Origin of the sequence: Erythrobacter sp. WG, from assembly GCF_026586795.1 — a bacterium.
GTDB lineage: Bacteria > Pseudomonadota > Alphaproteobacteria > Sphingomonadales > Sphingomonadaceae > Erythrobacter.
On the sequence record NZ_JAPFGY010000008.1, the window covers coordinates 53,494 to 108,153 of the forward strand.

At 69.0% G+C, this 54,660-nt stretch carries 55 protein-coding genes (2 of these 55 cut by a window edge); 27 read left to right on the forward strand and 28 right to left on the reverse strand.

The window, feature by feature from the left end; all coding sequences use genetic code 11:
- Positions 1-492, forward strand: partial view of a cell wall hydrolase gene (locus OPU67_RS06005; RefSeq protein ID WP_267618344.1) — the 3' portion only. 156 nt of this gene lie to the left of the window's left edge; 492 of the gene's 648 nt are visible here — the last part of the coding sequence; its start codon lies beyond the left edge, outside the window; its stop codon occupies positions 490-492.
- Between the two features lie 90 nt (positions 493-582).
- On the opposite strand, the gene xth is transcribed toward OPU67_RS06005, so the two are convergent.
- From xth to OPU67_RS06020, 3 genes are read right to left on the reverse strand one after another with little or no spacing between them, the layout of a single operon-like run.
- Positions 583-1,377: an exodeoxyribonuclease III gene (gene xth, locus OPU67_RS06010; RefSeq protein ID WP_267618345.1), complete on the reverse strand. Its 795-nt coding sequence runs from the start codon at positions 1,375-1,377 to the stop codon at positions 583-585.
- A 38-nt stretch (positions 1,378-1,415) separates the two neighbouring features.
- Positions 1,416-1,748 (reverse strand): iron-sulfur cluster insertion protein ErpA, encoded by a 333-nt coding sequence (gene erpA / locus OPU67_RS06015; protein WP_267618346.1) that lies wholly within the window; start codon positions 1,746-1,748, stop codon positions 1,416-1,418.
- A 40-nt stretch (positions 1,749-1,788) separates the two neighbouring features.
- Positions 1,789-2,220, reverse strand: coding sequence for a CBS domain-containing protein (locus OPU67_RS06020; protein ID WP_267618347.1), 432 nt, complete (start codon positions 2,218-2,220; stop codon positions 1,789-1,791).
- Between the two features lie 145 nt (positions 2,221-2,365).
- On the opposite strand from OPU67_RS06020, the gene OPU67_RS06025 reads away from it, so the two are divergent.
- Positions 2,366-2,677: a hypothetical protein gene (locus tag OPU67_RS06025; RefSeq protein WP_267618348.1), complete on the forward strand. Its 312-nt coding sequence runs from the start codon at positions 2,366-2,368 to the stop codon at positions 2,675-2,677.
- Here OPU67_RS06025 and OPU67_RS06030 read toward each other — a convergent pair.
- From OPU67_RS06030 to OPU67_RS06050, 5 genes are read right to left on the reverse strand one after another with little or no spacing between them, the layout of a single operon-like run.
- Positions 2,674-3,099 (reverse strand): (2Fe-2S) ferredoxin domain-containing protein, encoded by a 426-nt coding sequence (locus tag OPU67_RS06030; RefSeq protein ID WP_267618349.1) that lies wholly within the window; start codon positions 3,097-3,099, stop codon positions 2,674-2,676. The genes OPU67_RS06025 and OPU67_RS06030 overlap by 4 nt on opposite strands.
- A complete protein-coding gene (locus tag OPU67_RS06035) occupies positions 3,096-5,270 on the reverse strand; it encodes an alpha/beta hydrolase family protein (protein ID WP_267618350.1) in 2,175 nt (724 codons plus the stop codon). Before OPU67_RS06035 ends, OPU67_RS06030 begins: the two co-directional genes overlap by 4 nt.
- Before the next feature lie 52 nt (positions 5,271-5,322).
- Positions 5,323-5,823: a DUF2497 domain-containing protein gene (locus OPU67_RS06040; RefSeq protein ID WP_267618352.1), complete on the reverse strand. Its 501-nt coding sequence runs from the start codon at positions 5,821-5,823 to the stop codon at positions 5,323-5,325.
- A 57-nt stretch (positions 5,824-5,880) separates the two neighbouring features.
- Positions 5,881-7,350, reverse strand: coding sequence for a TolC family outer membrane protein (locus tag OPU67_RS06045; RefSeq protein WP_420708965.1), 1,470 nt, complete (start codon positions 7,348-7,350; stop codon positions 5,881-5,883).
- A complete protein-coding gene (locus OPU67_RS06050) occupies positions 7,347-7,940 on the reverse strand; it encodes a protein-L-isoaspartate O-methyltransferase family protein (protein ID WP_267618354.1) in 594 nt (197 codons plus the stop codon). Before OPU67_RS06050 ends, OPU67_RS06045 begins: the two co-directional genes overlap by 4 nt.
- A gap of 207 nt (positions 7,941-8,147) precedes the next feature.
- Between OPU67_RS06050 and fumC the strand changes: the two genes are divergently transcribed.
- The 3 genes from fumC to OPU67_RS06065 all read left to right on the forward strand — a co-directional run bounded on the left by fumC (position 8,148) and on the right by OPU67_RS06065 (position 11,717).
- A complete protein-coding gene (gene fumC / locus OPU67_RS06055; protein ID WP_420708966.1) occupies positions 8,148-9,563 on the forward strand; it encodes a class II fumarate hydratase in 1,416 nt (471 codons plus the stop codon).
- 128 nt (positions 9,564-9,691) lie between these two features.
- A complete protein-coding gene (locus OPU67_RS06060; RefSeq protein WP_267618355.1) occupies positions 9,692-10,969 on the forward strand; it encodes a sensor histidine kinase in 1,278 nt (425 codons plus the stop codon).
- Complete coding sequence (locus tag OPU67_RS06065; protein WP_267618356.1) at positions 10,962-11,717, forward strand: LytR/AlgR family response regulator transcription factor; 756 nt, start codon at positions 10,962-10,964, stop codon at positions 11,715-11,717. The genes OPU67_RS06060 and OPU67_RS06065 overlap by 8 nt, the downstream gene beginning before the upstream one ends.
- Positions 11,718-11,873: 156 nt before the next feature.
- Here the strand turns inward: OPU67_RS06065 and OPU67_RS06070 are convergent, their stop codons facing one another.
- Positions 11,874-12,197 carry a UrcA family protein gene (locus tag OPU67_RS06070; protein WP_267618357.1) on the reverse strand — a complete coding sequence of 108 codons (324 nt, stop codon included), beginning with the start codon at positions 12,195-12,197 and terminating at the stop codon, positions 11,874-11,876.
- A gap of 236 nt (positions 12,198-12,433) precedes the next feature.
- On the opposite strand from OPU67_RS06070, the gene OPU67_RS06075 reads away from it, so the two are divergent.
- From OPU67_RS06075 to OPU67_RS06090, 4 genes are all read left to right on the forward strand, one after another.
- Entirely contained in the window at positions 12,434-12,706 is a 273-nt protein-coding gene (locus OPU67_RS06075) for a hypothetical protein (RefSeq protein ID WP_267618359.1), read from the forward strand.
- Positions 12,707-12,737: 31 nt separating this feature from the next.
- Complete coding sequence (locus tag OPU67_RS06080) at positions 12,738-13,598, forward strand: diacylglycerol/lipid kinase family protein (protein ID WP_267618361.1); 861 nt, start codon at positions 12,738-12,740, stop codon at positions 13,596-13,598.
- Complete coding sequence (locus tag OPU67_RS06085) at positions 13,588-14,448, forward strand: metallophosphoesterase family protein (RefSeq protein WP_267618364.1); 861 nt, start codon at positions 13,588-13,590, stop codon at positions 14,446-14,448. Before OPU67_RS06080 ends, OPU67_RS06085 begins: the two co-directional genes overlap by 11 nt.
- A 160-nt stretch (positions 14,449-14,608) precedes the next feature.
- A complete protein-coding gene (locus OPU67_RS06090; RefSeq protein WP_267618365.1) occupies positions 14,609-14,806 on the forward strand; it encodes a hypothetical protein in 198 nt (65 codons plus the stop codon).
- A gap of 78 nt (positions 14,807-14,884) precedes the next feature.
- Here OPU67_RS06090 and rpsI read toward each other — a convergent pair whose 3' ends face one another.
- The 4 genes from rpsI to OPU67_RS06110 form a co-directional block, all read right to left on the reverse strand.
- Positions 14,885-15,400, reverse strand: a complete 516-nt coding sequence (gene rpsI, locus OPU67_RS06095; RefSeq protein WP_267618367.1) for a 30S ribosomal protein S9 — start codon at positions 15,398-15,400, stop codon at positions 14,885-14,887.
- The gene (gene rplM / locus OPU67_RS06100; RefSeq protein WP_267618369.1) at positions 15,400-15,879 is read right to left on the reverse strand and encodes a 50S ribosomal protein L13; all 480 of its coding nucleotides are present in this window, start codon (positions 15,877-15,879) and stop codon (positions 15,400-15,402) included. Before rplM ends, rpsI begins: the two co-directional genes overlap by 1 nt.
- A gap of 153 nt (positions 15,880-16,032) precedes the next feature.
- On the reverse strand, positions 16,033-16,353 hold the full coding sequence (gene cutA, locus OPU67_RS06105) for a divalent-cation tolerance protein CutA (protein ID WP_267618371.1): 321 nt from the start codon (positions 16,351-16,353) through the stop codon (positions 16,033-16,035).
- Positions 16,353-17,420 (reverse strand): COX15/CtaA family protein, encoded by a 1,068-nt coding sequence (locus tag OPU67_RS06110; protein WP_267618373.1) that lies wholly within the window; start codon positions 17,418-17,420, stop codon positions 16,353-16,355. Before OPU67_RS06110 ends, cutA begins: the two co-directional genes overlap by 1 nt.
- Positions 17,421-17,560: 140 nt before the next feature.
- Here OPU67_RS06110 and OPU67_RS06115 point away from each other — a divergent pair, with 140 nt between their 5' ends.
- From OPU67_RS06115 to OPU67_RS06135, 4 genes are all read left to right on the forward strand, one after another.
- Positions 17,561-17,953 carry a MerC domain-containing protein gene (locus OPU67_RS06115; protein ID WP_267618375.1) on the forward strand — a complete coding sequence of 131 codons (393 nt, stop codon included), beginning with the start codon at positions 17,561-17,563 and terminating at the stop codon, positions 17,951-17,953.
- Between the two features lie 58 nt (positions 17,954-18,011).
- Positions 18,012-18,992 (forward strand): sulfur carrier protein ThiS, encoded by a 981-nt coding sequence (thiS, locus tag OPU67_RS06125; RefSeq protein ID WP_324255344.1) that lies wholly within the window; start codon positions 18,012-18,014, stop codon positions 18,990-18,992.
- Positions 18,993-19,087: 95 nt separating this feature from the next.
- On the forward strand, positions 19,088-19,600 hold the full coding sequence (locus OPU67_RS06130; RefSeq protein ID WP_267618377.1) for a hypothetical protein: 513 nt from the start codon (positions 19,088-19,090) through the stop codon (positions 19,598-19,600).
- A 13-nt stretch (positions 19,601-19,613) separates the two neighbouring features.
- A complete protein-coding gene (locus OPU67_RS06135; RefSeq protein ID WP_267618379.1) occupies positions 19,614-19,880 on the forward strand; it encodes a ribbon-helix-helix domain-containing protein in 267 nt (88 codons plus the stop codon).
- Positions 19,881-20,136: 256 nt separating this feature from the next.
- On the opposite strand, the gene murA is transcribed toward OPU67_RS06135, so the two are convergent.
- A complete protein-coding gene (gene murA, locus OPU67_RS06140) occupies positions 20,137-21,417 on the reverse strand; it encodes a UDP-N-acetylglucosamine 1-carboxyvinyltransferase (protein WP_267618381.1) in 1,281 nt (426 codons plus the stop codon).
- 153 nt (positions 21,418-21,570) lie between these two features.
- On the opposite strand from murA, the gene OPU67_RS06145 reads away from it, so the two are divergent.
- Complete coding sequence (locus OPU67_RS06145; RefSeq protein WP_267618383.1) at positions 21,571-22,464, forward strand: UTP--glucose-1-phosphate uridylyltransferase; 894 nt, start codon at positions 21,571-21,573, stop codon at positions 22,462-22,464.
- Positions 22,465-22,498: 34 nt separating this feature from the next.
- Here OPU67_RS06145 and OPU67_RS06150 read toward each other — a convergent pair whose 3' ends face one another.
- Together OPU67_RS06150 and OPU67_RS06155 are read right to left on the reverse strand one after the other, a co-directional pair.
- On the reverse strand, positions 22,499-23,437 hold the full coding sequence (locus OPU67_RS06150) for a helix-turn-helix domain-containing protein (RefSeq protein WP_267618385.1): 939 nt from the start codon (positions 23,435-23,437) through the stop codon (positions 22,499-22,501).
- A 31-nt stretch (positions 23,438-23,468) separates the two neighbouring features.
- Positions 23,469-24,023 carry a hypothetical protein gene (locus OPU67_RS06155; RefSeq protein ID WP_267618387.1) on the reverse strand — a complete coding sequence of 185 codons (555 nt, stop codon included), beginning with the start codon at positions 24,021-24,023 and terminating at the stop codon, positions 23,469-23,471.
- Here OPU67_RS06155 and OPU67_RS06160 point away from each other — a divergent pair.
- Complete coding sequence (locus OPU67_RS06160) at positions 24,022-24,471, forward strand: winged helix-turn-helix transcriptional regulator (RefSeq protein ID WP_267618389.1); 450 nt, start codon at positions 24,022-24,024, stop codon at positions 24,469-24,471. The genes OPU67_RS06155 and OPU67_RS06160 overlap by 2 nt on opposite strands.
- On the opposite strand, the gene OPU67_RS06165 is transcribed toward OPU67_RS06160, so the two are convergent.
- From OPU67_RS06165 to glnE, 6 genes are all read right to left on the reverse strand, one after another.
- The gene (locus tag OPU67_RS06165) at positions 24,468-25,760 is read right to left on the reverse strand and encodes a cytochrome P450 (RefSeq protein WP_267618391.1); all 1,293 of its coding nucleotides are present in this window, start codon (positions 25,758-25,760) and stop codon (positions 24,468-24,470) included. The two genes, OPU67_RS06160 and OPU67_RS06165, sit on opposite strands and share 4 nt — an antisense overlap.
- Positions 25,757-27,304 (reverse strand): acyl-CoA synthetase, encoded by a 1,548-nt coding sequence (locus OPU67_RS06170; protein ID WP_267618441.1) that lies wholly within the window; start codon positions 27,302-27,304, stop codon positions 25,757-25,759. The genes OPU67_RS06165 and OPU67_RS06170 overlap by 4 nt, the downstream gene beginning before the upstream one ends.
- 243 nt (positions 27,305-27,547) lie before the next feature.
- The gene (locus OPU67_RS06175; RefSeq protein ID WP_267618392.1) at positions 27,548-28,294 is read right to left on the reverse strand and encodes a M23 family metallopeptidase; all 747 of its coding nucleotides are present in this window, start codon (positions 28,292-28,294) and stop codon (positions 27,548-27,550) included.
- Between the two features lie 97 nt (positions 28,295-28,391).
- A complete protein-coding gene (locus OPU67_RS06180) occupies positions 28,392-29,183 on the reverse strand; it encodes a ferritin-like domain-containing protein (protein ID WP_267618393.1) in 792 nt (263 codons plus the stop codon).
- 4 nt (positions 29,184-29,187) lie between these two features.
- The gene (locus OPU67_RS06185) at positions 29,188-29,661 is read right to left on the reverse strand and encodes a peroxiredoxin (RefSeq protein ID WP_267618394.1); all 474 of its coding nucleotides are present in this window, start codon (positions 29,659-29,661) and stop codon (positions 29,188-29,190) included.
- On the reverse strand, positions 29,658-32,417 hold the full coding sequence (glnE, locus tag OPU67_RS06190) for a bifunctional [glutamate--ammonia ligase]-adenylyl-L-tyrosine phosphorylase/[glutamate--ammonia-ligase] adenylyltransferase (protein WP_267618395.1): 2,760 nt from the start codon (positions 32,415-32,417) through the stop codon (positions 29,658-29,660). The genes OPU67_RS06185 and glnE overlap by 4 nt, the downstream gene beginning before the upstream one ends.
- 115 nt (positions 32,418-32,532) lie before the next feature.
- On the opposite strand from glnE, the gene OPU67_RS06195 reads away from it, so the two are divergent.
- Genes OPU67_RS06195 through OPU67_RS06205 form a run of 3 tightly spaced genes read left to right on the forward strand, consistent with a single transcriptional unit; the run spans position 32,533 to position 35,430 of the window.
- Complete coding sequence (locus OPU67_RS06195; protein WP_267618397.1) at positions 32,533-34,242, forward strand: M28 family metallopeptidase; 1,710 nt, start codon at positions 32,533-32,535, stop codon at positions 34,240-34,242.
- 10 nt (positions 34,243-34,252) lie between these two features.
- Positions 34,253-35,248 carry an agmatine deiminase family protein gene (locus tag OPU67_RS06200; protein WP_267618399.1) on the forward strand — a complete coding sequence of 332 codons (996 nt, stop codon included), beginning with the start codon at positions 34,253-34,255 and terminating at the stop codon, positions 35,246-35,248.
- Between the two features lie 35 nt (positions 35,249-35,283).
- A complete protein-coding gene (locus OPU67_RS06205; RefSeq protein ID WP_267618402.1) occupies positions 35,284-35,430 on the forward strand; it encodes a hypothetical protein in 147 nt (48 codons plus the stop codon).
- 25 nt (positions 35,431-35,455) lie between these two features.
- Here the strand turns inward: OPU67_RS06205 and OPU67_RS06210 are convergent, their stop codons facing one another.
- From OPU67_RS06210 to thrS, 3 genes are read right to left on the reverse strand one after another with little or no spacing between them, the layout of a single operon-like run.
- Positions 35,456-35,857, reverse strand: a complete 402-nt coding sequence (locus OPU67_RS06210) for a DUF305 domain-containing protein (protein WP_267618404.1) — start codon at positions 35,855-35,857, stop codon at positions 35,456-35,458.
- Positions 35,854-36,204, reverse strand: coding sequence for a hypothetical protein (locus OPU67_RS06215; RefSeq protein ID WP_267618406.1), 351 nt, complete (start codon positions 36,202-36,204; stop codon positions 35,854-35,856). The genes OPU67_RS06210 and OPU67_RS06215 overlap by 4 nt, the downstream gene beginning before the upstream one ends.
- 1 nt (position 36,205) lies before the next feature.
- Positions 36,206-38,203: a threonine--tRNA ligase gene (gene thrS / locus OPU67_RS06220; protein WP_267618408.1), complete on the reverse strand. Its 1,998-nt coding sequence runs from the start codon at positions 38,201-38,203 to the stop codon at positions 36,206-36,208.
- 154 nt (positions 38,204-38,357) lie between these two features.
- Between thrS and OPU67_RS06225 the strand changes: the two genes are divergently transcribed.
- Complete coding sequence (locus OPU67_RS06225; protein WP_267618410.1) at positions 38,358-38,567, forward strand: hypothetical protein; 210 nt, start codon at positions 38,358-38,360, stop codon at positions 38,565-38,567.
- Positions 38,568-39,335: 768 nt separating this feature from the next.
- Here OPU67_RS06225 and OPU67_RS06230 read toward each other — a convergent pair.
- Complete coding sequence (locus OPU67_RS06230; protein ID WP_267618413.1) at positions 39,336-39,527, reverse strand: hypothetical protein; 192 nt, start codon at positions 39,525-39,527, stop codon at positions 39,336-39,338.
- A gap of 326 nt (positions 39,528-39,853) precedes the next feature.
- On the reverse strand, positions 39,854-41,512 hold the full coding sequence (locus OPU67_RS06235; RefSeq protein ID WP_267618415.1) for an alkaline phosphatase D family protein: 1,659 nt from the start codon (positions 41,510-41,512) through the stop codon (positions 39,854-39,856).
- A gap of 80 nt (positions 41,513-41,592) precedes the next feature.
- Here OPU67_RS06235 and OPU67_RS06240 point away from each other — a divergent pair, with 80 nt between their 5' ends.
- The 5 genes from OPU67_RS06240 (at position 41,593) to OPU67_RS06260 (ending at position 50,448) form a co-directional block, all read left to right on the forward strand.
- Complete coding sequence (locus OPU67_RS06240) at positions 41,593-42,327, forward strand: alpha/beta hydrolase family protein (protein WP_267618416.1); 735 nt, start codon at positions 41,593-41,595, stop codon at positions 42,325-42,327.
- A gap of 7 nt (positions 42,328-42,334) precedes the next feature.
- Positions 42,335-43,231 (forward strand): tetratricopeptide repeat protein, encoded by an 897-nt coding sequence (locus OPU67_RS06245; RefSeq protein WP_267618417.1) that lies wholly within the window; start codon positions 42,335-42,337, stop codon positions 43,229-43,231.
- Entirely contained in the window at positions 43,228-44,229 is a 1,002-nt protein-coding gene (locus tag OPU67_RS06250) for an LLM class flavin-dependent oxidoreductase (protein WP_267618418.1), read from the forward strand. The genes OPU67_RS06245 and OPU67_RS06250 overlap by 4 nt, the downstream gene beginning before the upstream one ends.
- A gap of 123 nt (positions 44,230-44,352) precedes the next feature.
- On the forward strand, positions 44,353-49,047 hold the full coding sequence (locus OPU67_RS06255) for an NAD-glutamate dehydrogenase (RefSeq protein WP_267618419.1): 4,695 nt from the start codon (positions 44,353-44,355) through the stop codon (positions 49,045-49,047).
- A 162-nt stretch (positions 49,048-49,209) separates the two neighbouring features.
- Complete coding sequence (locus OPU67_RS06260) at positions 49,210-50,448, forward strand: NAD(P)/FAD-dependent oxidoreductase (protein WP_267618420.1); 1,239 nt, start codon at positions 49,210-49,212, stop codon at positions 50,446-50,448.
- 280 nt (positions 50,449-50,728) lie between these two features.
- Here the strand turns inward: OPU67_RS06260 and queG are convergent, their stop codons facing one another.
- Positions 50,729-51,805 carry a tRNA epoxyqueuosine(34) reductase QueG gene (gene queG, locus OPU67_RS06265; protein ID WP_267618421.1) on the reverse strand — a complete coding sequence of 359 codons (1,077 nt, stop codon included), beginning with the start codon at positions 51,803-51,805 and terminating at the stop codon, positions 50,729-50,731.
- A 46-nt stretch (positions 51,806-51,851) separates the two neighbouring features.
- Here queG and OPU67_RS06270 point away from each other — a divergent pair, with 46 nt between their 5' ends.
- From OPU67_RS06270 to OPU67_RS06280, 3 genes are all read left to right on the forward strand, one after another.
- Positions 51,852-52,862, forward strand: coding sequence for an ABC transporter ATP-binding protein (locus tag OPU67_RS06270; protein ID WP_420708968.1), 1,011 nt, complete (start codon positions 51,852-51,854; stop codon positions 52,860-52,862).
- Complete coding sequence (locus tag OPU67_RS06275; protein WP_267618422.1) at positions 52,859-54,115, forward strand: ABC transporter permease; 1,257 nt, start codon at positions 52,859-52,861, stop codon at positions 54,113-54,115. The genes OPU67_RS06270 and OPU67_RS06275 overlap by 4 nt, the downstream gene beginning before the upstream one ends.
- 119 nt (positions 54,116-54,234) lie before the next feature.
- Positions 54,235-54,660: the 5' end (the start) of a cytochrome P450 gene (locus OPU67_RS06280; RefSeq protein WP_267618423.1), read on the forward strand. Its footprint extends 924 nt past the window's final position; 426 of the gene's 1,350 nt are visible here — the first part of the coding sequence; the start codon lies at positions 54,235-54,237; its stop codon lies beyond the right edge, outside the window.

Consider the following 54,660-nt stretch of genomic DNA (forward strand, 5'->3'; position numbering starts at 1 on the left):
GTCGAGACGGTGTCCGAGCCGGTCGTCCAACCGCTCGCCCCGGCGGCCCCCGAGGCCCCCGCCCTCACCGAAGCCGGATCGCTCGCCGAGATGGTGCGCATGATCGACACCGCCGCGCCGATGAGCGCGGAGCTGCGCTGCCTTGCCGGCGCGGTCTATTTCGAGGCCCGCGGCGAGCCGCTTGCCGGGCAGCTGGCGGTCGCGCAGGTGATCGTCAACCGCACCGAGGACGGGCGCTTCCCGCGCTCCTATTGCGGTGTCGTCGCCCAGCCCGGGCAATTCTCCTTCATGCGCGGCCGCAAGATGCCGAAGGTCCGCGAAGGCTCCCCCGCCTGGAACCGCGCCGTCGCCATCGCGACGATTGCCGACAAGGGTCTGTGGGAATCCGAGGCGGAGGACGCGGTGTTCTTCCACGCCCGCTATGTCCGACCCGGCTGGAGCGCGGGCAAGACCCGCCTCGCGCAGATCGACACGCACATTTTCTATCGGTGATCCTCGCCGCGTTTCGCCCTTCGGGCGAGCGGCTGCGGGCGCCCCTTCGGGCTTGCGGCCCTGCGGGCCGATCACCGCCTCATGGCTGCATCAGGTGCTGAGACGCACCCAGACAGGCGTGTGGTCGCTCGCCTTCTCGCGCCCGCGATAGGCCTTGTCGACGCCGCAGGCCGCGAGCCGGTCGGCGCATTCGGGCGAGAGCAGGATGTGGTCGATCCGAAAGCCGTGATCACGCTGCCACGCCCCCGCCTGATAGTCCCAATAGGTCCACACCCCCCCGCGCGGATTATGGGTGCGGATTGCGTCCACCCAGCCATCGGCGAGCAGGCGCGCATAGGCGGCGCGGCTTTCGGGCTGCATCAAAGCGTCGGCGGCCATCGCTTTCACCGACCAGACATCGTCGTCGTGCGGGATGACGTTGAAGTCGCCGAGCACCACCGCCGGCACCTCCTCGGCCCAGATCTCGGCCATCCGCTCGCGCAGCCGCGCCATCCAGGCGAGCTTGTAGGTGAACTTCGGCCCCGGATGCGGGTTGCCGTTGGGGAGGTAGAGGCAAGCGATCCTCACCCCTGACACGTCCGCCTCGAGATAACGCGCCTGCTCCTCGTCGCCCTCATTCGGGCCGGGAATGCCGAGCCCGCGGCGCACCTCGGTGCAGGTGTAGCCCGCGCGCGTATCGACAAGGATCGCAACGCCGTTGAAGGCCTTCTGCCCGTGGGTGAGGACGGCATAGCCCAGCGCCTCGATCTCGGCGGCCGGAAAGCCCTCGTCCTGCGACTTGATCTCCTGCAGGCACGCGACCGCCGGACGGGTCTCCTCCAGCCATTCGAGAAGGCGCGGCAGGCGGGCCTTGATGCCGTTGATGTTGTAGGTGGCGATCTTCATGCGCGCCCTGATGCCCGAAAGGCCCGCGCGGGTCTAACTCAAATCCCGAAGCTCGCCCCGCAGCCGCAGCCGGCGGCCGCCTGCGGATTCTCGACCTTGAAGGCTGCGCCGCCCAGCGACTCGACGAAATCCACCGTGCTGCCGGCGATCAGATCGAGGCTCATGGGATCGACCACCAGTTTGACCCCGTCGGTTTCGGAAACGGAATCATCGGGTTCGGCACATTCGGCGAGGTCGAACTTGTACTGGAAACCCGAGCATCCCCCGCCCTCGACCGCGAGACGCAGGATCGCCGGTCGCGACTGCTTCTGCGCGATCAAGGCAACGCGCTTGGCGGCAGACGGGGTGAGGATCAGGGGCTCGGCGCTCATGGCGCCAAGGTAATGCGCGCCGGGCCGATCCTCAAGTCTGTCACGCAACCGTGATATATTGCCGCAGCGCCTCGGCCTCGTGGGTGACCTCGTCCATCTTGTGCTTCACGAGATCGCCGATCGAGATGAAGGCGACCAGCTCGCCGTTCTCGACCACCGGGAAGTGGCGGAAGCGGCGGCGGGTCATCATGCCGAGCGCCTCGTCCACCGTGGTGGCGGGCTCGACGGTGACGGCGGGCGAGGTCATGATCGTCTCCACCGGCTGGTCGAGGCAGGTGCTGCCCTTCTCGGCGAGGCAGTAGATCACGTCACGCTCGGAGACGATGCCGACCACCCGGCCCTCGCGCAGCACCGGCAGCGCGCCGATCCGGCGGGTGGCGAGGGTCTGCACGACCTCGTGGACCGGGGTGGTGCAATCGCAGGCGACGATCTCGGACGGGCCGCGCCGTTCGATGATGCGGGCAACAGTCATGGCAATCTCCTCTTCCCCCACGGAAAATGCCACGATTCGCAGGCAAAGGCGAATCCGCCTGCCGAAGGGTGCCTTGCGCCGCACGCCGTGCCCCTTGCAGCTTTCGCGCGTTGCCAAGCGCCGCGGCGCGGGCCATGTCGGAAGGATGACCCGCAAGAGCCCCCTCGACGATCCCGCCAACGCCGCCCACGCCTGGGCGCGCTACCGGCGGATCATGAAGCTGCTGCTGGCGGCGACGGTGCTGGTGGTGGCCATCGCGGTGGGCGTGCTGTTCGCCTTCAATGGCGCGATCTCGGTGCATTTCTACATTGCGGTGGCGCTGGGGATCAGCCTGACGATGCTGCTTGGCGGCGGGCTGATGGGGCTGATGTTCCTGTCGAACGGCACGGGGCACGACGAATCGGTCGACAACCAGATGCCCGGCCGTGACGAGCTGTGGAGCCCGCGCGAGGATTAATCCTCGCCGGCGAGCTTCGCCGTCAGCCGAAAGTCCTCCACCGGGACGCCGCCGATGAGGTGCTCCTGGATGATCCGTTCAAGCACCGCAGGGCTGCACGAGTGGTACCACACCCCGTCCGGCCAAACGACCGCGATGGGCCCTGCGGCGCAAATCTGGAAGCAGTCGGCCTTGGTGCGCTGCACCCCGCCGCCCGGTCCGCGCCGGCTGTCCGGCCCGCGCCGGGGCCCGACGAGCCCGAGCTCCTTGAGCCGCGACTTGAGAAACCCCCACGCCTCCTCGCCCGCCTCGCGCGAGCAGCATTTCTGCTTCTCGGACACGGCGCACAGCAGGATGTGCCGCCCGACCGCGGTGCCCTCGCGCGGATCGCCATAGTGCTTGGCGAGCGAATGCCGCGCGGCGACGAGCGTCTGGTCGCTCACTTGTCCCCGTTCCGGTTCAGCCAGCGGTCGAGCCAGGCGAAGACGGTGTTGTGCCATTGCAGCGAGTTCTTCGCGCCGAGCACCCAGTGGTTCTCGTCCGGGAAGACGAGCAGCTGCGCGGGGATGCCGCGTTCCTGGAGCGCGGTGAAGCTCATCAGGCCTTGCGTGTAGGGGACGCGGAAATCCTGCTGGCCGGTGACGACCAGCATCGGCGTCTTCCACCGGGCGACATGGTTGGCGGGGTTCCACTTCTCCTGGATCTCGCGCGATTCCTCGTAGTTGCCGCCGAACTCCCAGCGGGTGAACCATTGCTCCTCGGTGGCATAGGCCATCGAGCGCGTGTCGAAGATGCCGTCGTGCTGGACGATGCACTTGAAGCGGTCGGGCCAGTTGCCGGCGATCCAGTTGACCATGTAGCCGCCGTAGCTCGCCCCCATGGCGCAGGCGCGCGACCCGTCGATCTGGGTGTCGAGCGCGAGGGCGGCCTCGAGGCCTTTCTGCAAGTCCTCGAGCGGCGCGCCGCCCCAGTCCTTGCGGATCGCGTCGGTGAAGGCCTGGCCGTAGCCGGTCGACCCGTGGAAATCGACCGAGATGACGGCATAGCCCTGCGAAGCGGTGACGCGCGGGTTCCAGCGGTTCGACCAGGCGTCGTTGAACGAGCCCTGCGGCCCCCCGTGGATGTAGAGGATCGCCGGGATCGGTCCGGTCTGGTCGGCGAGGCGGGTGATCTGGCCCCACACCGTGTCGCCCTTCGCGCCGGCGAAGCTGAAGCGGCGGGTGACGATGTTCGCAAGGCCGCCCATCCGAGTGGTGGCGACATCGGTGAGCGGGCGCGCCTGGCCCATGTCGCTCGAGAGGAACAGCTCGGCCGGGGCGCCGAGCGAATCCCGGGTGAACAGCACCCCGCCCTTCGGCAGCGGCACGAGATTGGCGATGTGCGCCTCGTTGCCGGCCATGAGGTTCAGCTCGGTGACCTTGCCGGTCGCGACGTCGATGCGGAAGGCGGGGGTGTCGAGCACCTTCTGCGCGGTGGCGATCAGGCTCCTGCCGTCCGCAGCCCAGGCGAGGCTGGCGAAAGAGAGGTCGACCTTCTCGGTGAGATTGCGGACCGCGCCCGACTTCAGGTCCATGAGGCGCACCGATTGCCGATCGGCCTCGTAGGTCGGCCGGTCCATGGCGAGCCACGCGAGATAGCGGCCGTCGGGCGAGACGGCGGGGACGGTGTCGGTCGCTTGATTGGCGGCGGTCAGCAGTTCAGGCTTCGCCCCGTCGAGCCGCGAGCGGTAGATGTCGAGGTTGGTCGAAAGCGGCTCGCCCGCGCCGGTCAGCCGCGCGGTGAAGTAGAGCGCGCTGCCATCGGGCGCGAAGTCGATCTCCTCGGCCCCGCCGAAGGGCATGGTCGGCGTGTTGGCGGTGATCCCGCTCGCCGGATCGACGCCGTCGGCGGGCACGCCCTGGCCCTGCGCCACGCCGCCCTCGAGCGGGAAGACGAAGATGCGGTTGTAGAGGCCAGGGGTCGCCCAGCGATCCCAGTGGCGCACGAAGCCCTCCTGCGCGTCATACAGGCGTCCGGTGCCGGGGCCGGGGAGGTAGGCCGCCTTGGCATCGGCGCAGCCGAAGGTCGGGCAGTCGCGCGGCACCTCGCCCCACACCGCGATGGCCCTGCCGTTGCGGGCGAGCTTGAAGCCGGCGATGTCGCGCGTCGTCGCGGCGGTGACGAGCTGGGGCGCACCCGCCGTGCCATCCTTGCCGAGGGTCACGCGCCACACGCGGCTGCGTGCCGGGGCGTTCTTGTCGGTGTGCTCGCCGGAGAGGAAATAGAGCGCGCCGTCCGCGCCGAAGGCCGGGTCCGAGGCCTTGAGGCCGAGGTTCAGCGCCACCGGCTTCGCCCCTGCCTTCGTCAGGTCGAGGAGGTAGAGCGCGGTTGTGCGCTTGAGGGACGCCGGGTCCGTGGTGGTGACGGCATAGACCGCGAGCGTCCCCGCCGCGTTCACCACCGGCGCGCCAAGGCGCGGGAGGGTGACGAGATCCTCGGCGCTCATCGGCGGACTGGCGACGCCGGGAACCGTGCTGGCGGCGCGCGGCCTTGCTTCGTCCTGGGCGGCCAGCGGTGCGGTGGAAACGAGAGCGGCGGCGGCGATCAGGGCGCCGGTAACGGTGAAGCGATCCATGGCCGCCGGACTAGCCCGCTTGGCGCGCGGGCGCCAGCCCCGCGGCGGCGGGTCAGCGACGCTTGCCGACGATCCGTGCGATTTCCGCCTGCACGAGGCTTTCGACCATCGCCGGCAGGTGCGCCTCCAGCCATTCGGCCAGCATCGGGCGCAGCAATTCGCGGGTCAGCCCTTCGAGCGAGGTCTCCCCCGAACGCACGATCTGCGGGCGCGCCGGCGGCTCGGCCAGCATCGCGAGCGCGGCGAGATTCTCCTGCATCGCATCGCGCACCGTTTCGGCGATCAAGGGCGTTTCTTCCGCCAGCGGCTCGCGAAGCGGCAGCGCGCTGGGCTCCGGCTGGCATTCCATGTCGGCAAGGTCGAGCACCTCGTCGGCATCGCGCACCGCGTGGGTGCGGGCCAGCGGGGCGGGCGCTTCGGTATCGTCCTCCTCGTCCGCGACCAGCATCCGCCGCCGCCGCGCTTCGAGCGCGCCGGCGCGGTTGTCGCGCGCGATCACCTTCTTGATCGATTCGAGGATCTCCTCGACCGAAGCCTCGTTCTCTTGCGCCATGCCTTCATGCCCCCGTTTCGTCACGCCCGGAAGGCCGTCCCGAATCGGGACCGGCCCTCACTCGCCGGGCAGCAATTGCGGCCCGATTGTTGCCGTGGCGGGGGGAATGTCAACGGTCCTGGTCGATTTCGGGGCAGGTTCGGGATCGCGGTCCCAGTCCCACATCTTGCTGCTCACCCGGTCGGCGTTGACCTTGGGATCGTAGAGCGGCCCGCCGGTCTCGAGGTTGAGATCGCGCGCCTCGGCCTTGCCCATCAGCGCCAGCAGGTTGAAGCCGGCGACATAGGCGTTGCGCCGCGCGGTCACCAGCTGGGCGCGGGTCTGCACCAGCTCCTGCTCGGCGTTGAGCACGTCGAGGATCTGGCGGTTGCCGATCGAATTCTCCGCGCGCACGCCTTCAAGGCTCAGTTCGGCCGCTTCCACCGCGGCCTGCGCGCTCCTGATGACCGCGTTGGCCGCCTGCCAGTTGGCATAGGTGGAGCGGGTTTCGGCGATGACCTGGCGCTCGGCGGCGATCACGTCCTCGAGCGCGGCGCTTTCGCGCGCGCCGGCCTGGCGCTGCTGGGCGGCGGGCAGCCCGCCCTGGAAAATCGGGATGGTGATCCGCACGCCGGCATTGGCGGTGGTTTCCGCCTGCACGAAGTTCGCCGCGATCGGGCCGCCGAGCGTGCCGAAGAAGTCCGAATACTGGCCGTTGGCGAAGAAGCCGACCGTGGGCAACCGGCCTGCGCCCGCCACCTTGGTGTCGAAGCCCGCGGCCTCGGCGCGCTGCTTGGCGGCATCGAGGTTGGGGTTGTTTGCGAGCGCGGTGACGATCGCCTCGCCCACGGTGTCAGGCAGGCCCGGCAGCGGCGGCGGCGCCTCGAGCTCGCCCGGCTCGCGGCCGACGAGGCGGACGTAGGCCTCGCGCGCGGCGATGAGGTTCGCCTCGGCCGAGCGCAGGTCGCCCTCGGCAACGGCGAGGCGCGAGCGCGATTGCGCCACGTCCGTGATGGTGAGGTCGCCGATCTGGAAGCGGTCGCTGGTCGCCTCGAGGTTGGTGCGCAGCACCGCCACCTGGTTGTTCGCCAGCGCCACCAGCGCCTCGGTGCGCAGCACGTCCATATAGGCGGCGACGACCTGCGCGAAGACCGTGCTTTCCGTGTTGCGCAGGTCCGCCTGCCCGGCCTCGACGCGTTCCTTGGCGGCGGCGATCCCGTTCCTCACCGCACCGCCCGAATAGACCGGCACCAGCACCTGCGCGCCGACGTTGAGGTTGCGCTCGGGCGCGGTGAAGGCGTTGGCCGACTGGCGCAGGAACTCGGTCTCGGTCGCGGTGACGTTGACCGAAGGCAGGCCCTGGGCGCGCTGGATCGGCACGCTCTCGTCGACCGCGCGCTGGTTGGCGCGGGCGCCGTTCAGCGTCGGGTTGCCGTTATAGGCATTGACCAGCGCTTCGCGCAGGTCGTCGGCCCGCGCGGGCGCGGCGGCAAGCGCGAGCAGGCTCGCGGCGGCCATCAGGCCCGGCAGGGCGGCGGCACGGGTCACGCGAAGGTCCAGCCCTTCGGCGCGTCGAAGGCGTGGATTACCGGAATGCCGAGGTCCTCTACGGCCGCGAGCGTGACCTGCCCGGCGATCTTCCGCCCGCTGGCGAGCCGCGTGACCTGCCTCAGCACCAGGCCGGTGACGATCCGCCCATCGGCGGCGAGCGCGCCTGCAAGGCTTTCGGGCAGCTGCTCGATCGCGCCGTCGACGAGGATCAGACTGTAGCTGCCGGTGGCGGTCAGCGCCTCGCTCGCGGAGATTTCGGCCAGCTCGGCGACCAGCGGGCGGACGAGCGCGGCGAGGTAGCCGGTGCCGCCGCCCACCACCAGCACGCGGTCTTCGGGGCCGGGCGCGGCCTCGGACAGCAGCTTGCCGTAGAACAGCGGCGAGGCGAGGTGCCCCGCCGTCCCGAGCATCACCGCACGGTCGATATAGGCCTGCGCGCCCTTTTCCGCCGGCAGGAAATCCTCGCGCGGGACAGCGAGCATCCGCGCCAGCACATATTCCTCGTTCACGCCGCTGGTGCGCAGCTGGCTGTCGATCATCGCGCGGCGGGCGGTGGTGGTGTCGGTGAGGGTCGTCATCGTGGTCATCGTTCTCTTCGGTGCAACTGTATTGGCTGGGTAATACAGCTCGTCAACCCTCTCCTTAGACCCGCCCGTGCCGCCTTCCAAGCGGTTTGCCCCATGACCGGCGGCGATGTGGTCGGCGAGTTTACGCCTTTGACGGCCCACGCCGCGTTGCTTAGGGGAGCGCCGGGCCCGATGGGGCGCAATTCGACTTAGCGAGGGATCGGTTCGATGAGTGACATGACGACGAGCAGCGGCGAGACGCGGATCGAGACCGATTCGCTGGGCGAGGTGGCGGTGCCCGCGCACGTCCACTGGGGCGCGCAGACCCAGCGTTCGATCGTCAACTTCCCGATCGGCGGCGAGCGGATGCCGCCCGCGCTGGTACGAGCGCTCGGTGTCCAGAAGCTTTCGGCGGCAAGGGCGAACATGAAGCTCGGCGTGCTCGATGCGGGGATCGGCGAGGCGATCGTCCAGGCCGCGCGAGAGGTGATCGACGGGACCCTCGCCGACCAGTTCCCGCTGGTGGTGTGGCAGACCGGGAGCGGCACCCAGTCGAACATGAACGCCAACGAGGTGATCGCGAGCCGCGCGAACGAGATCCTCACCGGCAAGAAGGGCGGCAAGTCGCCCGTCCATCCCAACGACCACTGCAACATGGGCCAGTCGTCGAACGACACCTTCCCGACCGCGATGCACATCGCCGCGGCGAGCGAGGCGCTCGATCACCTCCTCCCTGCCCTCAAGAAGCTCCACGGTGCGCTCGACGCCAAGGCGAAGGAATTCGCCGACATCGTCAAGATCGGCCGCACCCACTTGCAGGACGCGACGCCAATGACGCTCGGGCAGGAGTTCTCGGGCTACGCGCAGCAGGTCGCCTACGGGATCGCCCGGGTCGAAGCGGCGCTGCCCCGCGTGCTCGAACTGGCGCAGGGCGGCACGGCGGTCGGTACCGGGATCAACGCCAAGGTCGGCTTCGACACCGCCTTTGCCGCCGAGGTCGCGACCGAGACCGGCCACCCCTTCGTCACCGCGCCCAACAAGTTCGAAGCGCTCGCCGCGCATGACGCAATGGTGGAGATTTCGGGCGCGCTCAACGTCCTCGCGGTCAGCCTGATGAAGATCGCCAACGATATCCGCCTGCTCGGCTCCGGCCCCCGCAGCGGCCTCGGCGAACTCAGCCTCCCCGCCAACGAGCCGGGCTCCTCGATCATGCCGGGCAAGGTCAACCCGACCCAGTGCGAGGCGATGACGATGGTCTGCGCGCAGGTGATGGGCAACAATGTCGCGGTGACGGTCGCGGGTTCGCACGGGCACCTCGAACTCAACGTGTTCAAGCCGGTGATCATCTACAACGTGCTCCAGTCGATGAAACTGATCGGCGATGCCGCCCATGCCTTCACCGACAATTGCGTGGTCGGGATCGAGGCGAACACCACCCGCATCACCCAGCTTCTGAACGAAAGCCTGATGCTGGTGACGGCGCTCAATCCGCACATCGGCTACGACAACGCCGCCAAGATCGCCAAGAAAGCGCACGCGGAAGGCACCACGCTCAAGGCGGCGGCGCTGGAGCTGGGCCTCCTCACCGAAGAGCAGTTTGCCCAGTGGGTGGTGCCCTCGGACATGATCCGCCCGCGGGATTGAGGCAGGGGCACGACCTTGGTCGGGGCTGAACAACCGTTCATCTTTCGACCAAGGCCCCATCCTGCCCGACGATGCGCGCCCGCGCCTGTGGCGCTCGGGCGGCGGGAGGTCTATCGCTGGCGGCCGCAATGACCACGATTCCGATCAGCGAAGCCGCGCACCGCGAGCCCGCCCCCACCGTATCGTTCCGGACCGTGCTGTTCTCCATGGTCGTCCTGTGGGCGACCTACTTCGCCCTCACCACCGTGCGCAGCCTGGTGATGGATCTCGGGATGCAGTTCGAGCTCGGCTGGCGGCGGCTGCTGGTGACCGCCGTCGGCGTGCTGCTGACGCTGGTACTGTGGCTGCTGCTGCGGCTGTTCGACAACCGCCCGCTGTGGCTCAAGATCTTCGCGGCCATCGCGCTTGCCCTGCCGGTCGCGCTCGCCATCGGCCAGGTCAACTATGTCGTCTTCAAGGACATGGAGTTCGCCCAGCGCCAGGCCTATGCCGAGCGCTACAATCTCAACCTGCGGCGGGACGAGAGCGGCAACTTCTTCATCGACGTGCCGGTCAAGCGCAGCGCCGCGCCCGGCCAACCGGTCACCGCCCTGCCGTCCGCACAGGTGGATTCGCAGAGCGTTCTGATCGAGCAGGCGGAGACCTATGCCGACTTCTGGCGCAAGCTGCTCGACGTGGCGCTGGGGCGCTACTTCCTGCTGCTCGCCTGGGCGTCGACCTATTTCGCGCTGCTCGCCGGGGTTCAGGCCCGCGCGTCGCAGCGGCGCGAGGAGCAGTTCCGCTCCGCCGCCAAGGCCGCCGAGCTCAGGTCCCTGCGCTATCAGGTGAACCCGCATTTCCTGTTCAACACACTGAATTCGCTCTCCGCGCTGGTGATGACGGGCAAGGCCGACCGCGCCGAGCGGATGATCCAGACGATCAGCCGCTTCTACCGCCATAGCCTCGCCAACGAGCCGACCGCCGACGTCGCGCTGAAGGACGAGTTCGACCTCCAGAAGCTCTACCTCGATATCGAGGCGGTGCGTTTCCCGACCCGGTTGGTGTGCGTCTTCGATCTGCCCGAGGATCTCGAGGAGGCGCGCGTGCCCGGCATGATTCTGCAACCGCTGGTCGAGAATTCGGTGAAATATGCCGTCTCGCCGGTCTCGCGCCCCGTCACCATTACCCTCGCCGCGCGCGAGGAGTTCGACCGGCTCGTCATCACCGTCGGCGATGATGGCCCGGGCGTGCCGCAAGGCACCACCCACGGCTTCGGGATCGGCCTTGCCAACGTGCGTGACCGTCTGGAGGCGCGGTTCGGGCCCGATATCGGCTTCAGCTCGGCCCCGGTGCCGGGCGGCTATTGCACCGAAATCCGTATTCCCTTGTCACGCCCGTTGAGTCATCAGGCAAACCGCCATGCATGAGACCGACACCGACACGCCCGAATTGCGTACCCTGATCGTCGACGACGAACCGCTCGCGGTCGAACGGGTGCAGGTGATCTGCGCCGAGATTCCCGCCGTGCGCGTGGTCGGCACCGCCAGCGACGGGGCCGCCGCGCTGCGCCTCGCCGAGAAGCTCCAGCCCGATCTCGTGCTGCTCGACATGACCATGCCGGAACTGGACGGGCTCGGCGTTGCGAGGGCCTTTGCCGCGCAGCCGCAGGCGCCGGTGGTGATCTTCGTCACCGCGCACGATCATTTCGCGGTCGAGGCCTTCGACCTCGAAGCGGTCGACTATGTCCTGAAGCCCGTCTCCGCCGACCGGTTGGAGCGCGCGATCGAGCGCGCCGTCGCCCGCCGCGGCCAGCGCCGGCAGAAGGCCAGCCGCTACCTCGACGAGCTGTGGGTGCCGCATCGCTCCGAGCTGCTGCGCATCGCGGTCAGCGAGGTCCACCAGATCGATGCCGAGCGCGATTACGTGCGCCTCCATGTCGGCGGGGCGGACAGCGGGCGGTCCTACCTGCTGCTCCAGACCATCGCCGGGCTGGAAGAACGGCTCGATCCCGAACAGTTCATCCGCATCCACCGCTCCACCATCCTGCGCCGCGATCATATCCGGGGCCTGAGGCACGACGGCCTCGGCGTGTGGTCGGCGGAACTGGTGAGCGGCGAGGCGCTGAGGATCGGCCGCACCTACCTCGCCCGCGTCAAGGCGATGGCCGGGAGGTAGGTTTTCGTTCGCGTGCCACCTTCGGTGGCGGGGGGTGTGCGTTTCGCGTCAGCGAAACCGCGAAACAAAAAACGGCCCGAACCCCAGGGACTGGAAGGGTTCGGGCCGTATGATCTGCACCGCGCCGGGATGGCGGTGCAGGCAGGCGAGCGCGGTTCAGCCGCCGCGCTGCTCATTCGCGATGATGGCCGCCATCTTCTGCTTCGCGTCGGAACGGGCCTTGGCGAGGCAGGCGAGCGCGTCCTGGCTCATCAGCCGGGTGCCGGTGCTGGGGTTGGTGGTGCGGCAGACCTGGCGCACCGCGCGCTCGACGCGCTGGTCGAACAGCTTCTGGCCCTTCGCCGTGGCGAGATCGAGGTCGCGGTAGGAAACCGAGACGAACGAGCGGTCGACGTTCTCGGCGACGGCGGGGGTGACGGCGGTGCCGGCGATGCCCAGCGTGGCAAGGGCAGGGACGATGATTTTCGCAAGGGTGTTCATGACTGTTGTCTCCATCTCTCGCAGGGGCTGGGATCGGCGGGGGCTCGATCCGGGGGGGGGGGGGGGCCAGTCACCCTGCTGAGGCCATGAATACGCGGCGCCGCACCCTCGCGCATTCGGCCTTCGATCAACCCGCAGCACGCGCTCGACCGGGGCGGGGGCGATGAGATCAACGGCCTGAAGCGGGCGACAAATGGCTGTTTCCAATCGACGGGCGCGAGCCCATATTGCGGTCCATGGGTCCGGCGACGTTGATCATCTTCCTGCTCGGCATCGCCAACTTCGCGATCAACCGCGCCGTTTTCGACAGCGGGCACCCGCTGTTCGCGCGCCTGCCCGCGAGCAGCCAGCGGATCGGCCGCCGCGCTGCGCTGGGGAGCGAATTTGCGGTGCTGTTCTTCGCGCTGCTGCTGTCGGTGCGGGGCTGGCCGGGCTTTGCCTGGGCCTATGTGGCCTACAGCGTTTTCAATGCGGGCGCGGCGTGGCTCATCCTGAGCCGCCGGGTCTGAAGCGCCGGACGGCGGAAGGAGCGGGCTGACCATGAACGTGCTTGCGAACCCGGCCTGCTGGCTGGTCGTCAACCCGGCGAGCGGGAACAACACCGCCTCCTCGACCGACACCGTCGCCGCCGCCCTCGCCGAGCGGGGCTTCCGGGTCGGGCGGGTGATCGCCTTTCCCGACGACGATCTGCCCACCCCTGCCGCGCTCGATGCCGCAGGCGTGGCGCTGGTGGTGGTCTACACCGGCGACGGCACCGTCAATGCGCTGGTCAACGGCCTTGCGGGCTGGGGCGGGGCGGTGGTGGTGTTGCCCGGCGGGACCATGAACCTGCTCGCCCGCCGCCTGCACCGCGACCTCGGTTTCGAGCAGATTCTCGACATCGTCGCCGCCGGCGGCGCGCGTCCGGGCCGGCTCGCCTGCGTGCGCTGCGATGCGGGGCTGGCCACGGCCGGGCTTCTGGTCGGCCCGGGCACCTGCTGGAGCCGGGTGCGCGAATCGATGCGGAACATGGCGATCGCCGAAGTCGCTACTGGCGCGATCGCAGCGATCCGGCAAAGTGCCACCGGCCCCTTCGTGCTCGCCCCGGACAATGCCCTGGCGCGCGAGGGCGGCTATCCGCTGATCGAGCTCACGCCCGGAGAGCACGGGCTCCAGGCCGATGGCTACTATGCCGAGGCGCCGCTCGAATACGCCGGACAGGCCTGGGCGGTGCTGCGCCGCCGCTTCCGCGAGGGCCCGCACGATCGGCTCGGCGTCGCGGCGAGCATCCGCCTCGCCAGCATCGACGGCAGCCCCCTCGACTGCCTCATCGACGGAGAACCCGCGCAGTGCCCCTCGCCTTGCACATTCACCGTCGAGCCCTGCGGCGTCGACCTGCTGGCGACCGCGCATGACCTCTGAGCCGACCCGCCTCTTCCACCTGTCCGACATCCATTTCGGGCTCGAAGACCGCGCCGCGCTCGCCTGGGTGAAGCGCGAGATCGCGGCCAAGCGCCCGCACGCCGTGGCGATCACCGGCGATCACACCATGCGCGCCCGCCACCGCGAATGGGACGCGGCGACGGCGTGGATCACCAGCCTCGACGTGCCGGTGACGATCAGCATCGGCAATCACGATATGCCCTATTTCAACCCGGTCGAACGGTTCCTGACCCCCTACAAGCGCTTCGAGGGGATGAAGGCGCTGGTCGAGCGCGAGCTGCTGCTGCCGGGCCTTGCGATCGTGCCGCTGAAGACGGTGCGGCGATGGCAGCCGCGCTTCAACTGGTCGAAGGGCTGGGTGACCGACCAGGCCTTGGCCGAGTGTCTTGCCGCGCTCGACGCGCTGCCCGCGGGCACGCGCGCGCTGGTCGCCGTGCACCATCCCCTGCGCGAGGTCGGCACCCATGGCACCGCGCTCACCCGCCACGGCGAGCAGGCGCTGACCTCCTTGGCGCAGCGCGGCGTCCTCGGGGTGCTGTCGGGCCATGTCCACGATCCCTTCGACATTGCCGAGCCCACCTCTGCGGGCGATGTGCGAATGATCGGCGCAGGCACCCTGTCGAAACGCCTGCGCTCGACCCCGCCGAGCTTCAACGAGCTGGTCTGGGACGGGGCGAGCCTGACCGTGACGGCGCGCAATCTCGAGCACGTGCCGACCAGCGACATGCAGATCGAGGACGTGCCCGCCAATGCGCTCCCGCCGCGCACCGAGGCCGAGCCGGTCGCGCCCGTGAACCGCGTGCCGGAAGTCGATCCGCCGGTCCACTGAGCCCCCCGCCTTAACCTGCGCCCCGGACGGCTTAAGGCTTTCTCTAGGAGCCATGTTAACGCTTTCTTGGTGAAATGGCCGCGTCGGGACGGACGAGACGGTATGGCCACCCCCCCGGTCTCGCCGCCCCGGCAATCCGCTTGCCAAAGGAACAGGAGCGATGGACCTCATCAAGGCGATCACGTTCGGCGCGGTCCTTTCGGGCGTGGTGGCGCTCGTGATCGGCTCGCAGGGCACGTCCGCCGGGCCGCTGGCGATCCACCTGGTTCATGTGGCCGACGCGAGCTTCTACTGGTCCTGGCCGGTGTTCTGTTCGGGAAGCGGGCTCGCCTTCGGAATCATGCTGCTGCAGCGCTGAGTCTCCCGGCGGCTGCGCACACGAAAAGGGCGGCTCCCTTGCGGGGCCGCCCTCTTCTTCTGATTTCGAAGGTAAGGCTTAGCGCTTCGAGAACTGGAAGCTGCGGCGGGCCTTGGCCTTGCCGTACTTCTTGCGCTCGACCACGCGGCTGTCACGGGTGAGGAAGCCTTCGGCCTTCACCGCGCCGCGCAGTTCCGGCTCGTACTTGCTGAGCGCCTGCGCGATGCCGTGCTTCACGGCGCCCGCCTGGCCCGACAGGCCGCCGCCGCGCACGGTGGCGACGACGTCATACTGGCCGGTGCGGTCGGTGACGGTGAAGGGCTGGTTGATCACCAGACGCAGGGTCGGACGCGCGAAGTAGGTTTCCTGATCGCGGCCGTTGATGGTGATCTTGCCGGTGCCGGGCTTGACCCACACGCGGGCGACCGCGTCCTTGCGGCGGCCGGTGGCGTAGGAACGGCCCTGCGCATCGACTTCGCGCTCACGCAGCGGGGCGGTGACGCGGGCGATTTCGGCAGCGTCGCCCTGCGGCACGCCGGCGGCGATGTCCTTGAGATCGGCGAGATCCGAGACGGTTGCGGTTTCGTCAGCCATTACGCGGCCACCTTGTTCTTGCGGTTCATGGAAGCAACGTCGAGCACCTGCGGCTTCTGGCCGTCATGGGGATGCTCGCTGCCGGCATAGAGGTGCAGCGCCTTCATCTGCTGGCGGCCGAGGGGGCCGCGCGGGATCATGCGCTCGACAGCCTTTTCGAGCACGCGCTCGGGGAAACGGCCGCCCAGCACCTTGGCGGGGGTGGTTTCCTTGATGCCGCCGGGGTGGCCGGTGTGCTTGTAATAGACCTTGTCGCCCATCTTGTTGCCGGTGAAGCGCACCTTCTCGACGTTGATGACGATCACGTGATCGCCGCAATCGACGTGCGGGGTGTAGCTCGGCTTGGTCTTGCCGCGCAGGATGTTGGCGATGATCGAGGCAAGACGACCCACGACGAGACCGTCGGCGTCGATGATGTGCCAGTTCTTTTCGACCTCGGCCGGTTTGATCGACCGGGTCTGCTTGCTGAGCGCCTTCATGGCATGTGTCCTTGGTTCGAATGCTCTGCCGGGAGATGTCCGGAAGAATCACCCCCACGGGCCGGGCCCGGGAGCGAAGTGGCGCGCAAATGTCCTCCGGGGGGCGCAAAGTCAAGCAAAAGCGCCACTTTGGGATGCGGTAAAATAATACCGCTAGTCGGAAACGCTGCCTGTCAACCAACCGAGCGTCGCCGGGTGTGTTTCATCAACTTGCCAGCCAAGGATCGCCGGGGTGTCGTAGGGATGGAGCTCGCCGAGCCGCTCGATCACGTCCTCGAGCCGGGCGGCGGTGGTCTTGAACAGCACGCCCACCTCGCTCCCGGTGGCGCGCGCGCCGTCCCAGACGAAGCGGCTCTCGATGGCGCCTGTGATGTTGGCGCAGGCGATCAAGGCATCATCGAGCAACGCGTCGGCGGCGGTGCGGGCGCTCTCGGCGTCGGGGAAGGGGCACCAGATAAGCGCCGCGCCCGACATCAGGCAGCTCTCCGGCCCAGCGAGTGCATCGCCCAGGTGGTCGCCACCACGGTGAGCGCGCCGACCAGCTGGTGCGAGACCGCGATCCACAAGGAGACGCCGCTCATCACCGTGGCGATGCCGAGCAGCACCATCGTCCCGAACGCCGAGTGCACCGCGATGCTCGCGAACCGGTCGGTCTTGCGCACGCTGCGCGCCAGCCACACCAGCGCGGCGACCGCGACCCAGGCCCACCAGCGGTGCAGAAAGTGGATGAGGAAGGGATCGTGGGTGAGCGTCCACACGGCCCCCCGCGACCAGTCGATCTCGGGCACCAGCCGACCGTTCATCAGCGGCCAGTCGTTCGCGGCAAGCCCCGCGTCGAGCCCCGCGACCCAGGCGCCGAGCATCAGCTGCACGAACAGCACCGCGCCGACCAGCGCGGCGCCGGGGGTGAGGTGGGCGGGCCGCGCGGCCGGGTCCCGCGCCAGCTGCACGAGATCGCGTGCGGTCCACACGAGGCCCGCGAGCAGGAACAGCGCGGTCAGGAGGTGCGCGGCGAGGCGGAAGTGGCTCACGCTGGTGAGGTCGGTCTCGCCGACGCCGGAGGACACCATGTACCAGCCGAGCGCCCCTTGCCCGAGGATCAGCCCGAACATCGCCGCCAGCCGCCAGCCATATCCCGCCGGGATGGCTCGGCGCGCGGCGAAGAACAGCAGCGGCAGCAGGTAGGCCATGCCGATCACCCGGCCGAGGATGCGGTGGAACCATTCCCAGAAGAAGATGAACTTGAAGGCGGCAAGGTCCATTCCCGCCGGGCCGCTCTCGACCCGGAACTGGGTGGTGGTCTGGTACTTGGCGAATTCCGCCTGCCACTGCGCCTCCGACAGCGGCGGGAGGATGCCGCTGACGACATTCCATTCGGTGATCGACAGCCCGCTTTCGGTCAGCCGGGTGATCCCGCCGACGACGACGATGGTGACGACCAGCGCCGCGACGATCCAAAGCCAGCGGGCGATGGCGCGCGGCCGGGCGCGGGAAGCGGCGTGAGCGGCGAACAGGCGCGAGACCGAGGCGGAGGTGGCCATGACGGTTTGCTCCTTGTTCCTCCCGGCCCGGTTCTGCAAGTCCGTTCGGCGCAAAGGGGGATGCGGTGGGCGCAAGCCGCCGTGCTTGGATGACGCCGGCCTTGCAGTATGTAACAACATCACATACATCCCGCCCGACGATGACCCCCGAAACCCTGCCTCCTGCGAGTCGAACCTCGCTGCGCCGCCGACTCGACCAGTTCGGGATCGGCCTGGCCGGGCTTTGCGCGGTTCACTGCATCGCTACGCTGGTGGCGATCTCGGCTCTTGGCTTTGGCGGGCATCTTTTCCTGTTCGACGAGAACATCCACCGCATCGGCTTGGCGCTGGCGCTGGTGGTGGCGGGGATCGCGATCGGCTGGGGTCTCTTGCGCCATGGCCGGATGCTGCCCTTCGGCATCGCCGTCGGCGGGCTGGTCCTGATGGCCACCGCGTTGCTGGTGCCGCACGGCGCCAACGAGTTTCTGCTGACGCTCGCCGGCGTGGCGCTGGTCTCGCTCGGCCACCTGCTCAACCTGCGCGCCGCGCGCTGAGGCGCGGCAGCGCATTCGCGCTGTTGCACGCGCCGGGCGAGGGCCTATGTCACGCGCCATGACCAAGAGCATCACCCTGAACGGCGCCCCCCACCGCTCCGCCGCCGCGACCATCGCCGAGCTGGTGCGCGAGCTCGAACTTACCCCGGAGAAGGTCGCCGTCGAGCGCAATGGCGTGATCGTGCCGCGCTCGACCCTCGCCGAGGCACCGCTCGCCGAGGGCGACACGCTCGAGATCGTGCACTTCGTGGGCGGCGGCGATCACGCGGGCGAGGACACCTGGAGCGTCGCCGGGCGCACCTTCCGCTCGCGGCTGATTGTCGGCACCGGCAAGTACAGGAGCTTCGAGCAGAATGCCGCCGCCCTTGCCGCTTCGGGCGCGGAGATCGTCACCGTCGCGGTGCGGCGGGTGAACGTCAGCGATCCCAAGGCGCCGATGCTCACCGACTTCATCGATCCCAGGAAGGTCACCTACCTCCCCAACACCGCCGGTTGCTTTACCGGGGAGGAAGCCGTGCGCACGCTCCGTCTCGCGCGCGAAGCGGGGGGCTGGGACCTCGTCAAGCTCGAGGTGCTGGGCGAGGCGCGCACGCTCTACCCGGATATGCGCGAGACGCTGAAGGCGACCGAGGTGCTGGCCAAGGAAGGCTTCCTCCCTATGGTCTACTGCGCCGACGATCCGATTGCGGCCAAGCAGCTGGAAGACGCGGGCGCGGTGGCGATCATGCCGCTGGGTGCGCCGATCGGCTCGGGGCTCGGCATCCAGAACCGGGTGACGATCCGCCTGATCGTCGAGGGCGCCAAGGTCCCCGTGCTGGTCGATGCGGGCGTCGGCACGGCGTCCGACGCGGCGGTCGGCATGGAACTGGGCTGCGACGGCATCCTGATGAACACCGCCATCGCCGAGGCCAAGGACCCGATTCGAATGGCCCGCGCGATGCGGCTCGCCGTCGAAGCCGGACGCGAGGCCTATCTCGCGGGGCGGATGGCACGGCGAATGTATGCCGATCCCTCGAGCCCCCTGGCGGGCCTCATCTAGAAAACCGGCCGAGTTGAGTAACCTGTGTTAGAATGGGTAATGACTTATTTACCATAGGCTGCGACCTTCTCCTCGTCCGAAGGAGACCCAGCACCATGATGATGCCGATTGCCGAAATGCGCGAATTTGCCGGGTTCGCTCCGGCGGAGCAGCGTTACATCAAGCGCAGCCTCGATATCGGCCTCGCTCGCACCGACGCCTTCCGCCGCTGGGGGCGCGACGAGAGCGAGAACACCGCGATCCGCCGCCAATATGTCGCCTATCAGGACCTGAAGGCGCTGCGTGCGCTGATCCCGCAGGACAACACCCCCTTCGAGGTCGAGCGCTTCCTCGGCAAGCTGGTGCGCCTTGCGGCCTTCGATCTCGAGCAGGAGCGGCTCAAGAGCTTCTCCGCCTTCCGCTTCCTCTACGAACGCCTGCTCGGTGCGGCGTCGCGGCCCTATCTGCCGGCCGCCTTCTGCGCCGCCGCAGCGCTTCCCATCATGCGTCCGGAACGCCGCAAGCTGCTGCTCCAGAGCTTGAGCGAAGCCGCCGCCACCGCGCCCGGCTGGTCCGAGCGCGAGCCGGTCTTCTACCCCGAATATGTGGACGATTTCGAGGCGGCCTAATACGGACGGGGGGATGGAGACGTCCTCCCCCTATCACCCGCCGGTCAAGCGTTCGCTCGCCATCGCGGGGCACGCGACCTCGATCAGCCTGGAACCGCTGTTCTGGGAGATGCTGCGCGCCGCCGCTGCTCGCGAGGGGATGGCGATTGCCGCGCTTGTCGCGCGCATCGATGCCGAACGGATCAAGTCGCCGACCCCGCCCGGCCTTGCGAGCGCAATCCGGGTGTGGCTGGTGCTCGATGACACGCGGCGCAATGTTTCACGTGAAACATTGGGGTGAGCCCAGGGGGAATGTTTCACGTGAAACATTGCAACCAGCCTTGGCAAAGATGGGTCTGGGGCGGGTCTGGCAAGGGTCTGGGCCGGGGCAAGCGGGGGTCTGGCGCGCGCGAGCCTGGTGAGAGCGGCCAGCAACCGCCGTCTGTCGTCACTGCAAGGCCGAAGGCAGGGACAATCCATGGACCGACCACCTGCGGCACGCTGAGGCCGTGGATCGCCTGGTCGCTACGCTCCTCGCGATGACGAGGGGCAGGAAATCAGTCGTCCACCCGCTCGATATCCGCACCCACCAACTGGAGCTTCTCCTCGAGCCGCTCGTAGCCGCGATCGAGGTGATACAGGCGCCGCACCGTCGTCTCCCCCTCGGCCGCAAGCGCGGCGATCACGAGGCTCATCGAGGCGCGCAGGTCTGTCGCCATCACCTCGGCGCCGGTCAGGCGGTCGACGCCCTTGACGATGGCGGTGCGGCCCTCGGTGGTGATGTCGGCTCCCATGCGCGCGAGTTCGGGCACGTGCATGAAGCGGTTCTCGAAGATCGTCTCCTTGAGGACGCTCGCCCCTTCCGCCTTGCACAGCAGCGCCATCAGCTGCGCCTGCATATCGGTGGCAAGCCCGGGATAGGGCGCGGTGGTGAGGTTGGTCGCCTTCAAGCCGCCATTCGGCCTCACGGTCACGCTCTTCGCGTCCCACGTCACGTCGATCCCGATCGCCTGCAATGCGTGGATCGTCGCCATCATCTCGTCGGCGCGCGCGCCTTCGAGGCGCACCTCGCCCCCGGTGATCGCCGCCGCGCAGGCATAGGAGCCCGCCTCGATGCGGTCGGGCATCACCCGGTAGGTCGCCCCGTGGAGCCGCTTGACGCCGTGGATGGTGAGGTTGGAGGTGCCGATCCCCTCGATTTCGGCGCCCATCGCCACCAGCATATTGCACAGGTCGACGATCTCGGGCTCGCGCGCGGCGTTGAACAGCCGGCTCGTGCCGTTGGCGAGCACGGCGGCCATCAGCGCGTTCTCGGTCGCGCCGACGCTGACCACCGGGAAGTCGAAATCGCCGCCGGGCATCCCGCCGTCGGGCTGGATCGCCTTCACGTAGCCTGCCGCAAGCTCGATCCGCGCGCCGAAGGCTTCCAATGCCTTGAGATGCAGGTCGATCGGCCGGTTGCCGATCGCGCAGCCGCCCGGCATCGAGACGGTCGCCTCGCCCGCGCGGGCCAGCATCGGGCCGAGCACCAGAATGCTGGCGCGCATCTTCCTCACGAGGTCATAGGGCGCGACGGTGGAGGTGATGCGGGTCGCCTCCATGCTCATCACCCGGCCGAAATCCTCGGGCCGCGTGCCCTGGATCACCGTGGTGACGCCGAACTGGTTCATCAGGTGCTGGAACCCGTCGATATCCGCAAGGCGCGGCAGGTTGCGCAGCGTCAGCGGCTCTTCGGTGAGGAGCGCACAGGGAATGAGCGTGAGCGCGGCGTTCTTCGCGCCGGAAATCGGGATGGTCCCTTCAAGGCGGCGCCCGCCCCGGATGATCAGCTTGTCCATGCCGCCAGCCTTAGCGGAATGTGCAAGGCGCGCAACTCGCGCGCAGGAGCGCGGACGCGCGTTTTGCCATCGACGATTGACCTGCGTTATGGCGCAAGGCACTCAGATCCGCAGACGCGCGGGGCATCCCGTCCACCCTAGCGAAAGCCGTCCATGTCCCTGAAGCCGATCAGCCCGAAACCCATCAGGAAAGCCGTCTTCCCCGTCGCCGGCCTCGGCACCCGGTTTCTGCCCGCCACCAAGGTCGTGCCCAAGGAGCTGTTGCCGGTCGTGGACCGGCCGCTCATCCAGTATGCCGTCGACGAGGCGCGCGAGGCGGGGATCGAGCAGCTGATCCTCGTCACCGGGCGCGGCAAGACGGGCATCGTCGAGCATTTCGACATCGCCTACGAGCTCGAACACACGATGAGCGAGCGCGGCAAGGACCTCTCGCTGCTCGAGGCGACCCGTGCGACGCCCGGCGATGTCATCGCGGTGCGCCAGCAGGTGCCGCTGGGCCTTGGCCATGCGATCTGGTGCGCGCGCGCGATCGTCGGCGACGAACCTTTCGCGATTTTCCTCCCCGACGAGCTGATGGTGGCCAAGCCCGGCGGCACCGGGTGCATGAAGCAGATGGTCGAGACCTATGAACAGGTCGGGGGCAACCTCATCAGCGTGCTGGAAGTGCCGATGGAGCAGGTCTCCTCCTACGGCGTGATCGATCCCGGCGCGGCGCGCGGCAACCTCACCGAGGTGAAGGGTCTCGTCGAGAAGCCCCCGCAGGCCGAGGCGCCGTCGAACAAGATCGTCTCGGGCCGCTATATCCTCCAGCCCGAGGTGATGCGGGTGCTCGAGACCCAGGGCAAGGGCGCCGGCGGCGAGATCCAGCTGACCGATGCGATGGCGAAGATGATCGGCCAGCAGCCGTTCCACGCGGTGACCTTCGACGGGTTCCGCTACGACTGCGGGAGCAAGATCGGCTTCGTCGAGGCGACCCTGGCGATCGCCCTGCGGCGCCCGGACATGGGCGAACAGGTGCGGGCGATCGCCGCGCGGCTGCTGACCTGAAGCACCTTGTGACCCGGATTGGTCGGACAGAGCTCTAGGCGGCCGGGCGCTGCGCCTTGCCCGCGCCGGGGCCCGTCACCAGTCCTGATCGCACGGCCTTGCGGAACAGCGATGGCGCAACGCCCGATCTGCTGTGGAAGCTGTCGCTGAAACGGGATGTGTTTGCGAAACCGGTGCCCCCGGCGATCTGGGCGACGGTCATGTCCGAGCGGATCATCAGCGCGGCGCCGTGGGCGAGCCGTCGCCAGCGCACGTGATCGTAGGGCGAGCGCCCTACGGCGTGCTTGAACACCCGGCTGAAATGATAGGGCGAAAGCTGCGCCTGCTCGGCAAGGCTTGAAAGCGTGATCGGCCGGTGGAGATTGTTCTCGACATAGGTCAGCACGCGGCGCAGCCTGTGCGGCGCGATCCCCAGACGCGCCTCCGCGACCCCGGTACCGGCGGGGAAGCTGTTGACCAGCGCCAGTGCCAGTTCTGCGGTCAGCCGTTCAAGCTGGACATCGTCCTCTTCTGCCGTGCGCAGCGCCCGCCGCATCATCTGCCATGCCAGTCCCGCGAGCGCGGGATCGGGACGCAGCGCGAAAGGTTGGGGTAGCCGCCCGAGGCTCATCGCCTCAAGCCGTCCAGCCGGTACGCCGATCGCGATCAATGGTGAGCAGTCGCGGCAGTGCCACATGGTCATCAGTTTGCCGGCCGGGATGAAGGTCGCCCGGTCATCGCTGTGCGGGCCGATGGTGCTGCGCTGCCCATCAAGGTCGATGGTGATCCCGGTAAGGTTTCCAAGCGTCAGCAGAATGATGTCGCGCGCATCATCGCGCAGCTCGATGGTCCCCGTTTGCGCGTCGGGATGGGGTGAGGCGAGCAGCACCTCGATCTGTGTGGCGGCGTGCCGGATCAGCGCGTTTTCTGCGTCGATCAGGCCGGGAACCGCCTGCTTGGGATCGGAAAATCGCCAGTTCTCGATGATCGGCATGATAGCCACCCCTTATGTAGCGACTGCTTCGTCAGAGCCTGTATACCTTATGTAGCACTCGCAACAATCCCCCTGTGCGGTGACCGTGATTGAGCTCGCCCGCGAGCCGCATCAGCGTGTCGGGGAAGCCGTGCACCGGGAGCGCGGCATTGACCGCTGCGATCTGGGCGCGGGTCAGGCCCTTGCGGATCATCCCCTGGCTCGCATCCACCCAGTCGGCCTTGCGCAAGGCGTTGACGGCGGCCGCATTGGCCCCGCGAAAGGGCGTCAGCTTGTGATGCCAGACGATCAGGTCATGGATCAGCGCTGCGTCGAGATCGGGCGCATGGTCCCGACGCGCGGCCTCGGCCTGCGCGGCGGAGGGATCGAGATAGGCGAGGGTCCGGTCGGTCCACATCCCCACATCGTGATAGGCCAGCGCAAAGGCGAAAGGCCGCCGCCAGCGTGCCTCGCCGCCCATGAAGTGCATGGCATAGGTCAGCACGCGGTAGATGTGGTTGCGGTAGCCGGGCAGGTCCGCGCCGACGCACGGGGCAAGCTGCGCCAGCTCGCTTTCGACCACGGTGTCCAATTGGATGATGTCCATGGCAGCAGGATCGCTCTATGCTGCACTGCATCGCAAGACACAGAAAGTTCTGACCATGCCCGCGAGCTACCAGCCCAAGCGCCCGCCGATGGATGCCTGCCCTATCGAGCACGTGGTCGCCCTCGTCGGCGGCAAGTGGAAGGCGCGGGCGCTTTACCTGCTCTCGGTCCGTCCTTTCGCCTTTGCCGAGCTGCGACGCGAGCTGGGCGGAGTGAGCCAGCAGGTGCTCTCGACCCAGCTGAAGGCGATGCTGCGCGACGGGCTGGTGAGCACGGTGGTCAACGATGACGCGGCGGCCACGCTGTATGTCGCGACACCCAAAGGCTGCGATCTGGTCAAGGTGCTGATGCCGGTGGCCGAATGGGGCACGGCGGAGCTGCGCCGCCGGGGGGAGGATTGGCAGCCGCCGCTCGCTCCGCTGGCCCCGGCGCCCTCGTCGGTCAGCTAGGCCGCCGTCACCCGCAGCGGCAGGGTCTTCAGCCCGCCGACAAAGGTGCTGCTCGCGCGGGCCGCCTCACCTGCGGGTTCGACGGCGGCGACCCGGTCGAGGATCGCCTCGAACAGGATCTTCATCTCGAGCCGCGCGAGGTGCAGGCCGAGGCACTGGTGCGCCCCCGCCCCGAAGGCGAGGTGCCGGTTGGGCGAGCGCGCGGCGTCGAAGCGGCGCGGGTCGGGGAATTGGGCGGGGTCGTGATTGGCGGCGACGTAGTTGATCATCAGCCAGTCGCCCGCCTTCACCTGTTGCCCGCCGATGTCGCAGTCCTCGGCCGCCGTGCGCATGAAGTGCTGCACCGGGCTGGTCCAGCGGATCGCCTCCTCGACGATGCCGGGGAGCAGCGAGCGATCGGCGCGGACACGGGCGTATTGCTCGGGGTCGTTCGCCAGCGCCTGCATCGCCCCTGCCGTGCTCGCGCTGGTGGTGTCGTGCCCGGCGGTGGCGACGATGATGTAGTAGCCCGCCATGTCGCGCGGCGGGAGCGGCTTGCCGTCGACAAGCGCGTTGGCGATCACGCTCGCGACATCCTCGGTCGGGTGGCGGCGGCGCTCCTCGGCGATGGCGGCGAAATAGTCCTCGAAGGATTTCACCGCCGCGGCGACGATCTGCACCACCTGCTCGGCGGTCATGTTCTCGAGCCCCGAGCCGGACAGGTCCTTGTCCTGCCCGCCGAACATCTGCTGGGTCAGCATCATCATGCGCGGCTCGTCCTCCGGTGGCACGCCGAGGATCTGCATGACGACCCGCAAAGGATAGGGGCCGGAAACCTCCTTCACGAAGTCCACGTCCGGGCCCTGCTGGATCATTCTGTCGACGGTGCGCGCCGCCAGCGCGCGCAGCTCATCCTCCAGCCGGGCGAGATTGCGCGGCATGAACCATTCCTGGGTCAGCTTGCGATATTTGGGGTGGATGGGCGCGTCGAACACCACCAGCGAATCGACGAGGATGTTCGACCCTGTCGCCGCGCGGCTGAAGGCGATTGTCTCGTTGAAGCTGAACACCACCGGGCGCGGGTTGTTGAGGAAGGCGGCGTTGTCCTTCGAGATGCGCATCACATCATCGTAGCGGGTGACCAGCCAGAACGGATCGAACAGCCCGGGCGTGTCGGGCTGGACCTTGGCGACCGGCGTTGCCGCGCGGATCGCATCGAAGGTGTCGAGCAGCCCGTCCCATTGCGCATAGGCGTGGGGATCGATCACCCGGCGCGCGATGTCGCCGGGGAGTACCGCCTCCCCGCTCACGCCGCTTCGACCCCCTCGCGCGCCTTGGCGGCGAACTCGTCGCGCAGCTCGCGCTTGTAGAGCTTGCCGTTGGCCTCGCGCGGCAGGTCGGGGCGGAAGTCGAAGAGCTTGGGCAACTTCACCTTGGAGAGCGAGGGCGCGAGGAATTCCCGCAGCTCCGCCTCCAGCGCTGGCCCTGCGTCCGCCATGTTCTGCGGCTGCACCACCGCCACCACCTTCTCGCCGAGATCCGGGCAGGGCGCGCCTATCACCGCCGCGTCCATCACCTTGGGATGGGTGACGAGCAGGTTCTCGATCTCCTGCGGGTAGATGTTCACGCCCCCGCTGATGATCATGTGGCTCTTGCGGTCGGTCAGGTAGAGGAAGCCGTCCGCGTCGAGGTGCCCGATGTCGCCCAGCGTCATCCAGCCCCTGGGGTGCATCGCCTCGGCGGTCTTGGCGGGATCGTTGTGATAGGTGGGGAGCAGGGCATTCTCGAAATAGATGAGGCCGTCCTCATCCGCCCCCAGCTCCGCGCCGTCGGGCCCGCAGACGTGCAGCGTGCCGTAGATCGCCTTGCCGACACTGCCGGGGTGGGTGAGCCAGTCGGCCGAGCGGATCAGGGTCATGCCGATGCCCTCGCTGCCGGCGTAGTATTCGTTCACGATCTCGCCCCACCAGGCGATCATCTCCTGCTTGATCGGCACCGGGCAGGGCGCGGCGGCGTGCAGGGCGCGCTGGTGGCTGGAGAGGTCGTATTTCGTACGCAGCGCCGGATCGAGCTTGAGGAAGCGCACGAAGTGGGTCGGCACCCACTGGCTGTCGGTGACCTTGTGGGTCTCGATCGCCTGCAAGGCCTCCTCGGGATCGAAGCGCTCCATCATCACGACCGTCCCGCCCAGCCGATGGACCACCGAACACCACCCGATCGGCGCGGCGTGGTAGAGCGGGGCGGGGGAGAGGTAGACCATCGAGCCGTCGGCCGGCATCCCGGCGCCCATCATGGCGAGGCCCATCAGCGGCACCGGGGCCTGCGGGTCGGGATCGGCAGGCGGCGCGGGGCGGATGCCCTTGGGGCGGCCGGTGGTGCCCGAGGAATAGAGCATCACCATCCCCGCGCTCTGGTCCGGGATCGGCTCCGGGGCCTGCGCGGCGAGCGCGGCGGCGAAGTCCTCTGCATCGCCGCTGTCCATCACCAGCACCGTGAGCCCGGGGCACTCCTTGCGAATATCGCCGAGCATCGCGGTGAAATAGGTGCTGGTGATCAGCAGCTTCGCCTCGGCATCGCGGATGATGTAGGCGGCCTCGGGCGCGGTCAGGCGCGAGGAGATCGGCACGAGCATCGTGCCCGCACGCTGCGAGCCCCAGATCAGGGTGAAATACTCGATGCGGTTTTCCAGCAGTACCGCGAAGGCATCGCCCGCGCCGATCCCGTGGGCACGCAGCAGCTGCGCGAAGCGGTTCGATTCCGCCTCCATCTCGCCATAGGTGATCCGCTTGCCCGATCCGGTCATGATGACGGCGGGATGATCCGGGCGGGTCGCGGCGTGCGCGATCGGGTGCATCGACATGGTTTCTCTCCCCAGCGACCGCACATCTCCGGGCGCGGCCGACGTTCTCTCTCGCGCCAAAATCTAGCGGGAGCGGGAACGCTCGCAAGGGAAAAGAGTATGGTAATTGCTACCCAATGGGCCGGACCCGGCGCCGCGTGGGGAGCACATAAAAAAGGCGGCGGGATAACCCGCCGCCCATGTTCGGACACCCTCTCCAATGTCCGGCCCGTTTACACGGGCAATCTCGTGATGCGATCAGTCGCCGCCCTGGCCCGTGAGCTTGGAATCGCGGGCGTAGGCAAGCTGCGCTTCGCTCTCGACCATATACGGAATCGGATTGACTGCAAGCCCGTCGACGCGAACTTCGTAATGAAGGTGCGGACCGGTCGAGCGGCCGGTCGAGCCGACATAGCCGATCAGGTCGCCCTTCTTCACCGTGTCGCCCGCGGCAACCGCGAGGCGCGACAGGTGGGCGTAGCGGGTTTCCATCGACGCGCCGTGGTTGATGGCAATGTAGAGGCCGTAGCTTGAATACCAGTCCGCGCGGCCGATCACGCCGTCGGCGGTGGCATAGACCGGAGTGCCGGTCGGTGCGGCAAGGTCGATGCCGGTGTGCTGGCGGCGGCCGCCGAGCACCGGATGCTGGCGCATCCCGAAGCCGCTGGTCAGCGCCGCACCTTCGAGCGGCATCCGCGAGGGAACCGAAACCGCGTTCTCACGCAGGGGAGAGGAGAAGGCGTTGTATGCCGCTGCGCCCGTGGCGGCATCGACGGCGGGGGAGGTGCGCTCGATCGCGGTCCAGCTGGCGAAAAGCGACTTGAAGCGCGCGTCGCTGTTGTCGACCACCCCGGGCTGCGCTTCGCGGACCGGCTGGGTCACGTAGGCGCTCGTCGAGGATGCGGAATTGGCGGTGTTGGCAAAGGCCGGTGCTGCGGCAGAAACCAGAACGGCTGTGCAGGTTGAGGCAACGAGCTTCAGCGCGCTTTGCAAGGCAAGTTTCATATGTGACCCGGTTCCCGATTGCGGCCATTTGGCCGTAGGAATGTTCCGGCACGTCTGCTGCGCGCCTTTGCTGCAGTTTGGTTACCCATGTGAGTCGCTAAAGGGCAATCGCTTCGTAAAATCCGCGCGACAAACCGGCTGCAAGACGCGCCGAGTCGTTGAACGGCGGCTTAACCATACCGCGAAAGTACCGTTTTACGAGGCATTGCCAGTAGGATTCGGGCTCAGCCTGCGCCGTTTCGGCACATTGCAGAAAATGCTTGGTGCCCACCGCGACGTGGCGGATTTCGTCGTCAAGTATCCTCGTAAGGATGCGCGCGCCGTGCTCGTCGCCGGCCGCGCGGACCCGCTCCAGCGTCATCGGCGTGACATCCAGCCCGCGCGCCTCGAGCACCATCGGCACCACCGCCAGACGGGCCGCGACATCGTGGCGGGTGGCGTGCGCGGCCTCCCACAGCCCGGCATGGGCGGGGAGCGCGCCATAGTGGCTGCCGAGGCTTTCGAGCTTGCGCGCCAGCAGCGCGAAGTGCATCGCCTCGTCGGCGGCGACGGCGAGGAAATCGCTCACGAACCCAGCGCCCATCTCCCCCCCGAATCGTCCCGCCATGTCGAGCGCGAGATCGATCGCGACGAATTCGATGTGGGCGAGGGAATGCCACAGGGCGATCCGCGCGCGCTCCGACCCGCCACGCCCACGCTTCGGCATCCGGTTCGGCGGGAGCAGCTCGGGCGCATCCGGCCAGGCGGGGCGGTCGGGCATCACGACGTCGAAGTCCGACGCCAGTCGCCCTTGCCGCCACCCCCGCGCCACCTCGCGCGCCGCGAAGCACTTGGCGCGCGGATCGGGCGTCAGCAATGCGGCGCGGATGGCGCGGGCGACGGTGGTCACGGCCTTACAGCGCCTTCGCCGCGGCCAGGACCTCCTCGGCGTGGCCTGCGACCTTCACCTTGTCCCAGATCTGCGCGATCTTGCCCTGCGGATCGACGAGGTAGGTCGCGCGGACCATGCCCATGTAGGTCTTGCCGTACATCTGCTTTTCCGCCCACACGCCGAGCGCGTCGCTGAGGCCGCCTTCCTCGGCGTCGGTCGCGAGCGGGGCGGTGAGGCCGTGCTTGGCGATGAACTTGGCGTGCTTCTTGGCCGGGTCCTTGCTGACACCGAGCAACTTGGTGCCCGCCGCTGCGAACTCGTCCTTCAGCGCGGAGAAGTCCTTGTTCTCGGTGGTGCAGCCGGGGGTGTCGTCCTTGGGATAGAAGAAGATCACCAGCTTGGAGCCAGCGAAGTCCGAGGGCTTCACCTGCCCGCCCTCGGGGGTTTCGAGTCCGATGTCCGGGATGGCGTCGCCGACGCCGGGGAACTTGCTCATCGTGTGCCTCCTGTTGGCTTTTCGAGAATGTCGGTGCCCAGAATCGCGTTCCAGGCCGCCGCGACGCTTTGCCGTGCATCGGCAAAGGCGTCCAGCAGCGCGGCGTAGCTGGCATGGCCGCAGGCCCGCGCCAGCGCCCGCGCACCGCTCGGCGGCGGTTCGCGGCCGTCGGGGGCGAGCAGCCGCCCGGCCACCAGCATCCGCGTCATCAGCGCATGGGGTTCGGCAAGGCCCGCCGGAACGAGGCCCGCCGCCGCGAGGCCCGCCAGGGCCACCTCCATGTCGGGCGAGAGCGCGTGCGGCGCGGCTTCGGCGAGCGGGCGTCCGTCCGCCGCCTCGCCGCGCAGCTGCAGGTAGTGGACGAGGAACTCGATATCGACGAGCCCGCCGCGCGCCAGCTTGGCATCGACGGGGCCGGACTGCGGCTTGTGCCTTGCCATCTCGGCGCGCATCGCCAGCACCGCCTCGCGCAGCGCCGCCTTGTCGCGCCGGGCGTGCAGCACCTCGGCGAGCACCGCGCCGATCTGGCTGCGCGCCGCGTCCGATCCGAACAGCAGCCGCGCGCGGGCGAGCGCCATGTGCTCCCACGTCCAGGCCGCCTCGCGCTGGTATTTGCCGAAAGCCGCGCAGCTTACCGCCAGCGGGCCCTGATTGCCCTGCGGCCTGAGGCGGGTGTCGACCTCGTAGAGCGCGCCCTGCGCGGTCGGCACCGACAGTGCGGCGCTGACCCTGCTCGCAAGGCGATTGTAGTAGATCGTCCCGCCCAGCGGCCGCGGCCCGTCCGATTGCGCGGCGAAATCGCCGGTGAAGAGATAGACGATGTCGAGATCGCTGGCATGAGTCAGCGCCCCGCCGCCCAGCCGCCCGAGGCCGAGAATCACCAATTCGCTCCCCGCGATGCGCCCGTGCTTGGCGACGAACTCGCGGGCGGTCGCCCCCGTCGCCAGCGTGAGCGCCGCCTCGGCGGTTCGCGACAGCGCGCGGGCGATGTCGAGCGGATCGGCCAGCCCCTCGATCAGCTGGATGCCCAAGGCAAAGCGGATCTCGCCGGTGACGATGCGGATCGCGTCGAGCAGCGCCTCGTAATCGTCGCGCACCGCCGCGCCCTGCATCCGCGCCATGATCTGCGGAACGTCGCCGGGCAGATCGAGCGCGTCCCTGTCGATCAGCGTGTCGAGCAGCTCGGGCTTCCTCGCCAGCTCGTCCGAGAGCACCGGGGCGAGGGTCAGCGCCGCCACCAGCCGGGCGATCAGGTCGGGCCGGGCGTCGAGCAGGCGGAAGGTGGTGATCGCGCTCGGCACGCTTTCGAGGATGCGCTCCCAGCGGGTGACGGCGCGCATCGGATCGTCGCTCTGCGCCATCGCCTCGAGCAGCGCCGGGGCGAGCCGGTCCCATGCCGCCACGGCCTGGGGCGAACGGATCGCGGCATAGCGCCCGTCGCGCCACGACTTGACCCGCTCGGCGAGGATGACCGGGTCCGGGAAGCCTTGCGCGTCGAGCTCCCGGGTCAAGGCGCGGACCGGCACGGGGGCGGGCGCGGGGGCCGGCTCGGCGCGGCCGATCAGCGCCTCGTAGAGCCGCGCGCTGCGCGCGGTGATGTGCGCCAGCTCCGCGACCAGCGCCGCGCCGTCTGCGACGCCGTCGAGCTGGGCGACGGCGTCGAGCGCGGCGCCATCGGGCAGCGTGTGGGTCTGGCGATCGTTGACCATCTGCAGCCGGTGCTCGACCTCCCGCAACCGGTCGTAGGTCTCTCCGAGCGTCGCGGCATCGGCGGGCGAGACCCACCCGGCGGCGGCCAGCGCATCGAGCGCGGCGCGGGTGCCGCGCACCCTCAACGTGAGGTCGCGCCCGCCGTGGATCAGCTGGAGCGTCTGGGCGTAGAACTCGATCTCGCGGATGCCCCCGCGCCCGCGCTTCACGTCGAAGCCGGGACCCGGAACGGGCGGCCCCTCGTGGCTGTCACGGATGCGGTGAGTGAGCGCGCTGATCTCCTCGATCGCGCCGAAATCGAGCTGGCTGCGCCACACGAAGGGGCGGATCTGCGCGAGGAAATCCTCCCCCGCCGCGATGTCGCCGGCCGCCGCGCGCGCACGGATGAAGGCGGCGCGCTCCCACGCGAGCGCCTGGCCCTGATAATGCGTGAGCGCCGACCCCACCGGAACGCTGAGCGGGCTGACCTCGCTCGCCGGGCGCAGCCGCAGGTCGACGCGCAGCACGTAGCCTTCCGCCGTGTTCGCGGAGAGCAGCGCCACCACCCGCCGGGCATAGCGCTGCGCCGCCTCGCCCGGATCGTCGGCAGGGCGGCGCGGCAGGCGCTCGCGGTCGAACAGCAGCACGGGATCGATGTCGGAGGAATAGTTGAGCTCGCCTGCCCCCTGCTTGCCCAGCGCGAGCGCGATGAAGCCGTCGGCGGAATCGATCCCGCAGCGCTCGACGATCGCGGTGCGGATCGCGCGGTCCAATGCCCTGTCGGCGAAGGCGGTGAGCTCGCCCACCACGCGCGCCAGCGGGAAGGCGCCGGCAAGATCGCCGACCGCGAGCGCCGCCGCCAGCGCCAGCCGCTCGCGCCTGAGGGCGACCTCGACGTCCGCGTTCTCCCCTTGCGTGCGGGCCCAGGCAAGCGCCGCTTCGCCCTCGCCCTTGGCCAGCTGGTCGGCGAGGTCAGGTAGCCGCTCCAGCGCCCGCGCGAGGAACGGCGCGTGGGCGCGGGCGCGGTGCAGCGCGTGGTCCCAGTCAGGTTCGCGGTTCTCTCCCATCGGTCGCCTGTGTGGCGGGGCTCGCCGCCGCCCGCAAGGGGCGCGCTTGCACCCGCCTTGCGGCTCTGCGATGGGAAGCGCCGGTCGCGCTTCGGACCGACGGGAGAGAATTGACATGGCACGCCTTCACGCCGCGCTCGGCGCTTTGCTCGCAGGATCGCTTGCGCTCGCCGGGTGCCACACGCCGCCCGCGGTGGCGAGCGCCAGCCAGTCGCTCGACATCCCCGAGGTCGCGCCCGGCACCATCTCCGAAGCGACCATGAAAGACGTGACCCGCACCCTCGCCAGCGACGCCTTCGAGGGCCGCGCGCCGGGATCGGCGGGCGAGGAGAAGACCATCGCCTTCCTCACCGAGCGCTTGAAGGCGGCGGGGCTCCAGCCGGGCAACAACGGTTCGTGGGTGCAGGAAGTGCCGCTGGTCGAGATCACCGGCAAGGACTTCGCGCCGCTGACCGTCACCGGCGCGAAGGCGGGCGGCTCGCTCTCCTTCGCCTATGGCAAGGACTGGGTCGGCGCGACCTATCGCGAGCAGGCCAGGACCACGCTCAAGGACAGCGAACTGGTGTTCGTCGGCTACGGCATCAACGCGCCGGAAAAGGGCTGGAACGACTACGCGGGCCTCGATGTGAAGGGCAAGACGGTGGTGATCCTCGTCAACGACCCCGACTGGCAGACCGCGGGGACCGAGGGGCCCTTCGGCGGCAAGGCGATGACCTATTACGGCCGCTGGACCTACAAGTACGAGGAGGCCGCAAGGCAGGGCGCGGCGGGCGCGCTGATCGTCCACCAGACCGAACCCGCCGCCTATGGCTGGAACGTCGTCGAAAGCTCTTGGAGCGGCCCGCAGGCCTATGCCCAGCGCGGGCCGAACGCGGCTCCGCTCACCGAAATGAACGGCTGGGTCACGCAGGACGCCGCACGGGCGATCCTGAAGGCGGCCGGACAAGACCTCGACGCGCTGACCAGGCAGGCCCAGGCCAAGGGCTTCAAGGGCGTGCCGCTCGGATTGAAGCTTTCCACCAGCTTCGCCAGCGACGTGAGGAGCTTCAAGTCGCACAACGTGATCGGCATCCTGCCCGGGAGAGAGAAGCCGGACGAAAAGGTGCTCCACACCGCGCATTGGGACCATCTGGGGCGCTGCACCCCGGCGCCCGACGGCGACGACATCTGCAACGGCGCGATCGACAACGCCACCGGCACCGCGGCGCTCGTCGCGCTGGCCGAGGCCAACGTGAAGGCCGGGGCGCCGCGCCGCAGCCTCGTGTTCCTCGCGGTGACGGCGGAGGAATCCGGCCTGCTCGGCGCGAGCTACTACGCGCAGAACCCGGTCTTCCCGCTGTCGCAGACGGTGGGCGGCGTGAACATGGACGCGCTGCGGATGGCGGGCCCGGCGAAGGACGTAACCGTGGTCGGCCTCGGCAAGTCCCAGCTCGACCGCTTCCTCGAAGCCGCGCTCAAGGTCGACGGGCGGACCATCACTCCCGACGCGAAGCCCGAGGCGGGCTACTACTACCGCTCCGATCACTTCGCGCTCGCCAAGCTCGGCGTGCCGATGCTCTATGTCGATGGCGGGCAGGATCTCGTGAGCGGCGGGCGCGCCGCGGGCGAGGCGATCGCCAAGGACTACACCGACAAGCGCTACCACGGCCCCAAGGACGAATTCGACGATAGCTGGGACTGGTCGGGCGTGATGGCCGACCTCCAGCTCTACTATCGCCTCGGCCGGATGATGGCGATGAGCGCGAGCTGGCCCAACTGGGTCGACGGGGACGAGTTCCGGGCGATCCGCGACGAGAGCTGCGCCGGCAGCGACAAGGGCTGCTGACGCGCGCGCCATGGCCATGATGATGATGCCGCCCGAATGGGCACCGCAGGACTGGATCTGGATCGGCTTCCCGCATCTCGCGGAGGAGTGGCCGGGCTGGCTCGAGCCCGCCCAGGAGCAGATGGCGGCCTTCGCGAGCGCCGTGGCGGACAGCGGGCAGGCGGTGCGGCTGCTGGTGCGCGACGCGGCGAACGAGGCGCGCGCCCGCGCGCTGGTCAGCGGCAAGGTGACGCTCGAGCGCCGGGTGTATGGCGACGTGTGGCTACGCGACACCGGCCCGCTGGTGGTGACGCACGCGGACGGCACCCGCAGCGCGCGGCGCTTCGGATTCAACGGCTGGGGGGAGAAATACCTCATGCCCGGCGACTTGGAGATCGGCTCGGAGCTCGCCCGCGATGCCGGGCTCGCGGTCGAGACCGCGGCGATGATCCTCGAGGGCGGGGCGATCGACGGCGACGGCACGGGGCTTGTCGCGACCACCGAGCAGTGCCTCCTCAACCCCAATCGCAACCCCGAGATGAATCGCGAGGAAATCGAGGCCGAGATCGCCGCGCGGCTCGGCTTCACCCGGGTGCTGTGGCTCGGCGATGGCCTCGTCAACGACCACACCGACGGGCACGTCGACAACCTCGCGCGCTTCGTGGCGCCGAACCGGATGATCGTCCCGCAAGCGACCGGCGCGGACGATCCCAACGCCGCGATCTACGCCGATGCCGCCGCGCGGGCCAAAGCCTTCGGGGTCGAGGTGGTGCGCATCCCCTCCCCCGGCCGGATCGAGCGGGACGGGCGGGTGGAACCTGCCAGCTACGTCAACTTCGCGATCACCTCGCATCTCGTGGTGGTGCCGACCTTCGGCTCGCCCCACGATGCCGATGGCGTCGCCGCCATCGCCGCGCTGTTTCCCGACCGTGACACGATCGGCCTGCCCGGCGAGGCGGTGCTGGCCGGCGGCGGAGGCTTTCACTGCGCCAGCCAGCAGATGCCGGCGGCGCGCGCACGGGATTAACGATTCGTTAGGGATTTGGGGGGAGAGTGTGCGGCATGAACCGCGCCCCAGCCTCCGCCCGCGCTCTCGCCCTGCCGCTTGCTGCCGCGGCCCGGATCGACTCGCTCGAATGGGCGCGGCGGATCATCGTGCTCGGATCGGCGGCGGCGCTGATCCTCGCCGGGCGCGCCTTCCCCTTCTGATCCGCCGAGCCGGCGTGCGGCCTGCCTAACTGCCCTGGCGCTTGCGCAGCCAGGCGTCCATTTCCGCGATCTCGGCCTCCTGCGCCGCGATCACCCGGCGGGCGAGATCGCGCGCCTGCTCGTCCTTGGCGTATTTCAATGCGACCTGCGACATCGCCACCGCGCCCCTGTGGTGGGCAAGCATTCCCTGCATGAAGGCGACGTCGGGGTCCGCCGGGATGTCGGCCATGCCTTCGTGCATCGTGTCGTTGGCCGCCTTGTAGGCCGCCTGCGCCTCGGTGAGCGGCGCGGCGGGCGTGGCCGCGCCCATGTCGTGCCCTTCGTGCCCCATGGCGGCGTGATCGGTTTCGGCGCCCTTGTCGGTGCCGCCCCCCGCACAGGCGGCGACGAGCAGCACGGCCGGCAGAATCGTGAGCGTTTTCTTCATGGAAAGGTCTCCTCCCAGATCGTGACGAGCGTGACGGCGTGGACCGCCGCGATGGCGAGATTGCTCACCACCACCGAATTGGTGAAGGATTCGACCGTGAAGGGGGTGGTGAGCTTGTAGACGATCTGCACCGCCAGCAGGCCGGCGACCATTGCAGTCACCGGCATGAGCAGCAGTGCGGCCGAGCTGATCAGCAGCGCCATGTAGATAGACAGCAGAATGCCGCGCGCCGGGGTGACCGGGCCATAAGCGGCAACCGTCCAGTTCGCCCGCGTGGCAAGGCCGACGCAGACCGGCACCAGCACGGCAATGTTGAGCGCCAGCGAGGCGAGGATCATGGGATGCATGTCAGTGCCTCAGATCGGGCGGCGTCCCTTCGGCCTTGAGCATCGCGATCGCCTCGGCGAGCGGCATCACCTTCTGGTGCTCGGCGCCCAGCGTGCGGACCGCGACAGTGCCTTCCTCAGCCTCGCGCTTGCCGACCACCAACAGGTGCGGGACCTTGGCGAGCGAGTGTTCGCGCACCTTGTAGTTGATCTTCTCGTTGCGGGTGTCGGTCTCGACTCGGATGCCCGCCGCCTTCAGCTGCGCCTCGACGTCATGGGCATAGCCGTCCGCGTCCGAAACGATGGTCGCCACCACCGCCTGCACCGGGGCGAGCCACGTCGGCAGCTTGCCGGCGAAATGCTCGATCAGGATGCCGATGAAGCGTTCGTAGCTCCCGAAGATCGCGCGGTGGAGCATCACCGGGCGGTGCTTCTCCCCGTCCTCGCCGACATAGCTCGCATCGAGCCGCTCGGGCAAAACCCGGTCCGACTGGATCGTGCCGACCTGCCAGGTGCGCCCGATTGCGTCGGTGAGGTGCCATTCGAGCTTGGGGGCATAGAAGGCACCCTCGCCGGGAAGCTCCTCCCATTCAAGGCCATTGGCGGTCAGCGCATCGCGCAATTCCTGCTCGGCCTTGTCCCAATCCGCCTCGCTGCCGAAGCGCTTTTCGGGGCGCAGGGCGAGCTTGATGTCATAGGTGAAGCCGAAGTCGCGGTAGACGCTATCGGCCAGAGCGATGAAGGCCTGCACCTCGGAGACGACCTGACCTTCCGTGCAGAAGATGTGCGCATCGTCCTGCGTGAACTGGCGCACGCGCATCAGCCCGTGGAGCGCGCCGTGGGGTTCGTTGCGGTGGCAGCAGCCCATCTCGGAGAGGCGGATGGGCAAGTCGCGGTAGGAGGTGATCCCCTGGCGGAAGACCATGACGTGCGCGGGGCAGTTCATCGGCTTGATCGCCATCCATGCCGCGTCATCCGCCACCTTGGGGGAGGCGACACCGCTCTCCTCGTCGACGTCGGGCACGATGTCCGGGACCGCGAACATATTCTGTGCATACTTCCCCCAGTGGCCGGATTGCGTCCACTGGCGCACGTCCATCAGCTGCGGTGTCTTGATCTCGCGGTAGCCCGCGCCGTCCATCTTGCGGCGCATATAGGCCTCGAGCTCGCGCCAGATGCGATAGCCCTTGGGGTGCCAGAAGACGCTCCCGTGGGCCTCCTCCTGCAGGTGGAACAGGTCCATCTCGCGGCCGAGTTTGCGATGGTCGCGCTTGGCGGCTTCCTCCAGCCGCATGAGGTGGGCCTGCAACTGCTTCTTGTTGAGCCAGCCGGTGCCGTAGATGCGCGTCAATTGCGCATTGCTCTGATCGCCGCGCCAATAGGCCCCCGCGACACGCATCAGCTTGAAGGCGTCGGGATCGAGCTTGCCGGTGGAGGGCAGGTGGGGCCCACGGCACATGTCGAGCCAGTCGCTCCCCGACCAGTAGACCGTCAGCTCCTCGCCCTCGGGCAGTTCCTTCGCCCACTCGGCCTTGAAGGTCTCGCCCTCGGACGACCACTTGGCGATCAGGTCCTCGCGGCTCCACACCTCGCGGCGCAGCGGCTTGTCGGCGCGGATGATCTCGCGCATCTTCGCCTCGATGGCGGGGAGATCGTCCATGCCGAAGGGCTCGCGCGTGTCGGGCGCCTTCACGTCGTAGTAGAAGCCGTCGTCGGTCGCCGGGCCGAAGGTGATCTGCGTGCCGGGCCACAGCGCCTGCACCGCCTCGGCCAGCACATGGGCATAGTCGTGGCGGGCGAGTTCGAGCGCATCGGCCTCGTCGCGGGCCGTCACCAGCGCGAGTTCGGCGTCACCCTCGAAGGGGCGGGCGAGGTCGCGCAGCTCGCCGTTGACCCGCGCAGCGAGCGCCGCCTTGGCGAGGCCCGGGCCGATCGCGGCGGCGACGTCCGCAGGGGTGCTCCCGGCGGGCATCTCGCGCACCGATCCGTCGGGCAGGCTGATCTTGAGCAGTTCGGTCATCGTCGCAGGTCCGTCTCGTTTGGGCGGCCCTTAAGGCAAAGGGTGACGCACCGGAAGAGCGGTGTTGTGTGCGAGAACCGGTCTGGGGAGAACACCGCGCCGCCCCGGACCGGGCGGCGGGCTGCCTGCTTATCGCGCGCGCCGCCGCCCCCGGATGGTCGTCCGGGTCGTGGTGGTGGTGCGGGTGGTGGCGAGCGAGCGTGCCATGCGCGGTGAGGTAGGCCTCCAACAGGAAAAAGTCACGCGCAAGTTGATGAAGTTGATGCAGCGGCGGGGTTACGCGAGGCATCAATGGAAAGCAAGCGAGGCATCAAACACTGAAGAAAGCAGCCCAGAGATGAGCGAGTCGGATACCAAGATCTAGATTTCCGAGGAGGTGATCGAGGCGGGCGCGGCCCCGCTGACGCGTGCTATCGGATTCTACCTCGAAAAGAGTATGTGGACAGCTCGCGATTCAAGTGCAGAGCTTTTAAGGGCTGCCCTGTTTGCTTCAGAACCTTGTAGTCTCGCCGAATGAATGTGAGTTCGGTGTATGCCATCTCGCACACATCGATCATTTCTTGTAGATGATCGATTGGTGTTGAGTATTTCGCGTTGAAAGTAACCGTTTGGCCGTTGTGGGGCGTCTTGGACACTTTCACGCTTCTGTCTTCGCGTTGGGCGCCTTCAGCATCGAAAGACCATCCGTCGTGGATGTATCTATTCCGCCTCGGGGCGATTTCGTTGATTATGACGTCCAATGCCTTGGTTGCGTCATCTCGCCAGTCGGAGTGGCTCACTTTAAGCAGGATCAGACGCTTGGCCGTTTCGCATCGCTTTGCGAGTTGGTCGTTCGCCAAGATGCAAGCGGTTGTTTTCTCGTCCACCCCCGATAGCTCTTGGACCAAGAGGGCTACGCCGTAGTCTAGCCGCGCTGTCGCAATGCAGAGATAGCCTATGGCCTTCGCAAAGTCGTCCGCACTTGGATGCGGCTCTTGAGGTGTCATGGAACACTCCGATCAGACAAAGAGGACGAGGCGCTGAAGCGCATGCTGCGCAATTCGCACCAGAAACACGAGCCGATCACCCCGTTGGGGCAGAAGCGGCGGGAATTGAAAAACGGAGCCGACCCGAAGGCCAGCCCCGCCAAAGGCTAGAACAGCGTGGGCTGGTGGTCAGCGCCCCGCTTCCCAGTCTTCACTTCGGACACCCGTCCTTGGTTCCAATCGAGATCGGCTGCGATGTCGTGCTGGAACTCGCCAGCGGCGAGCCTGCGTTTAACCTCGCAGTAGACTTCTGGAGAGTATGGTGCCCGCTCGGGGCGCTTGGGTCGTTCAACGATCATGGATTTATCCTTTCCATGTGACGACCGGACTTGACGAGGAATCCCCGGTGTGGGTATTCCCACCCCGTAGCGGGGATTATCCCGCTCCCACCCCCGGACAAACTTGGGTGGGAGTTGCCCCGAGAAGCCCCGGCGTTCGCACCGCCGGGGTTTTCGCTTTTCGGAACAATCACATTGTAGGAATCCACAGAGCGGGCAATGAGTCCAGCCACGTTTTGTTCTCGGGCTGACTCCGCTGGGGATAACGGCGCTAAAGCAACCACCTCTCGCGCTTCTCGCCAAAGTAGCGAGGCCGCTTCGGCCCAAGTGGCGAGGCGTTTACAGCCTTACATCGCCAGCTTGCCCGAACCCTTCGCGCTGGTGATCCGCTTGGTCCCCGCCAGCTGCGCCGCGCGTTGCTTCGCGCCGCCGGTGAAGCGGTATTCGGTCGCCACCGTCGCCGGGGTCAGCTCCACCAGCATATAGCCGCGCTGGGCGGTGTCGGCCCATTTCAGCTGGCTGTTCTCGGCCACCAGCGCCGCCGCAAGCGCATCGGGCTTGAGGAAATTGAGGTAGCTTTCGAAGCCGGGCGAGCTCACCGACTGGCCGGCGAACTCGACGCCGACCGGCTTGCCCTCGTGGGCGAGGTCGAAGGCCCAGGCGTTGTGGCTGTCGCCCGCCAGCACGACGAGATTGGCGTCGGCATCGAGCGCGGCCTTGAACACCCGCTCGCGCGCGGCGGGGTAGCCGTCCCAGGCGTCCATGTTGGAGGGCAGGCCGACCTTGCTCGCGGCGACCGCGGCCGTAAGGCGCTGGCGCACGAAATCAGGGAGGCCCCCGCCGATCCCCTCGGCAAAGGCGCGCGGCGTCTTGAGGTTGCCCATGTTCACCTGCTGGCAGAGCACCTGCCACTGGGTGCCCGACCGGGTCGAGGCGGCGAGGCCCTTGACGAGCCAGTCCTGCTGGGCCGCCCCGAGCAGTTGACGGTTCCGGTCTGCCCATTGCCCGTCGCGGAAGGCGGCGAGCGCGGCGTCGAGCGCCTGCGGATCGGTCTTCCCGGCCATCACGGCGGCAAGGCTGAACTGCTGCTCGCGCCCCTCGAGCCGGGTGTCGAGCTTGAACAGGGTGGCAAGATCGCCGATCTGGTAGGTGGCATAGGCCTCCTCGCCGACCGGCATCCATTCGCGGTAGGCGCGCTTGGCGGCGGCCTTGCGCACTGCCCAGTCGCCCTCGGTCGCCGGCTGGTGGTTCTCGGCCCCGCCGGTCCAGCTGTCGTTGGCGCTTTCGTGATCGTCCCAGCAGGAGATCATCGGCAGCACCTGGTGGAGGCGCTGGCAGTCCGGATCGGCGCGGTAGGTGGCGTAGCGTAGACGGTAGTCGGCAAGCGCGACGAGCTCGTTGGCGGGCTCCAGCACGCGGCCTTCGATGGTCTGGGTGGCCGAGGGGTAATTGCCGCGCGCATATTCGTAGATGTAGTCGCCGACATGCACCGCGAGATCGGCGTCGTTGGCGCTCGCCGCGTGGCCGTAGGCGTTGAACCAGCCGAAGCCGAAATTGGAGCAGGAGAACACCGCCAGCAGGAAGCGGCCGGTCTTGCCCTCCGGCAGGGTGCGGGTGCGCCCGATGGGCGAGGCGGTGCCGTCGGGCGCGAGGAAGCGGTAGAAATACCAGCGGTCGGGCGCGAGCCCGGTGGCGACGCCCTTGGCGCACCAGTCCCGGTCCGCCGATGCGGTGACGGAGCCTTCCGCCACGGGCCTGGCGAAGTTCTCGGTCTCGCTCACCTGCCAGGTCAGCGGTGTATCGGCATCGGCGACGTAGCGGGTCCAAAGCAGCACCGATTTCGCCGCCGGCTCGCCGCTGGCGACGGCGTGGGTGAAGCCCTTGCCGAAGCCGGTGGCGGCGGCAGGGGCAGCGGCGACGGCGGCGCCCGCGCCGGCGAGGGCGAACAGGCTGCGACGGGTGATGTTCGTGGGCGCGGGCTGGGCCGCAGGTTCGGTCTTGATCATGGGCAGGCGCCTATCCCTCTCCGATTGCGCTATGGTGACAATGCTTGCGCCGCCCCGCCGGCGCAAGGCATGAGGCGGCGATGAACGACATTCTGTACCACACCCTCTACGATGGCCGCCGCGTCGCCTTCCGCTATACCGACGGCGCGGGGCCGTGCTGCGTGTTCCTCCCCGGCTACATGTCCGACATGGGCGGCAGCAAGGCGAGCGCGCTGTTTGCCGAGGCGCAGGCGCAGGGCCGCGCCTGCCTGCTGCTCGACTATTCGGGCTGCGGCGCGAGCGACGGTGACTTCGCGGACGGGATGCTGTCGAAGTGGCGCGACGAGGTACTGGCGCTGGTCGCGAGCTATGTCAGCGGCCCGGTGCTGCTGGTCGGCTCGTCGATGGGCGGGTGGCTGATGCTGCTGGTTGCCGAGCACCTCAGGCACCGTCTCGCAGGCCTCGTCGGCATCGCCGCGGCGCCCGACTTCACCCAGTGGGGCTACACCGCCGAACAGCGCGCGCAGCTGGCGGCGGGGGAGACGATCCTCGAGCCCAACCCCTACGGCCCCGAGCCGACGCCCACCCATCCCGGCTTCTTCGCCGATGCCGAATGCCACTTGCGGCTCGGCCGGGAAATCGACCTCGCCTGCCCGGTGCGCCTGATCCACGGCAAGGCCGATACGGACGTGCCCTACGACATCTCGCTCCGCCTCAAGGCGGCGCTGCGGTCGGGCGACGTTCAGGTGACGCTGGTAGAGGACGGCGACCATCGCCTCTCGCGGGAGAGCGATATCGCCCTCCTCAAGGCCGTGGTGGCCGAATTCTACGGATAGAAGGCCCATGTCCCTGCTCCTCGCCCTGCTGATGCAAGTCGGACCCAACCCGCTGGCGGGGGGGATGCAGGGGGACGATCTGGTGCGCGACCGCCCGGTGCGGCGTGACGGCGTGGAGGCCGGGAACGCGGAGCTCACCAGCGCGTGGTTCGAGGGATGCCTCGCCCAGCTCGAGGAGGACCCGGCGCGGGCCAATGCCATGGCACAGATCCGCCGGTCCGAGACCACCGGCACCGACCGCGTGCTCGCCAACCTGTGCCTCGGCACCGCCGCGAGCCGCTTGGCGCTGTGGGACGACGCCCGCGCCGCCTTCGCCGCCGCCCGCGCCGAGACGCCCGAGGACGAGGTGCGCGCCCGCGCCCGCTTCGCCGCGCTCGCCGGCAACGCCGCCCTCGCCAGCGGTGATGCCGCCGGGGCCGAGGGGCTGCTGGCGCTGGCCGGGGCCGATGCGGCGCGAGCGAAATATCCGGTGCTCGAGGCCATCGCCGCGACCGACCGCGCCCGCGCGCTGGTCGCCCTCCAGCGCCCGGACGAGGCGCTCGCCGCGCTCGAGACCGCCACGACCCGCGCGCCGGACCGCCCCGAGGGCTGGCTCCTCAAGGCGACCTTGCTGCGCCGGCTTGAACGTCTCCCCGAGGCGCAGGCCGCGATCGAGCGGGCGGCGACGCTTGGACCCAGCGATCCGGCCACCGGGCTCGAGGCCGGGCTCATCGCGGTGCTCGGCGGGCGCGAGGCGGCGGCGCGGGCGAGCTGGCGTTCGGTGATCGACCTTGCCCCCGGCACGCCCGAGGCCGCCACCGCGCAGGGCTACCTTGCGCAACTGGGCGAGAATATCGACATGGGCAGCCCCGGCCCGGCCCAGCCGTCGCCGCCGCAGCAGCAGCAGCAGGAGCAGCCGCGATGACCCGTTTCGCCGTCCTCGATCTCGTCCCGGTGCGCGAAGGCGGCACGCTGGCCGAAGCCTTCGCCGCCACCGCCGATCTCGCCCGCGCCGCCGAACGCTTCGGGTGCGACCGGTTCTGGGTGGCCGAGCATCACGCGATGGACGGGATCGCGGGCGGGGCGACCTCGGTCGTGCTCGCCCATGTCGGCAACGCGACGCACCGCATCCGCATCGGATCGGGCGGGATCATGTTGCCCAACCACACCCCTTTCCAGATCGCCGAGCAGTTCGGCACCTTGGATGCCCTGTTTCCGGGGCGCATCGACCTCGGGCTCGGCCGCGCGCCGGGGGCGGGGCCGGAGCTCCAGCGGGCGCTCAGGAAGAACCTCCACCAGGCCGCAGAGTATTTCCCGCAGGACGTGGTCGAGTTGCGCGCGCTGCTGACCGGGGACCATGACCTGCCGATCAAGGCAACCCCCGGCTTCGGCGCGCAGGTTCAGCTGTGGATGCTCGGCTCGAGCCTGTTCGGCGCGCAGCTCGCCGCGAAGCTGGGCCTGCCCTACGCCTTCGCCGCGCACTTCGCCCCCGATCACCTCGACGCCGCGCTCGCGGTCTATCGCCGCGACTTCCAGCCCTCCGAGGCGCTGGCGCGGCCGCACGTGATGGTCGCGATGAACGTCTTCGCCGCCGAGACCGAGGCCGAGGCACGGCTCGTCGCCTCCTCGCAGCAGCAGAGCTTCGTGCGGCTGCGCACCGGTCAGCCGGGCAGGCTACCGCCGCCGGTCGCCGATTATGCCGACACCCTCCCGGCCAGCGCGCAGGCGATGCTCGCCCACCTGGGGCAAGCCGCCGCCGTCGGCACGCCGGCGCAGGTGCGCGAGGGCATTGCCGCCTTCGTGCGCCGCACCGGGGCCGACGAGATCATGCTGTGCGGCGCGACCTACGATCCCGAAGCGCGCATCCGCTCGCTCGAACTCACCATGGACGCCTGCCAGAGCGTCGCGGCGGCGTCATCCTAATCGATCATCGCGCTTGCGTGGCGAGGCAGAAAGCCTGTATCGCGCAAGACACGAATAGAACAATCCGGCACAACATAATTGCTTCAAGTCGAAGCCGGAACGCAGGTTGGACAGGAGCCTTCAATGGGGTCGAAACCCGTCGCCGCCGCGCCTTCGAAAGCGCTGATCAAGGCCTTGCGTCTGCAGCTGGAGGCGTCCCTCCTGCCCGGCGATGCGGCCACCGAGAAGAGCGTGCTGGACGAGGCGGCCGGCTACCTGCTCGCCGCCGGCGCGATTCGTGCGCCGGGACAGCCGGTGATCCAGCTGGAATCCGCCGGGGGGGAGCGCCGCCACCTCAGGATCGCGGTCATCAACGACGACCAGCCCTTCCTCGTCGATTCGATCGCCGCCACCATCGCCGCACAGGGCGTGGACATCGACCTGCTGCTTCACCCCGTTGTCCCCGTGGAGCGCGATGGCGGCGGCACGATCACCCGCCTCGGCAAGGACGGCGCGCGCGAATCGCTGATCTATATCGAGACCCCGCGCGTCGATGCGCGCCAGCGCCGCGAGCTTCTCGAGGCGCTCGAGACCACGCTCGGCGATGTCCACGCGGCGGTGGCGGACTGGCCGGGGATGCAGGCGGCGATCACCGCCGATGCCGAGGCGGCAGGTGCGCTCGACCCCGAGATGGGCGCATTGCTGGCGTGGCTCGGCGGCGGGATGCTGACCCAGCTGGGCCATCTCACCCGCCACCGCGACGGCACGATCGCCGATCGGCTCGGCATCTGCCGCGCCTCGGCGAACGACCTGCTCGCCGCCGTCAGCTACGAACGCGCCTTCGCCTGGTTCGACAGCGAGGAGGCCGCCGGGCGCGTGAGGCCGCTGCTGGCGATCAAGTCCAACGTCCAGTCGCGGGTCCACCGCGCAAGCCCGCTCGACCTGTTCATCGTGCCGGTGCGCAATAACGGGGCGATCACCGCGCTCTCGATCCACGCCGGCCTGTGGACCAGCGCGGCGATGAACGAGCGCCCGCACGAGGTGCCGGTGCTGCGCCGGATGGTGGACGAGCTGACCGCCAAGCTCGGCTTCGATCCGCACGGGCACAACGGCAAGGCGCTGGTGCACGCCTTCACCTCGCTGCCCAACGACCTGCTCACCGCCTTCGAGCCCGACCGTGTGGCCGAGCTCGTCACTGCCAAGATGGTGCTGATCGACCGTCCGCGCCCGCGCCTCATCATGGTGCGCGCCACGCTCGAGCGCCACGTCTTCGCCTTCGTGTGGCTGCCGCGCGACCAGCTGTCCACCGACGTCCGACTCCAGATCCAGGCGATGCTGCTGCGCACGTCCGGCGCGCAGCTGCTCGACTGGAGCCTGTCGGTCGAGAGCAGCACGCTCGCGCTGCTGCGCTTCCTGATCGACGTGCGCGCCTGCGACACCCTGCCCGACGATGCCGCCATCGAGGCCGAACTCTTCGACCTGCTGCGCGGCTGGAACGAGGCGGTCGCGACCCACCTCGCCGCCTTCGAGGAGGAAGGCCGTGCCGCCGCGCTCGCCGCGCGCTATGCCCCCGCTTTCCCGACCGGCTACCGCCTCGCCTATGGCCCCGAGGAGGCGGCGCGCGACATCGCCCGCCTGCGCAGCCTTGCGCTGGGCGAAGGGGAGGGCGAGCGGATCGAGCGGCTGGTGCGGCTCTACCGCCTGCCCGCCGACGGGCCGCAGACGCTCCGGCTCAAGGTCTATGTGCTGAAGGGCACGCTGGCGCTGTCCGATGCGGTCCCGGCGCTCGAGAATTTCGGCTTCCGGGTGCTCGCCGAAATGCCGACGCCGCTCGCCGATGCGTCGCTCGGCGCAATCGACGAGTTCCTGCTGAGCCTGCCCGCCGGGCGCGAGGCGGGTGCGCTGCTCGAACGCGCGGACGCGATCGAGGCGGCGCTCGCCGCGGTGCTCAACGGGCAGGCCGAGGACGATCCCTTCAACCGCCTCGTCGCCGCCGCCAGTCTCGCCCCGCGCGAGGCCAACTGGATGCGCGCGATCTACCGCTACCTGCGCCAGACGGGGGTGAGCTTCACCATCGGCACGGTGGTCGATGCGCTGGTGGCCGCGCCGCAGGTGACCCGTGCGATGGTCGAGCTGTTCAAGGCGCACCACGACCCCGCCTTCGCGGGCGACCGCGAGGAGGCGGCCGCCGCCGCGCAGAGCGCCTTCACCCGCGGCCTTGCCAAGGTCACCGCCAGCAACGACGACCGCCTGCTGCGCCTCTATCGCGCGGTGCTCGCCGCGGTGCTGCGCACCAACGCCTTCGCCCCGGCGTCCGAGGAGGCGCTCGCCTTCAAGCTCGATTCCGCGCTGGTGCCGGGCCTGCCCAAGCCCGTGCCGTGGCGCGAGATCTTCGTCTATTCGGCGCGCGTCGAGGGCATCCACCTGCGCTCGGGCGCGGTGGCGCGCGGGGGCCTTCGCTGGTCCGACCGGCGCGACGACTTCCGCACCGAGATCCTCGGCCTGATGAAGGCCCAGCGCGTCAAGAACGCGGTGATCGTGCCGACCGGGGCCAAGGGCGGGTTCTATCCCAAGCAGCTCCCCAACCCCGCGATCGACCGCGAGGGCTGGGCCGCCGAGGGCCGCGCGTCCTACGAGATTTTCATCCGCACCCTGCTGTCGCTCACCGACAACATCGTGGAGGGACGCGTGGTGCATCCCCACGGCGTCGAGGTGCTGGATGGCGAAGACCCCTATTTCGTGGTCGCCGCCGACAAGGGCACCGCGACCTTCTCCGACATTGCCAACGGCATCGCCCAATCGCGCGACTTCTGGCTCGACGACGCCTTCGCCAGCGGGGGCTCGAACGGCTACGACCACAAGGCGATGGGTATCACCGCGCGCGGCGCGTGGCTCAGCGTCCAGCGCCACTTCCGCGAGCTGGGCGTGGACGTGCAGAACGATCCCGTCACCGTGGTCGGCTGCGGCGATATGTCCGGCGACGTGTTCGGCAACGGGATGCTGCTGTCCAAGGCCCTGAAACTCGTCGCCGCCTTCGATCACCGGCACATCTTCATCGATCCCAGCCCCGATCCCGCAGCCAGCTGGCAGGAGCGGGCGCGGATGTTCGCGCTGCCGCGCTCGAGCTGGGACGATTACGACAAGGCGCTGATCTCCAAGGGCGGCGGGGTCTTCCCGCGCACCGCCAAGACGATCAAGCTGTCGAAGCAGGCGCGCGCGGTGCTCGGCATCGATGTGAAGGAGATCGAGCCCGAGGCGCTGATCACCGCGATCCTCAAGGCGCCGGTCGACCTGCTCTGGTTCGGCGGCATCGGCACCTACGTGAAGGCCCCGCAGGAGAACAACATCGCGGTCGGCGACCCCGCCAACGACGCGCTGCGGATCGACGGCACCGAGGTGCGCGCGCGGGTAATCGGGGAGGGTGCGAACCTCGGCGTGACCCAAGCCGGGCGCATCAGCTTCGCCCTGAACGGCGGCCGCATCAACACCGACTTCATCGACAATTCGGCCGGCGTCGATTGCTCGGACAACGAGGTCAACATCAAGATCGCGCTGGCCGCCGCCACCGCCAGCGGCAAGCTTACCGAGACAAAGCGCAACACGCTGCTGGCCAGCATGACCGACGAAGTCGCCACGCTGGTGCTCGAGGACAACCGCCTCCAGGCGCTCGCCCTGTCGATCGCCGAGAGTGGCGGGGCCGGGGCTATGCCGGCCTATGTGCGCCTGATCGAGCGGCTCGAGGAGGCGGGCGACCTCGATCGCCGCACCGAGGGTCTGGCCGACGGCGAGGCCCTGACCCGCCGTGCCGCCGACGGCGCCGGCCTGACCCGGCCCGAGCTCGCGGTGCTGCTGTCCTCGGCCAAGCTCGCGCTTCAGGACGCGATCGAGGGCAGCACGCTGCCCGACGACCCGGTGCTCGAGCCGCTGCTGCTCGCGCGCTTCCCCTCGGCGATGCGCAAGACCTATGCCGAGGAGATCCGCAATCACCGGCTGCGCCGCGAGATGATTGCGACCAGCCTTTCCAACCGCCTCGTCAACCGCATGGGCATGGTCCATCCCTTCGAGCTCGCCGAAGAGGAGGGCGTGGGCCTTGCCGAGGTCGCCGCAGCCTTTGTCGTCGCCGAACGCCTGTTCGGGCTCGATGCGCTGTGGCGCGACATCGAGACCGCCGACATCCCCGAGGCCGCGCGCCTCGCGCTGTTCGGCCGCCTCGCCGCGGCGGTCGGCAACCTGATGAGCGACGTGTTGCGCACCGCCGCCGGCAATGTCGCGGCAGGCGCGCTGATCGCAGCCTTGCAGAAGGACGTCGACACGCTGATCGCGGGCCGCGAGGAACTGCTCACCGACGAGCCGCGCGCCCGCTCGCGGGCGCTTCGCGACAGCTTCGTCGCGCTCGGCACGCCCGAGCCGCTGGCGGCGCGGGTCGCGGCGATGTTCGACTTCGACGGCGCGGTGGGCCTTGCGCAGGCCGCCGGGGCGACGGGGATCGAGCCGTGCTTGCTGACGCACGCCTTCACCGATGTCGGCACGCTCCTCGGCCTCGACTGGGCGCAGGGGACCGCCGCCTACATGACGCCCTCCGATGTCTGGGAGCGGCTGCTGGTCTCGGGCCTTGCGCGCGATATCCAGCAGATGCGCATCGAGTTTCTGCGCCGACAGATCGCGACGAAGGACGGCAAGGCCGATCCGCGCGGGGCGGTGGCGGCCTGGGCGGAGCGCAATGCCAGCGGCGTCGCGCAGTTCCGGGCGATGGTCGCCCGCGCGCAGGCGCGTCCCCCGGTCGGCGCGGCGATGCTCGCGCAGATCGCCAGCCAGGCGAGGAATTTGCTGGAGCGGTAAGGTCGCGGCCGCGGGCCGCGCGTGGCCGCTGGCGGGGCCCCCTCCCCCCAGCCCCCTCCCCGGCGGGGAGGGGGGGGCGGTCCTGCCAATCCGCGAGGTTGACCCTTGGGCCAAATCCGGCACACCAGGGGGCGAGGGTCTCGGCAAGGGCATGAAGACAGGATGACATCCACCACCGACACCGCCGACGTGGTCATCGTCGGCACCGGCCACGGCGGGGCGCAGGCGGCGATCGCGCTGCGCCAGCACGGCTTTGCCGGCTCGATCCTGATGATCGGCCGCGACCGTGCGCCGCCTTACGAGCGGCCGCCGCTGTCCAAGGAGTATCTTGCCGGGGACAAGGGCTTCGAGCGGATCATGATCCGGCCCGAGACCTTCTGGGCGGAGAAGGACATCGCCCTGCGGCTGGGTGCGGCCGTCACCGCGATCGACCCGGCGGCGCACCGCCTGACGCTGAACGACGGCGGCGAGGTCGGCTACGGCACGCTGATCTGGTCGGGCGGCGGCGATCCGCGCCGCCTGCCGGTCCCGGGCGCGGTGCTGCCGGGCGTCTTTTACGTGCGCGACAAGGGCGATGCCGACGCGATGATGCAGGCGCTGGCCGACGGGGCGAGGCGCGCGGTGGTGATCGGCGGCGGCTATATCGGGCTCGAGGCGGCCGCGGTGCTGCGGAAGCTCGGTTGCGCGGTGACGCTCGTCGAGATGCTCCCCCGCCTGCTCGCGCGGGTGGCGGGGGAGGAGCTGTCCGACTTCTACGCGGCCGAACACCGCCGCCAGGGCGTCGACGTGCGGCTTGCGACCGGCGTGCAGGCGGTGCTCGGGACGGAAAAGGTCACCGGCGTCCGGCTCGATGATGGCGAGGAAGTGCCCTGCGACATGGTGGTGGTCGGCATCGGCATCGTCCCTGCCGTCGGCCCGCTGATCGCCGCCGGCGCGGCGGGATCGAGCGGGGTCGACGTCGACGAATACTGCCGCACCACGCTCGAGGATGTCTACGCGATCGGCGATTGTGCCGCGCACGCCAACCCCTTCGCCGGCGGCGACGTGATCCGCCTCGAATCCGTGCAGAACGCCCACGACATGGCCAACACGGCGGCGAAGGCGATCATGGGCGAGGGCAGACCCTACCACGCGCTGCCGTGGTTCTGGTCGAACCAGTATGACCTCAAGCTGCAGACCGCAGGCCTCAGCATCGGCTTCGACGCGACGGTGCTGCGCGGCGATCCGGAGAGCCGCAAGTTCACGGTGGTCTATCTGAAGGAAGGCAGGCCCATCGCCTTCGACTGCGTGGGGACGATGAAGGACTATGTCCAGGCGCGCAAGCTGCTCGAGAGCGGCTGCGGGCGGATCGACCCGGCGCAGTTGGCAGATCCCGAGGTGGCGCTGAAGGATCTTGTCTAGCGTCTCCCCTCCCGCTTGCCGGAGGGGTTGGGCGCAGGCCTCGCACGTGGCCGCAGGCGGGGGAGCCCCCGAACCCCGATCCCTCCCCGCGGGGAGAGGGAGGGCAGCCCCCGGAGGTTTTCCAGAGACCGCACCGTCGCTTCGGCAACGACCGCATCGCGCTCGCGGGTCAGGGCCTCGCCTTGATCCGCCGACGCATCCTCTTGGCATCCTGGCTCTTCGGCGCGAACTTGCCTGCGGCTGCGCCGCCGCGTGGCCGCTGGCGGGGAGCCCCCACCCCCTACCCCCTCCCCAAGGGGAGGGGGGACACAGCGCCGAGCCTTCCCAAGGCCCACTGCGCCGCCTCTGCGACGACCGGATCGGGGTCCCTCGCCAATGCCTCCACCCGTGGGATCAGCCCGGCGTCACCGCTGTTCCCCGCCGCATAGAGGCAGTTGCGGATGAACCTGTCCCGCCCGATCCGCTTGATCGGCGAGCCCGCGAACAGCGCCCGGAACCCCGCATCGTCCAATGCCAGCAATTCGCCGAGACGCGGGGCGACCAGCTCGGCGCGGGGGAGGAACTCGGCGATCGCCTGCGCGGCGGAGGCAAACTTGTTCCAGGGGCACACCGCGAGGCAATCGTCGCAGCCGTAGATGCGGTTGCCGAGCGCCGCGCGCAGCTCCTCCGGCACCGGGCCGTTGTGTTCGATGGTGAGGTAGGAGATGCAGCGCCGCGCATCCAGCCGATAGGGCACGGGGAAGGCGTCGGTGGGGCAGGCATCGAGGCACGCGCGGCAGCTCCCGCACTGGTCGCGGTGCGGCTCTGCCGGGGCGAGGTCGAGCGTGGTGTAGATCGCGCCCAGAAACAGCCAGCTTCCGTGGGTGGGGCTGACGAGATTGGTGTGCTTGCCCTGCCACCCGATCCCCGCCGCCTCGCCCAAGGGTTTTTCCATCACCGGCGCGGTGTCGACGAAGACCTTGACCTCGGCCCCCGGCACCTCGGCGACCAGCCAGCGGGCGAGGGCCTTCAGGCGCTTCTTGACGACATCGTGGTAGTCCCGCCCTTGCGCATAGACCGAGATGCGCGCGTGTTCGTCCGAGCCTTCCAGCGCCAGCGGGTCGTGGGCGGGCGCATAGCTCATGCCGAGTGCGATGACGCTCCTCGCCTCGGGCCAGAGTCCCTGGGGAGACCGGCGGTGCGCGCGCCGCGTCTCCATCCATTCCATCGTCCCGTGGTGCCCCTCGCCGAGCCACTGGTCGAGCCGGTCCGATCGCAGCGGGTCCTCGGCGGCGCTGGCGAACCCGCACGTCGCGAAGCCGAAGGCGAGCGCCCGCTCGCGCACTCTATCGGCAAGACTTGCGGCAGCGTTAACCATATCCGGAGAGGCTCCCGTTTAATCCTGCCCGCTAACCGCGTATGCCATGGATATGGCGGTAAGCGATCGGATGCAGGCGGGCAATCACGCGGGAGGCTATAGCGCCATCCCGGCGGACGGGCGGCCGCTGGCGATAGAGGCACGCGGGCTGGTCAAGAGCTTCGACGGCACGCGCGCGGTTGACGGGGTGGACATCTCCGTCCCCGAGGGCGCGATCTACGGCATTCTCGGCCCGAACGGCGCGGGGAAGACCACGACCTTGCGGATGGTGCTCGGCATCATCGACCCGGACGAAGGCGTGCGCCGGGTCTTCGGGCATGACCGCCCGCACGATATCGGCCGGCTGATCGGCTACCTCCCCGAGGAGCGCGGGCTCTACCCGGCGATGAGATGTATCGAGGCGATCGCCTTCATGGGCGCGCTGCGGGGGCTGCCGCTGAAGGAGGGCCGCAAGCGTGCGGTCGAGCTGCTCGAGCGCCACGGCCTTGCCCATGCGGCGGACCGCCAGATCCGCCAGCTTTCCAAGGGCATGGCGCAGACCGTCCAGCTGCTCGGCACGCTGGTCCACAAGCCCCGGCTGGTGGTGCTCGACGAGCCCTTCTCGGGCCTCGACGCGATCAACCAGGGCAAGCTCGAGATGATGATCCGCGCGCTCGCCGACGACGGGGTGACGGTGATCTTCTCGACCCACGTCATTCACCATGCCGAGCGGCTGTGCGAGGGCGTGGCGATCATCGCCGGGGGGAAGGTGCCCTATGCGGGCTCTGTCGAGGCGGCGCGCGACCGGATCCCGGCGCAGGTGCGTCTCGAGACCCGCGCGCGCGAGGGCGCATGGCTCGCCGCGCTGCCCAAGGAGACCCGCCGCAACGGCGACTTCTTCCACTTCCCGCTGCCCGCGACCGGGATCGAGCCGCTGCTGAAAGGCCTGATCGAGGGCGAGGCGGGCATCCTCTCGCTCTCCATCGAGCGCGCCGGGCTGCACGATGCCTTCGTCGCCATCGCCGGCGAGGCCGCTGCCCGCCAGCTTCAGGCCGACGCCGAAGGAGCCCGCGCATGACCGATCTGCCCGCCCGCCCGCGCTTGTCGGCGATGGAAGCCGCCTGGGTCGTCGCCCGGCGTGATTTCGTCGCGGTGCTGTTCAGCCGCGCCTTCATCTTCTTCCTGCTGGGGCCGCTCTTCCCGGTGCTGATCGGCGGGCTTGCCGGAGGCATCGGCGGGGCGGTGCAGCGCGACACGGTGAGCGTGGAGGTCGGCCTCGCGATGGCGCCGGCGGACAACGCGAAGCTGCGCGCCGCCGCCGACCGGCTCGCTCCGCAGCTGGGCAGCGCCTTGCCGGTGCTGCGCGACGTGCCTGAGGCGGCGGGCGATCCCGCCTTCGACGCGCGCGCCTTCATGGAGGCGCGGCGCGGGAATTACGCGGCGATCCTCACCGGCTCGCTCGCCCGGCCGGTGCTGGTCGGCACCGATGGGCAGGTCGCGCGCTGGCAGGGGCCGGTCGCCCTCCTCGCCGGCCACGCGACCGAGGCTGAGCCGACCGCCTTCCCCGATGTTGCCGCCGAGCTCGTCGCCACCAGCGCAGCATCGGAAAAGGCCAGCCGGGTTCAGACCGCGCAGGCCGCGCAGCTGCTGCTGTTCCTCCTGACGATGCTCCTCGCGGGCATGGTGCTTTCGAACCTCGTCGAGGAGAAGGCGAACAAGATCATCGAGATCCTTGCCGCCGCGATCCTGATGGACGCGGTGTTCATGGGCAAGCTCTTCGCGATGCTCGCCGTCTCCTTCGTCGGCATCGCGGTGTGGGGGCTTGCGGGCTTCGGCCTGTGGTCGGTGGGCGCAGGCGCGATCACGCAGGTGACCGGTTTCGACCCGGCGAACCTTCCCGCCCCCGCCGTCGGCTGGCCGCTGTTCCTGGCGCTGGGCGTCATCTATTTCGCGATGGCCTACCTGCTGCTCGGGGCGATGTACCTGACGATCGGCTCGATGGCCGCCTCGGTGCGCGAGGTGCAGACCCTGTCGATGCCGGCGACCATGCTGCAACTAATGGTCTTCTTCCTTGCCGCCTACACCATCAAGCAGCCCGGATCGACGCTGGAGCTGGCCGCGATCGCCTTCCCGCTGTCCTCGCCCTTCGCGATGCTCGCGCGGGCGGCGATGGAGCCCGAGCTGTGGACCCACGCCGTGGCGCTCGCCTGGCAGGCGGTGGCGGTGTTGGGGATCGTCAAGGGCGGCTCGCTGCTGTTCCGCAAGCGCGTCATGAAATCGGGCGGGGCGGGGCGCGACAAGGGACGCAAGGGCGCCAGCCTTGCCGCCTAGGACGCTGCCCAGATCAGTCCCGCATTGCAACGGAATTGTTGACATGGGCGGCAGTTGAGGCAGACTGCGACTCATAGCGGAGCGGCCCTGTTCCAGAGGCTGCCCGACGGGAGACAGACATGGCCACCATCGCCCCGCCGACCCCGGTGCAACGTCCGCAGGTTCGCCGCGAACCTTCCGCCTACGAAGCGCTGAAGGCGCACCTCGCCGCCCATCCGGAGGAGCGGCTCCAGCATTCCCACCCGTGGGACGTGAGCCGGTCCGACATCTATTTCGAGGACCGCTGGCAGCCGGTCTTTGCCGAGATGCGCAAGGCCGGGCAGCTGCACTGGATTCCGGAAAGCCCCTTCGGCCCCTATTGGGCGGTGGTCGGCCACAAGGCGATCCAGCACATCGAGGCCCTGCCCGAGACCTTTTCATCGAGCTGGGAATATGGCGGCATCACGATCCTCAACCGGCTGACCGAGGAGGAGCTTGCCGCCGCGGGCGTCGACCGCCGCGAGCTGCCGATGTTCATCGCCATGGACCGCCCGCAGCACACCGGC

Bases quoted from the DNA above. Each gene is read 5' to 3' on its own strand.
- xth (WP_267618345.1), bottom strand. From the start codon at position 1,377: ATGAAGATCGCCACCTACAACATCAACGGCATCAAGGCCCGCCTGCCG.
- erpA (WP_267618346.1), bottom strand. From the start codon at position 1,748: ATGAGCGCCGAGCCCCTGATCCTCACCCCGTCTGCCGCCAAGCGCGTT.
- OPU67_RS06020 (WP_267618347.1), bottom strand. From the start codon at position 2,220: ATGACTGTTGCCCGCATCATCGAACGGCGCGGCCCGTCCGAGATCGTC.
- OPU67_RS06025 (WP_267618348.1), top strand. From the start codon at position 2,366: ATGACCCGCAAGAGCCCCCTCGACGATCCCGCCAACGCCGCCCACGCC.
- OPU67_RS06035 (WP_267618350.1), bottom strand. From the start codon at position 5,270: ATGGATCGCTTCACCGTTACCGGCGCCCTGATCGCCGCCGCCGCTCTC.
- OPU67_RS06040 (WP_267618352.1), bottom strand. From the start codon at position 5,823: ATGGCGCAAGAGAACGAGGCTTCGGTCGAGGAGATCCTCGAATCGATC.
- OPU67_RS06050 (WP_267618354.1), bottom strand. From the start codon at position 7,940: ATGACCACGATGACGACCCTCACCGACACCACCACCGCCCGCCGCGCG.
- fumC (WP_420708966.1), top strand. From the start codon at position 8,148: ATGAGTGACATGACGACGAGCAGCGGCGAGACGCGGATCGAGACCGAT.
- OPU67_RS06060 (WP_267618355.1), top strand. From the start codon at position 9,692: ATGACCACGATTCCGATCAGCGAAGCCGCGCACCGCGAGCCCGCCCCC.
- OPU67_RS06065 (WP_267618356.1), top strand. From the start codon at position 10,962: ATGCATGAGACCGACACCGACACGCCCGAATTGCGTACCCTGATCGTC.
- OPU67_RS06070 (WP_267618357.1), bottom strand. From the start codon at position 12,197: ATGAACACCCTTGCGAAAATCATCGTCCCTGCCCTTGCCACGCTGGGC.
- OPU67_RS06075 (WP_267618359.1), top strand. From the start codon at position 12,434: ATGGGTCCGGCGACGTTGATCATCTTCCTGCTCGGCATCGCCAACTTC.
- OPU67_RS06080 (WP_267618361.1), top strand. From the start codon at position 12,738: ATGAACGTGCTTGCGAACCCGGCCTGCTGGCTGGTCGTCAACCCGGCG.
- OPU67_RS06085 (WP_267618364.1), top strand. From the start codon at position 13,588: ATGACCTCTGAGCCGACCCGCCTCTTCCACCTGTCCGACATCCATTTC.
- OPU67_RS06090 (WP_267618365.1), top strand. From the start codon at position 14,609: ATGGACCTCATCAAGGCGATCACGTTCGGCGCGGTCCTTTCGGGCGTG.
- rpsI (WP_267618367.1), bottom strand. From the start codon at position 15,400: ATGGCTGACGAAACCGCAACCGTCTCGGATCTCGCCGATCTCAAGGAC.
- rplM (WP_267618369.1), bottom strand. From the start codon at position 15,879: ATGAAGGCGCTCAGCAAGCAGACCCGGTCGATCAAACCGGCCGAGGTC.
- cutA (WP_267618371.1), bottom strand. From the start codon at position 16,353: ATGTCGGGCGCGGCGCTTATCTGGTGCCCCTTCCCCGACGCCGAGAGC.
- OPU67_RS06110 (WP_267618373.1), bottom strand. From the start codon at position 17,420: ATGGCCACCTCCGCCTCGGTCTCGCGCCTGTTCGCCGCTCACGCCGCT.
- OPU67_RS06115 (WP_267618375.1), top strand. From the start codon at position 17,561: ATGACCCCCGAAACCCTGCCTCCTGCGAGTCGAACCTCGCTGCGCCGC.
- thiS (WP_324255344.1), top strand. From the start codon at position 18,012: ATGACCAAGAGCATCACCCTGAACGGCGCCCCCCACCGCTCCGCCGCC.
- OPU67_RS06130 (WP_267618377.1), top strand. From the start codon at position 19,088: ATGATGATGCCGATTGCCGAAATGCGCGAATTTGCCGGGTTCGCTCCG.
- OPU67_RS06135 (WP_267618379.1), top strand. From the start codon at position 19,614: ATGGAGACGTCCTCCCCCTATCACCCGCCGGTCAAGCGTTCGCTCGCC.
- murA (WP_267618381.1), bottom strand. From the start codon at position 21,417: ATGGACAAGCTGATCATCCGGGGCGGGCGCCGCCTTGAAGGGACCATC.
- OPU67_RS06145 (WP_267618383.1), top strand. From the start codon at position 21,571: ATGTCCCTGAAGCCGATCAGCCCGAAACCCATCAGGAAAGCCGTCTTC.
- OPU67_RS06150 (WP_267618385.1), bottom strand. From the start codon at position 23,437: ATGCCGATCATCGAGAACTGGCGATTTTCCGATCCCAAGCAGGCGGTT.
- OPU67_RS06160 (WP_267618389.1), top strand. From the start codon at position 24,022: ATGGCAGCAGGATCGCTCTATGCTGCACTGCATCGCAAGACACAGAAA.
- OPU67_RS06155 (WP_267618387.1), bottom strand. From the start codon at position 24,023: ATGGACATCATCCAATTGGACACCGTGGTCGAAAGCGAGCTGGCGCAG.
- OPU67_RS06170 (WP_267618441.1), bottom strand. From the start codon at position 27,304: ATGCACCCGATCGCGCACGCCGCGACCCGCCCGGATCATCCCGCCGTC.
- OPU67_RS06175 (WP_267618392.1), bottom strand. From the start codon at position 28,294: ATGAAACTTGCCTTGCAAAGCGCGCTGAAGCTCGTTGCCTCAACCTGC.
- OPU67_RS06185 (WP_267618394.1), bottom strand. From the start codon at position 29,661: ATGAGCAAGTTCCCCGGCGTCGGCGACGCCATCCCGGACATCGGACTC.
- glnE (WP_267618395.1), bottom strand. From the start codon at position 32,417: ATGGGAGAGAACCGCGAACCTGACTGGGACCACGCGCTGCACCGCGCC.
- OPU67_RS06195 (WP_267618397.1), top strand. From the start codon at position 32,533: ATGGCACGCCTTCACGCCGCGCTCGGCGCTTTGCTCGCAGGATCGCTT.
- OPU67_RS06200 (WP_267618399.1), top strand. From the start codon at position 34,253: ATGGCCATGATGATGATGCCGCCCGAATGGGCACCGCAGGACTGGATC.
- OPU67_RS06205 (WP_267618402.1), top strand. From the start codon at position 35,284: ATGAACCGCGCCCCAGCCTCCGCCCGCGCTCTCGCCCTGCCGCTTGCT.
- OPU67_RS06210 (WP_267618404.1), bottom strand. From the start codon at position 35,857: ATGAAGAAAACGCTCACGATTCTGCCGGCCGTGCTGCTCGTCGCCGCC.
- OPU67_RS06215 (WP_267618406.1), bottom strand. From the start codon at position 36,204: ATGCATCCCATGATCCTCGCCTCGCTGGCGCTCAACATTGCCGTGCTG.
- thrS (WP_267618408.1), bottom strand. From the start codon at position 38,203: ATGACCGAACTGCTCAAGATCAGCCTGCCCGACGGATCGGTGCGCGAG.
- OPU67_RS06225 (WP_267618410.1), top strand. From the start codon at position 38,358: ATGGTCGTCCGGGTCGTGGTGGTGGTGCGGGTGGTGGCGAGCGAGCGT.
- OPU67_RS06230 (WP_267618413.1), bottom strand. From the start codon at position 39,527: ATGATCGTTGAACGACCCAAGCGCCCCGAGCGGGCACCATACTCTCCA.
- OPU67_RS06235 (WP_267618415.1), bottom strand. From the start codon at position 41,512: ATGATCAAGACCGAACCTGCGGCCCAGCCCGCGCCCACGAACATCACC.
- OPU67_RS06240 (WP_267618416.1), top strand. From the start codon at position 41,593: ATGAACGACATTCTGTACCACACCCTCTACGATGGCCGCCGCGTCGCC.
- OPU67_RS06245 (WP_267618417.1), top strand. From the start codon at position 42,335: ATGTCCCTGCTCCTCGCCCTGCTGATGCAAGTCGGACCCAACCCGCTG.
- OPU67_RS06250 (WP_267618418.1), top strand. From the start codon at position 43,228: ATGACCCGTTTCGCCGTCCTCGATCTCGTCCCGGTGCGCGAAGGCGGC.
- OPU67_RS06255 (WP_267618419.1), top strand. From the start codon at position 44,353: ATGGGGTCGAAACCCGTCGCCGCCGCGCCTTCGAAAGCGCTGATCAAG.
- OPU67_RS06260 (WP_267618420.1), top strand. From the start codon at position 49,210: ATGACATCCACCACCGACACCGCCGACGTGGTCATCGTCGGCACCGGC.
- queG (WP_267618421.1), bottom strand. From the start codon at position 51,805: ATGGTTAACGCTGCCGCAAGTCTTGCCGATAGAGTGCGCGAGCGGGCG.
- OPU67_RS06270 (WP_420708968.1), top strand. From the start codon at position 51,852: ATGGATATGGCGGTAAGCGATCGGATGCAGGCGGGCAATCACGCGGGA.
- OPU67_RS06275 (WP_267618422.1), top strand. From the start codon at position 52,859: ATGACCGATCTGCCCGCCCGCCCGCGCTTGTCGGCGATGGAAGCCGCC.